The sequence below is a fragment of the Sphingobacterium corticibacter genome (assembly GCF_003076635.1).
Lineage (GTDB): Bacteria > Bacteroidota > Bacteroidia > Sphingobacteriales > Sphingobacteriaceae > Sphingobacterium > Sphingobacterium corticibacter.
Genome location: NZ_QDKG01000006.1, coordinates 115,343 through 173,013, shown reverse-complemented (window position 1 = coordinate 173,013; position 57,671 = coordinate 115,343). Strand labels below are relative to the sequence as shown.

At 42.1% G+C, this 57,671-nt stretch carries 49 protein-coding genes (2 of these 49 running past the window's edge); 25 read left to right on the top strand and 24 right to left on the bottom strand.

Annotated elements, in window-relative coordinates; translation table 11 throughout:
* From DC487_RS14905 to DC487_RS14885, 4 genes are all read left to right on the top strand, one after another.
* Positions 1-56, top strand: partial view of an electron transfer flavoprotein subunit beta/FixA family protein gene (locus DC487_RS14905; RefSeq protein ID WP_116776763.1) — the 3' portion only. 676 nt of this gene lie to the left of the window's left edge; only the last 56 of its 732 coding nucleotides appear in the window; its start codon lies beyond the left edge, outside the window; it ends in the stop codon at positions 54-56.
* Positions 57-79: 23 nt separating this feature from the next.
* The gene (locus DC487_RS14900; RefSeq protein WP_116776762.1) at positions 80-1,054 is read left to right on the top strand and encodes an electron transfer flavoprotein subunit alpha/FixB family protein; all 975 of its coding nucleotides are present in this window, start codon (positions 80-82) and stop codon (positions 1,052-1,054) included.
* Positions 1,055-1,240: 186 nt separating this feature from the next.
* Positions 1,241-1,903 (top strand): bifunctional nuclease family protein, encoded by a 663-nt coding sequence (locus DC487_RS14890; RefSeq protein WP_116776760.1) that lies wholly within the window; start codon positions 1,241-1,243, stop codon positions 1,901-1,903.
* A 41-nt stretch (positions 1,904-1,944) separates the two neighbouring features.
* Complete coding sequence (locus DC487_RS14885; protein ID WP_116776759.1) at positions 1,945-3,189, top strand: nucleoside permease; 1,245 nt, start codon at positions 1,945-1,947, stop codon at positions 3,187-3,189.
* A 65-nt stretch (positions 3,190-3,254) separates the two neighbouring features.
* Here the strand turns inward: DC487_RS14885 and DC487_RS14880 are convergent, their stop codons facing one another.
* Positions 3,255-5,525, bottom strand: coding sequence for a GH92 family glycosyl hydrolase (locus tag DC487_RS14880; RefSeq protein ID WP_116776758.1), 2,271 nt, complete (start codon positions 5,523-5,525; stop codon positions 3,255-3,257).
* Positions 5,526-5,694: 169 nt separating this feature from the next.
* Between DC487_RS14880 and DC487_RS17290 the strand changes: the two genes are divergently transcribed.
* The gene (locus tag DC487_RS17290; RefSeq protein ID WP_165799105.1) at positions 5,695-5,844 is read left to right on the top strand and encodes a hypothetical protein; all 150 of its coding nucleotides are present in this window, start codon (positions 5,695-5,697) and stop codon (positions 5,842-5,844) included.
* 322 nt (positions 5,845-6,166) lie between these two features.
* Entirely contained in the window at positions 6,167-6,610 is a 444-nt protein-coding gene (locus DC487_RS14875) for a nuclear transport factor 2 family protein (RefSeq protein WP_116776757.1), read from the top strand.
* A 102-nt stretch (positions 6,611-6,712) separates the two neighbouring features.
* On the opposite strand, the gene DC487_RS14870 is transcribed toward DC487_RS14875, so the two are convergent.
* Entirely contained in the window at positions 6,713-7,714 is a 1,002-nt protein-coding gene (locus tag DC487_RS14870; protein ID WP_116776756.1) for a TlpA disulfide reductase family protein, read from the bottom strand.
* 216 nt (positions 7,715-7,930) lie between these two features.
* Between DC487_RS14870 and DC487_RS14865 the strand changes: the two genes are divergently transcribed.
* From DC487_RS14865 to DC487_RS14840, 6 genes are all read left to right on the top strand, one after another.
* The gene (locus tag DC487_RS14865) at positions 7,931-9,055 is read left to right on the top strand and encodes a Gfo/Idh/MocA family protein (RefSeq protein ID WP_239016401.1); all 1,125 of its coding nucleotides are present in this window, start codon (positions 7,931-7,933) and stop codon (positions 9,053-9,055) included.
* Between the two features lie 283 nt (positions 9,056-9,338).
* A complete protein-coding gene (locus DC487_RS14860; RefSeq protein WP_116776755.1) occupies positions 9,339-12,095 on the top strand; it encodes a TonB-dependent receptor in 2,757 nt (918 codons plus the stop codon).
* 77 nt (positions 12,096-12,172) lie between these two features.
* Positions 12,173-13,366, top strand: coding sequence for a hypothetical protein (locus DC487_RS14855; protein WP_116776754.1), 1,194 nt, complete (start codon positions 12,173-12,175; stop codon positions 13,364-13,366).
* A gap of 173 nt (positions 13,367-13,539) precedes the next feature.
* On the top strand, positions 13,540-14,181 hold the full coding sequence (locus DC487_RS14850; RefSeq protein WP_116776753.1) for an ABC transporter ATP-binding protein: 642 nt from the start codon (positions 13,540-13,542) through the stop codon (positions 14,179-14,181).
* Between the two features lie 14 nt (positions 14,182-14,195).
* The gene (locus DC487_RS14845; RefSeq protein ID WP_116776752.1) at positions 14,196-15,599 is read left to right on the top strand and encodes an ABC transporter permease; all 1,404 of its coding nucleotides are present in this window, start codon (positions 14,196-14,198) and stop codon (positions 15,597-15,599) included.
* Between the two features lie 16 nt (positions 15,600-15,615).
* Positions 15,616-16,107, top strand: a complete 492-nt coding sequence (locus DC487_RS14840) for a DUF3299 domain-containing protein (RefSeq protein ID WP_116776751.1) — start codon at positions 15,616-15,618, stop codon at positions 16,105-16,107.
* A gap of 75 nt (positions 16,108-16,182) precedes the next feature.
* Here DC487_RS14840 and DC487_RS14835 read toward each other — a convergent pair whose 3' ends face one another.
* From DC487_RS14835 to DC487_RS14795, 9 genes are all read right to left on the bottom strand, one after another.
* Entirely contained in the window at positions 16,183-16,902 is a 720-nt protein-coding gene (locus tag DC487_RS14835; protein ID WP_116776750.1) for a 16S rRNA (uracil(1498)-N(3))-methyltransferase, read from the bottom strand.
* Between the two features lie 3 nt (positions 16,903-16,905).
* A complete protein-coding gene (locus tag DC487_RS14830; RefSeq protein WP_116776749.1) occupies positions 16,906-18,225 on the bottom strand; it encodes a hemolysin family protein in 1,320 nt (439 codons plus the stop codon).
* A gap of 13 nt (positions 18,226-18,238) precedes the next feature.
* Complete coding sequence (locus DC487_RS14825) at positions 18,239-18,781, bottom strand: inorganic diphosphatase (protein ID WP_116776748.1); 543 nt, start codon at positions 18,779-18,781, stop codon at positions 18,239-18,241.
* A gap of 12 nt (positions 18,782-18,793) precedes the next feature.
* On the bottom strand, positions 18,794-19,441 hold the full coding sequence (locus DC487_RS14820) for a DedA family protein (RefSeq protein WP_116776747.1): 648 nt from the start codon (positions 19,439-19,441) through the stop codon (positions 18,794-18,796).
* A gap of 108 nt (positions 19,442-19,549) precedes the next feature.
* Entirely contained in the window at positions 19,550-19,960 is a 411-nt protein-coding gene (locus tag DC487_RS14815) for an HIT family protein (protein ID WP_116776746.1), read from the bottom strand.
* Between the two features lie 206 nt (positions 19,961-20,166).
* The gene (greA, locus tag DC487_RS14810; RefSeq protein WP_116776745.1) at positions 20,167-20,640 is read right to left on the bottom strand and encodes a transcription elongation factor GreA; all 474 of its coding nucleotides are present in this window, start codon (positions 20,638-20,640) and stop codon (positions 20,167-20,169) included.
* Positions 20,641-20,772: 132 nt separating this feature from the next.
* Entirely contained in the window at positions 20,773-21,480 is a 708-nt protein-coding gene (locus tag DC487_RS14805) for a response regulator transcription factor (protein ID WP_116776744.1), read from the bottom strand.
* Between the two features lie 14 nt (positions 21,481-21,494).
* On the bottom strand, positions 21,495-23,156 hold the full coding sequence (locus DC487_RS14800) for a sensor histidine kinase (protein WP_116776743.1): 1,662 nt from the start codon (positions 23,154-23,156) through the stop codon (positions 21,495-21,497).
* A gap of 14 nt (positions 23,157-23,170) precedes the next feature.
* On the bottom strand, positions 23,171-25,066 hold the full coding sequence (locus tag DC487_RS14795; RefSeq protein WP_116776742.1) for a S9 family peptidase: 1,896 nt from the start codon (positions 25,064-25,066) through the stop codon (positions 23,171-23,173).
* Positions 25,067-25,203: 137 nt separating this feature from the next.
* Between DC487_RS14795 and DC487_RS14790 the strand changes: the two genes are divergently transcribed.
* Positions 25,204-25,488, top strand: a complete 285-nt coding sequence (locus DC487_RS14790; protein WP_165799104.1) for a DUF4286 family protein — start codon at positions 25,204-25,206, stop codon at positions 25,486-25,488.
* 40 nt (positions 25,489-25,528) lie between these two features.
* Here DC487_RS14790 and DC487_RS14785 read toward each other — a convergent pair whose 3' ends face one another.
* The 5 genes from DC487_RS14785 to DC487_RS14765 all read right to left on the bottom strand — a co-directional run bounded on the left by DC487_RS14785 (position 25,529) and on the right by DC487_RS14765 (position 29,092).
* Positions 25,529-25,762: a hypothetical protein gene (locus tag DC487_RS14785; protein WP_239016400.1), complete on the bottom strand. Its 234-nt coding sequence runs from the start codon at positions 25,760-25,762 to the stop codon at positions 25,529-25,531.
* Between the two features lie 65 nt (positions 25,763-25,827).
* Entirely contained in the window at positions 25,828-26,514 is a 687-nt protein-coding gene (locus DC487_RS14780; RefSeq protein ID WP_116776739.1) for an RluA family pseudouridine synthase, read from the bottom strand.
* Between the two features lie 20 nt (positions 26,515-26,534).
* Complete coding sequence (locus DC487_RS14775) at positions 26,535-27,548, bottom strand: MlaD family protein (protein WP_116776738.1); 1,014 nt, start codon at positions 27,546-27,548, stop codon at positions 26,535-26,537.
* 8 nt (positions 27,549-27,556) lie between these two features.
* Entirely contained in the window at positions 27,557-28,330 is a 774-nt protein-coding gene (locus DC487_RS14770) for an ABC transporter ATP-binding protein (RefSeq protein ID WP_116776737.1), read from the bottom strand.
* A 3-nt stretch (positions 28,331-28,333) separates the two neighbouring features.
* Positions 28,334-29,092: an MlaE family ABC transporter permease gene (locus tag DC487_RS14765; protein ID WP_116776736.1), complete on the bottom strand. Its 759-nt coding sequence runs from the start codon at positions 29,090-29,092 to the stop codon at positions 28,334-28,336.
* Between the two features lie 358 nt (positions 29,093-29,450).
* Between DC487_RS14765 and DC487_RS14760 the strand changes: the two genes are divergently transcribed.
* From DC487_RS14760 to DC487_RS14745, 4 genes are all read left to right on the top strand, one after another.
* On the top strand, positions 29,451-30,746 hold the full coding sequence (locus DC487_RS14760; RefSeq protein WP_207774439.1) for a DUF6600 domain-containing protein: 1,296 nt from the start codon (positions 29,451-29,453) through the stop codon (positions 30,744-30,746).
* A gap of 146 nt (positions 30,747-30,892) precedes the next feature.
* Positions 30,893-32,062: a nicotinate phosphoribosyltransferase gene (pncB, locus tag DC487_RS14755; protein ID WP_116776735.1), complete on the top strand. Its 1,170-nt coding sequence runs from the start codon at positions 30,893-30,895 to the stop codon at positions 32,060-32,062.
* Positions 32,063-32,068: 6 nt separating this feature from the next.
* Positions 32,069-32,782 (top strand): class I SAM-dependent methyltransferase, encoded by a 714-nt coding sequence (locus tag DC487_RS14750; protein WP_116776734.1) that lies wholly within the window; start codon positions 32,069-32,071, stop codon positions 32,780-32,782.
* 149 nt (positions 32,783-32,931) lie between these two features.
* Entirely contained in the window at positions 32,932-33,282 is a 351-nt protein-coding gene (locus tag DC487_RS14745; protein ID WP_133228640.1) for a hypothetical protein, read from the top strand.
* Between the two features lie 84 nt (positions 33,283-33,366).
* On the opposite strand, the gene serS is transcribed toward DC487_RS14745, so the two are convergent.
* Positions 33,367-34,638 (bottom strand): serine--tRNA ligase, encoded by a 1,272-nt coding sequence (serS, locus tag DC487_RS14740; protein WP_116776732.1) that lies wholly within the window; start codon positions 34,636-34,638, stop codon positions 33,367-33,369.
* Positions 34,639-35,250: 612 nt separating this feature from the next.
* On the opposite strand from serS, the gene DC487_RS14735 reads away from it, so the two are divergent.
* From DC487_RS14735 to DC487_RS14725, 3 genes are all read left to right on the top strand, one after another.
* Positions 35,251-36,855: a hypothetical protein gene (locus DC487_RS14735; protein WP_116776731.1), complete on the top strand. Its 1,605-nt coding sequence runs from the start codon at positions 35,251-35,253 to the stop codon at positions 36,853-36,855.
* Positions 36,856-37,323: 468 nt separating this feature from the next.
* Entirely contained in the window at positions 37,324-38,967 is a 1,644-nt protein-coding gene (locus DC487_RS14730; protein WP_133228637.1) for a hypothetical protein, read from the top strand.
* A 154-nt stretch (positions 38,968-39,121) separates the two neighbouring features.
* Positions 39,122-39,601: a hypothetical protein gene (locus DC487_RS14725; RefSeq protein WP_239016399.1), complete on the top strand. Its 480-nt coding sequence runs from the start codon at positions 39,122-39,124 to the stop codon at positions 39,599-39,601.
* On the opposite strand, the gene tamL is transcribed toward DC487_RS14725, so the two are convergent.
* A complete protein-coding gene (tamL, locus tag DC487_RS14720; protein ID WP_116776728.1) occupies positions 39,598-41,949 on the bottom strand; it encodes a translocation and assembly module lipoprotein TamL in 2,352 nt (783 codons plus the stop codon). The two genes, DC487_RS14725 and tamL, sit on opposite strands and share 4 nt — an antisense overlap.
* Positions 41,950-41,955: 6 nt before the next feature.
* Here tamL and DC487_RS14715 point away from each other — a divergent pair, with 6 nt between their 5' ends.
* Together DC487_RS14715 and DC487_RS14710 are read left to right on the top strand one after the other, a co-directional pair.
* Positions 41,956-42,708 carry a TrmH family RNA methyltransferase gene (locus tag DC487_RS14715; RefSeq protein WP_116776727.1) on the top strand — a complete coding sequence of 251 codons (753 nt, stop codon included), beginning with the start codon at positions 41,956-41,958 and terminating at the stop codon, positions 42,706-42,708.
* A 72-nt stretch (positions 42,709-42,780) separates the two neighbouring features.
* Positions 42,781-44,085: an AI-2E family transporter gene (locus DC487_RS14710; protein WP_116776726.1), complete on the top strand. Its 1,305-nt coding sequence runs from the start codon at positions 42,781-42,783 to the stop codon at positions 44,083-44,085.
* Positions 44,086-44,102: 17 nt separating this feature from the next.
* Here the strand turns inward: DC487_RS14710 and DC487_RS14705 are convergent, their stop codons facing one another.
* The 5 genes from DC487_RS14705 to DC487_RS14685 all read right to left on the bottom strand — a co-directional run bounded on the left by DC487_RS14705 (position 44,103) and on the right by DC487_RS14685 (position 53,197).
* Positions 44,103-45,287 (bottom strand): class I SAM-dependent rRNA methyltransferase, encoded by a 1,185-nt coding sequence (locus tag DC487_RS14705; RefSeq protein WP_116776826.1) that lies wholly within the window; start codon positions 45,285-45,287, stop codon positions 44,103-44,105.
* Between the two features lie 66 nt (positions 45,288-45,353).
* The gene (locus DC487_RS14700; protein ID WP_116776725.1) at positions 45,354-46,055 is read right to left on the bottom strand and encodes a hypothetical protein; all 702 of its coding nucleotides are present in this window, start codon (positions 46,053-46,055) and stop codon (positions 45,354-45,356) included.
* A 248-nt stretch (positions 46,056-46,303) separates the two neighbouring features.
* The gene (locus tag DC487_RS14695; RefSeq protein WP_116776825.1) at positions 46,304-47,803 is read right to left on the bottom strand and encodes a RagB/SusD family nutrient uptake outer membrane protein; all 1,500 of its coding nucleotides are present in this window, start codon (positions 47,801-47,803) and stop codon (positions 46,304-46,306) included.
* Positions 47,804-47,821: 18 nt separating this feature from the next.
* A complete protein-coding gene (locus DC487_RS14690) occupies positions 47,822-50,935 on the bottom strand; it encodes a SusC/RagA family TonB-linked outer membrane protein (RefSeq protein ID WP_116776724.1) in 3,114 nt (1,037 codons plus the stop codon).
* 231 nt (positions 50,936-51,166) lie between these two features.
* Positions 51,167-53,197: a glycoside hydrolase domain-containing protein gene (locus DC487_RS14685; protein ID WP_239016398.1), complete on the bottom strand. Its 2,031-nt coding sequence runs from the start codon at positions 53,195-53,197 to the stop codon at positions 51,167-51,169.
* Between the two features lie 940 nt (positions 53,198-54,137).
* Between DC487_RS14685 and DC487_RS17285 the strand changes: the two genes are divergently transcribed.
* Positions 54,138-54,308 (top strand): hypothetical protein, encoded by a 171-nt coding sequence (locus DC487_RS17285; RefSeq protein WP_165799103.1) that lies wholly within the window; start codon positions 54,138-54,140, stop codon positions 54,306-54,308.
* A gap of 20 nt (positions 54,309-54,328) precedes the next feature.
* Positions 54,329-55,894, top strand: a complete 1,566-nt coding sequence (locus tag DC487_RS14670; RefSeq protein WP_133228633.1) for a fimbrillin family protein — start codon at positions 54,329-54,331, stop codon at positions 55,892-55,894.
* Between the two features lie 116 nt (positions 55,895-56,010).
* Here the strand turns inward: DC487_RS14670 and dinB are convergent, their stop codons facing one another.
* A complete protein-coding gene (dinB, locus tag DC487_RS14665) occupies positions 56,011-57,102 on the bottom strand; it encodes a DNA polymerase IV (protein ID WP_116776719.1) in 1,092 nt (363 codons plus the stop codon).
* 125 nt (positions 57,103-57,227) lie between these two features.
* Between dinB and DC487_RS14660 the strand changes: the two genes are divergently transcribed.
* Positions 57,228-57,671, top strand: partial view of an RNA polymerase sigma factor gene (locus DC487_RS14660; RefSeq protein ID WP_116776718.1) — the 5' portion only. Its footprint extends 201 nt past the window's final position; the window shows 444 of its 645 coding nt (coding positions 1-444); it begins with the start codon at positions 57,228-57,230; its stop codon lies beyond the right edge, outside the window.

Sequence of the window (57,671 nt, the reverse complement as noted above, 5' to 3'; positions counted from 1 at the left end):
TGGACGACGTGGAGCAACTTGTAAATCTATTGCACACGAAAGCGAAGGTTTTATAATCATTTAAAAGAAAGAGAACATCATGGCAATATTGGTATATGTTGAAAATATAGAGGGCAAATTCAAAAAATCGGCTTTCGAGGTCGTTTCGTACGCGAAAGCTATCGCTAATGAGCAAAGCACCAGCGTGACGGCATTATCGATCGGAAACGTAGCCGACGACGAGCTCAATAAACTCGCTGGATTTGGCGCCTCCAAAATTGTAAAAGTAGATCAAGAGCAGCTCAAGCAATTTATTAATAAAGCGTATGCTTCGGTGATTGCGGCAGCAGCAAACAGCGAACAGGCGAACATCATTGTATTATCCAATTCATTTAGCGGTAAAGGACTTGCACCACGCGTGGCAGCAAAGCTTGAAGCTGGATTGGCCGACGGCGCGATAGAGCTACCGACCTTTTCGGGCTCAGACTTGCAGGTGAAAAAGACCGCTTTCTCTAATAAAGCTTTTGCAACGGAAATCATTACAGCAGATAAAAAAGTGATTGCGGTAAATCCGAATTCGCACGAGCCGGTACGTAGCGAAGAAACTGCTGCGATCGAGACCTTGAGCCCTTCCGTAGATGCTGGCGATCTAAATATCGTGATCAAAGATATCGTGCGGGCGACAGACAAAGTTTCGTTACCAGAGGCAGAAATCGTGGTATCCGCTGGCCGCGGAATGAAAGGTCCTGAAAATTGGGCGATCATTGAAGAACTCGCCGCGGCGCTCGGCGCTGCCACAGCATGCTCAAAGCCCGTTTCCGACGCAGGATGGCGCCCACATTCAGAGCACGTTGGCCAAACTGGTATCGTAGTAAGTCCGAATTTATACATCGCAATCGGCATCTCGGGTGCTATACAGCATTTGGCAGGCGTAAGCTCGTCGAAAACCATTGTGGTGATTAACAAAGATCCAGAAGCGCCATTTTTCAAAGTGGCTGATTATGGTATGGTGGGCGATGCGCTCGAAATCGTACCAAAGCTTACCGCAGCGGTACAAGCGCACAAAGCGAACTAGATCAAGAATCGGTTAATTGCTGATTCAAAGGCAACCACGGCTGTAAAAAATGCCGTGGTTGCTTTTTTTTTGCTGTTTATATTCCCATCTTTGTATCGGAAACGGACCAACTTGGTCTTGTCCATCGAGCAGAGATTTTTTCGAACGATAAACAAGACTTCGTAAACGACCAACGGGACATTGTGCATGAAGAAAATACAATTAGATATCGTAGGACTATCCTACAGTCAAACCCAGTCTGGTGCTTACGCGCTTGTGTTAGGGGAAATAGGTGGCAATCGCAGACTGCCCATCATCATCGGTGGGTTTGAAGCACAGGCCATTGCGGTCGAAATTGAAAAAATGACGCCGAGCCGTCCACTTACACACGATCTTTTCAAAACCTTTGCCGAGACATTCGCCTTAACGATTTCTGAAGTGCTGATCTACAACCTTGTGGATGGTATTTTTTACGCCAAATTGCAATGTCGCGATAAGGATCAGGTGGTTACAGAGATCGATGCACGCACGTCAGATGCCGTAGCTTTAGCGGTTCGCTTCAAGTGCCCTATTTACACGTATGATTTCATTATGAGTTCGGCAGGCATCGTGATTGAGGGCAATGACTTTGCTTTCTTAGAAAATATCGAACGCTTTGATAGCAGTCATCAAGATGACGTTCAGAAAGAAGAAGATTCGCACCGCAAAAATACTGAACCGGAAAGCCCTGCAAACAAACCTAAACCCGTATCTCCCTACACTTCCCTATCATTGGAACAGCTAGAGATCAATCTGGAAAAGGCAATCCAAAGTGAGCAGTACGAAACCGCCGCAAAAATTCGCGACGAGATCGATCAAAGGAAGTCTTAACTATCTATTCAAAGCATTTTTTCTTACTCTACCTTTTTTATATGTCTATAAAATTGCGATTGACCATCATGAGTTTCCTCCAATTCTTTGTTTGGGGAGCATGGTTGATTACTATTGGTGTTTACTGGTTTCAGAACAAGGGCTGGTCTGGTAATGATTTTGGTGCCGTTTTTTCGACCTTAGGAATTTCATCACTGATTATGCCGGCTTTGACCGGTATCATTGCCGATAAGTGGTTGAACGTGGAGAAGCTTTATGGTGTACTCCATATTCTTTTTGGCGCTATTTTTCTGTATTTGCCACAGGTAAACGATCCTAACCAATTTTTTTGGATTATCCTCGCGGCGATGTTTTGTTATATGCCGACCATCGCGCTATCCAACTCCATCGCATACACCATTTTGGAGAAATCTAAGTTGGATGTAGTCAAAGTATTTCCGCCGATTCGTGTATGGGGTACGATCGGTTTTATCGCGGCGATGTGGGTGACCAATTTATCGGGAAACAAAGCGTCCGAAGGTCAGTTTTACCTTTCTGCAATCGCAGCCTTTGCCTTAGGAATTTACGCATTTACCTTGCCGGCTTGTCCGCCGTTGCGTTCGAAATCTGAAAAGTCTACCCTTGCCGGACAACTCGGTCTGAAAGCTTTTAAGCTATTTGCGAACTACAAGATGGCGCTATTCTTCGTGTTCTCGATGTTTTTAGGAGCGGCATTGCAGCTTACCAATATGTATGGCGATACGTTCTTATCTCATTTCGAATCGTATCCCGAATATGCGGATTCATTGATTGTACGAAATTCGACCATCATTATGTCAATTTCGCAAATCTCCGAGACAGTTTTTATCCTAGCAATTCCGTTCTTTTTGAAGCGATTTGGTATTAAGCAAGTGATGTTGATTAGTATGCTAGCTTGGGTATTGCGTTTTGCACTTTTGGCCTACAGTGATCCGGCTGATGGCTTATGGATGATTGTGCTTTCTTGTATTGTGTACGGTATGGCCTTTGATTTTTTCAATATCTCGGGTTCACTTTTTGTGGAAACTTCCACTACGCCAGATATCCGCTCTTCGGCACAAGGAATGTTTATGATGATGACCAATGGCTTTGGTGCTATCTTAGGTAGCCGCTTGAGTGGTTATGCGATAGATACTTTCTTGCTAGATGCACAGGGCAACATGATGTGGACGGAGATATGGCTTTGCTTTGCCGGTTATTCGCTCGTAATCGCTTTTCTATTCTCCTTTATGTTTAAGCATAAGCACGATCCGGCAATCGCCGCGTAACATTCCTGTAGAAAGATTTATTTCCAATCATAAATACACTAAAACGGCAAATGCCTTAGGTTTCCCTAAGGCATTTGAAATGATGGCGGTGGCGCATCCGCGCCCCAATCTCTGTTGGGGCGATCGCCCATCTGAAATTCTAACACGCCTCCTTGCGCCAATTCTCGGTGGGTAAACCAAGGTTTATCCCAAGTTTTGCCATTGAGCGTGGCCGACTGTATATATTTGTTTTTGGCAGAACGTCCGTTCGCACGAATAGTGAATTCTTTGCCATTTGATAGCTTCATCGTGATATTTTCGAAGAATGGTGTACCAATAGTATAAACTGGAATACCTGGCGTTACAGGATAGAACCCAGCCATCGAAAATACTAAGAACGCTGACATACCACCGCCGTCTTCGTCGCCCGGCATACCCATCAAATCATTTCTAAACCATTGATGAATCAAATCATCAATTCGCTTTTGCGACATCCAAGGCTTGCCCGAATAGTTATATAAGTAGGGAATGTGCAAGCTAGGTTCGTTGGCCATCGAAAATTGGCCGACATTGCCGGTATGATCAGGCAATTTGCTATAGAATTCAAATTTGCTTTTGCCTAATGGCTCGCGAAAGGTGCGATCTAGCTCGTAGTTGAATTGCTCTTTGCCACCCATCAATGAGATTAAATCACTCACATTGTGCGGTACATCCCAGCGGTATACCCAGCCATTGTTTTCTCCATAATATTCACGTGCTCCTTGTCCTCCATCATAGCGGTAATCGAATGGCATGATGAATTTGCCCTCTTTATCTTTCGGATGGAAGAATTTCGTTTCGGCATTATATAGGTTACGGTAATTCAAGGCATTTTTCAAGAACAAATCAGCATCGGTGGTATGTCCGAGCGCTTGCGCCAATCTGCCTAATGCCCACTCATCGTACGAAGTACCTAAGGTCACAGCAATCGGCTGACGTCTTTCAAAACGATGTACTTCGGGCACCGTTTCTTCTTCGCCTGGATACAATGCAGGAATATAGCCGTGTTGTTTATAAAAATCATCTAACCAGCCCGCAGGTGCAGCAGACCACGGAGCCAATGTTTTCTCTTGCACGGCACGCTTACCACTTTCATAGGCTTTCTCGATATCAAAGCTGCGCAATCCTTTGGCATATGCATCGGCAATCGTTACCACTCCGTGGTTAGAATTCATTCTTCTAGAATCGCCTGTAATCTCTGGGAAAGTAGGCATCCAGAATTGATCCATTTGCTCAGCCATACGCACGTAGGACTGCAATACATCCGACTCTACTTTTTCATCAATCAACAAACGCAGTGGATGCGTAGCGCGATACGTATCCCAAATCCAATCATCGGTGTAGAAAGGACGAGAATCGGTATGTACTTTACCATCGAATGCACTGAAATAGCGATTGTCTTCGCTGATATTTACAGGGCGCTCAAAACAACGGTACAACGACGTGTAAAACACGGCACGATCATCGGCTTTGCCGCCAGCCACCTGTACGGTAGATAGACTTTCATTCCAGATATCACGACCGGTATTGGCTACGCGCTGCACATCAAAGTGCGAAATCTCTCTTTGCAAATTGCGCTTGGCTTGCTCGGCATCGATAAAAGAGATACCATATCTAAAATGCAAAGGCTGATCGCCTTTTGCGAAAGTCAACACCACAGCGGCTTGCTTGCCCGAAACTGCTGTTTTCTTCGCCGCCAATTTGCCATTTTCCAATACACCAGAAGATGTGGCCTTTTGGTCAAACTCACCGTATAAATATACGGTAGTATTATTTTGCAGCTGCTGCGAAGCAGTAATGCTGTTACCTTTTACCTGTACACTACCCGATCCAGAGTTAAATACAACGGACTTATCTTTTCCTAGAAGAAAGTTCAACGCATAGATCCCAGACTGATGCGATGGCGCATATTGCACATCAATCTGCTCATCCAACAATGATACCCCATAATAATAAGGCTTGATCTCTTCATTGTCATACGCATACGGATAGACATTTTTCCAAGATTCTTGTTGTTGGCTATTCACTGGACTCAGGTTGAATGCCGAACGCCCGCGATGGCTCGTAACGACCAAAGGCAATCCACGCAGCTGATCGGTGGTGAAGTCATTGCGCTCAGGATATACACGTAGCATACTATTAGGAAGATGCACGGTCGGAAAAGTAGGCACCAACAGGTGACTGATATTCCCCATGTACGGATTGACATAATCCACCGGCGTTTTCGCTTTTTGACTGGCCGGATCGGATTGAGCAAAGGCAACCTGAGAGAGTGCAATCGCACTCGACAACAAGAAGACGGATTTCAACTTAAACATAATTAGTTTATTTTTTTGATGTTTCAATATAGGGATAATATATAAGTATGGCGATACAAAAACGTTTTAGTGAAGTTTTTATATACATGTCATGACCTGACAGAACTGTTGGTATTTAATCGTACATGTATTTTTAGCTCCTTTATCCTCATTTATAATGCTATGTTGTATGAAAACCGATCTGGACAAAAATAATATTCCAAAATTCACCTACCGACTAGCTGCTGGCGTAGCCAATGAAAAACTGGGTCTATGGCTGCTTGGACGCAATGGTTTATTGGAATCTGTTACAGATTTGATAGTCAAATATGACAAGTAATAAAAATATTTAAAAATAATTCGCACATCAGATAATATTGATATCCAAGTCGGCGTTATATATGTAAATTTTCATAATTTAGGTTAATAATTGGTTTGGTTTAAATCCCGTAGCTCCCCGCTTCGGGATTTATTTTTATCCTTATTCTACCCGCCTTTCGCATTCTACCGAGTTTTGATCTTCTATGTTTTTTTCTGCCGAGCGATTTCATTCATTCACCGAAAAAATCGGGCTCCTGATCTATTAGGCATTCTCTAGGCAGCTACTGCGGGCTACTTTTGAACCATAGAAACAAACAAAAAAACTTTAAAACATAGAAATCATGAAAAAATCAATCACCTCCATCGCAGCAGCATTATTAATGATCGCTAGCTTCTCATCCTTCGCCGCAACACCTATGCACGTCGTTGCGCCAACTGCATCGAGTAACACATTGTCGGCATACGTTTCATCCCTTACTGAAGGGCTTAATGACTTCAATAATATGATCTTTGCTAAAGACTTCGAATATCGTAACGCAGCGGATCGCACCGAGAAAAAATACAACCGCAAGCAGTACATGCAGTTTTTGAAACAAAATAAAGGGCTCAAATTCGAATGTACCACGACCTATGAGGTACTTGATGAAACTGGAAACACCAGCTTAGCAAAGGTTACTATGGTGTTCCGCGACTTCACTAGAGTAGACTACTTAACATTACATGCAACCAATGGCGGATGGAAAGTAAGCAAAGTGGTAACGACCTACCCTACTGATAAAAAATAAATCCGAAGAAATAACTTCAACCTACTACCATATACAACAAAAGCGCTTGATGAAGCTGAGTTTCATCAAGCGCTTTTGTTGTATTAAAGAAGATACACGATACTACTTATCTAATAATTCTGCTAATAGGGTGTGCAGCGCTTCACCGGTCACATTACGTGCAACGATGATCCCGTCAGAATCAATTAGCAAGTTGGAAGGAATAAATCGAACACCATACAATGCTGGTGCTTCGGTATCCCAAAATGCTAAATCTGAAACGTGAGTCCAATCTAATTGATCATCTTCTATGGCTTTCAACCAGGATGATTTGGTACGATCTAAAGAAACGCCAAACACATCAAAGCCCTTATCTTTATATTGTTGATAGGCTTTTACGATATTGGGATTCTCCGCGCGACATGGTGGACACCAGCCTGCCCAAAAATCTAATAAGACATAATTGCCTTTGCCCAAATGATCGAAAAACCGTACCTGATTGCCTTCCGGATCAGTGGATACAAAATCAATTGCTTTATTACCGGGCAATACTGCTTCTTGCTTAGTGGCCAAATCGTTTAAGATCTGTACATACTGCGTATTAGATAAAGAAGGATCGAGCAAAGCCACGTGCTCTCTAATCTCTTGCGGAGATAAATCATAAGAATAGTTTCGAAACAAGGCGAAAGCCGCTACGATTGATTTTGGATCTTCTTTTATAAATTCGACCGCCGTCAATTCACTCGCTCTCTTTTTATAGCCATCAAATTGCGTTTGCCATTTCGAACCGGAGACCGTTGCTTTTCTAAAATCTTGATCCTTCCCTACCGTGATTTTGGTAGGTTGATCATCTAAAAATACTTGCAGATCTGTACCGGATGGTTGCAAACTCAATGAATACAATTCTGGTAAAGGGACAGAGGTCTTAAAAGAAAACTTACCATTCACCACTTGTGTAGAATCGACTAATTTAAAGACTTTATTGTCGTAGCGCTGCAGGTAAACAGTACCCTGCTTCAGTCCTTTAATAGATCCAGAAAGTTGCAGCGGGCGGTTATCTTGTGCATTTGCGCCAGCAAATGCCCCGAGCAAAATACCAATAGATAGGATCAGTTTTGTTAACATATGTAATTAATGATTTAGTACGTGTAGAACAATTAGATAGATATCGTCTCTTGTCTTGTGGATACGAAGTTAGATAAAATCAGATAATCTACCAAATAGGTATACATTAATGTGACACATCGTTAACGCGATATGCCAGACTCTAAAATATGTAAAAACTTTTCAGTAGCTTAACTGTTTCGTAAACAACCTATTTGAATCACAAATAATTTACCTATGATTAGTTCACGTCGTCGATTTTTGCAACAACTCACCTTATCTGCCATCGCAGTACCTACGTTAAGTGCTTATCCATTCGCCATTCCGATTCAGAAAACGGAATTAGATACAGACAAACCCATTTTAAAAGTGGCGCTCATGGGATTGGGTGGTTATGCAGAGCGCGTGGCAGAAGCGATGCAATCGTGCAGCAGAGCAAAGATTACAGGCTTAATCAGCGGAACTCCAGAAAAACTAAAGACCTGGGGCGAGAAATATCAAGTTCCGGAAGGTAGTCGATATAACTATGAGAATTTTGACCAGATTATAAACAACCCAGAAATTGATGCCGTCTATATTATTACGCCGAATGCCTTGCATCATAGCCAAACGATTCGCGTAGCCAAAGCGGGTAAACATGTAATCTGTGAAAAACCGATGGCGATCAACGCCAAGGAAGGACAGGAAATGTTGGATGCTTGTGCAACTGCAGGCGTGCAATTACTGGTCGGTTACCGCATGCGCTTCGAACCAAATACGTTGAAAGCGGTAGAATTGCGAGAAAAAGGGCAATTGGGAAAAATTAAATTTTTCCAAGGACAAACCGGCTTTAAAATTGGCGATCCCAATCAATGGCGTGTCAATAAGGAACTAGCTGGAGGCGGCTCCATGATGGATATTGGTATTTATTCGATTAATGGTGCGCGCTACATGGTCGGTGAAGATCCTGTCTGGGTAACAGCGCAAGAAACAAAAACAGATTTTGAGACCTTTAAAGAAGGCGTGGATGAAACGATTCAGTTTCAATTGGGATTTCCTAGTGGTGCGGTGGCTTCCTGTTTATCTACTTATAATATGAATCATCTCGATCGCTTTTACTTGGTGGGCGAAAATGATTTTGTAGAAATGCAACCTTCTACTGGCTACGGACCAGTAAAAGGACGCACGAAAAATGGTCCATTAAACCAACCCCATACCGTACATCAAACTGTACAAATGGATGAGATGGCGCAAATCATCTTAGACGGTAAGAAGCCAATCTTGCCGGTAGATGGGAAAGTTGGTTTGCAAGACTTAAAGATTATTGATGCGATTTATCGCTCTTGCAAAACGGGCGACCGGCAGGAATTGCAGTTAGGGTAAAAAGAGATCGGTTAAGATAGGTTAAAATCTGCATTCATAAGATGCGGATTTTCGAGCGTACGTACTTCCCAGCAGGTCAAATAGTTCACGGAAGCTCCTTTTAGGAGTTTACAATTAATTAACACATAGCAACCATTAACATAATCTAGGATTAACCTCTTGGTAACATTCTGCTTATAGATTTGCAACATAATATTAACAATGCTTTAGCTTGAAAGTCACGCTTCCTTTCGTGGGATAAAGGAACTCAAAACTTTCCGGCAAAAAGACAACAATATCTACTATGCAATCTACCAAGCATTTATTTTTGGCGTTAGCTTTAGCCTTTGGCTTGCTATCTTTCGCTTCCGCACAACAACAGTATGGTATCAAAGGCGTCGTATTGGACGTAGAATCAATGAAGCCTATTGAAGGAGCCTCTGTTCGACTACTCGAAAGGAATCGCGAGAGCGCGACCGACAAAGACGGAAACTTCTTTTTCGACCTTCCAAAAGATGGAAAAGAATATACCATCGTTGCTGGATTAATTGGTTATACACCGGATACCTTAGTAATTAAACATGGACAGGATGATGTTCATTTTGCCACGCTTTCCTTAGTTAGTAAGAACTCGGTTTTAGACGAGATTGTGATTTCTCGAAGACGCGAGCGTATCAGTGAGATCGCTTTGCTGGATATGCGCCGCCAATCTAATCTAATGGTAGAATACATGGGAGCACAAGAGCTCTCCAGAAAAGGTATTTCCGATGCGGGAGCTGCCGTAAACCGTATGACAGGCGTTTCCAGACAAGAAGGCAGCAATGAGGTCTTCGTACGTGGATTGGGTGACCGCTATAATAACACCACATTGAACGGACTACCGGTTCCATCTAACGATCCTGAACTTAAAAACCTAGAATTAGGCTTATTTACATCGGATATTATCGAATACATCACTATTGATAAAGTATATAGCACCTACCTGCCAGGCGATTTCGCCGGTGGAAACGTGGATATCGCTTCTAAAAATTACGATGGAAAAGGTTTTCTGGAAGTAAAACTGGGAGGCAACACTAATACCAACGTATTGAAAAACTGGAACTCCTTCCATTTACAAGACGGTCCCAACCCATTTGGTTTTGTCAATTATGGTGTGCCAAACGATCCACTGGGCGGCTTCAATTTCCAAAATAGTATGAATCCTGTCAAGAAGACACCGATTACAGGAAGCTTTGGTTTATTGGGTGGCAAATCATTCAGATTCGCGAACGGACATAAATTGAATTTGTTTGCTTCCGCAAATTACTCTAGTGACGCTTATCATCGGGAAGGAGTAAATAGACAATTAAGTGCTGGCGGTGCAGTTATCAACGATTTAGAGCAACTTCGCCAAGGATATACGACTAATTCGACCGGAATGGTGACTGCAAATTATATATTCAATCCGAATCATAGCATCACCTACAATTTTTTGATGATGAATTCGTCGGATCAGTTTTATGACACCTACACCGGTGCATTACGTGACATGGCAGAAGATGGCAGCGGCTTAATAAGACGCTCTACCTATATTCAAAATACCGTAACCGCCAATCAATTATTAGGTAAGCATAAGCTAAACGATAAGATTGATGTCAATTGGGGATTATCATACAACCGCGTAAAAACAAAAATTCCTGATCGTATTCAGAACTTTATGCAATTGAACGATGCTACTCAGCAGTATGTCTTTATTCAAAATGCGGTGACCAATAATCACCGTTACTTTCAGGATTTATCAGAAAACGAGATCGCACTTAATTTGGCAGCCAGCTACAAACTAGATGACGATAAAGGTATTTGGTCTGTCGGGTATAATGGCAAGATGAAAAAACGTGCATTTGAAGATTTTCAGGTAAACTTCTCTGTACCACGTAATCGTCCGATCGATCCGACCAACTTAGATGAATTCTTCAATCAAGAGAATCTTAATGCTGGTTTGTTTTCTCAATTAGGTTTCAATGCCGACTTACCTCAAACGTATGATGGTACGCAAGATATACATGCTCCATTTACAAACCTACAGTACAACCTAACGGAACGGTTAAGTGGTACATTGGGATTACGATACGAAAATATTCGTCAGGATGTAAGCTTCATGACTCAATTGGATAGAAGTGGTACTACGAATAGCATCACCAGAAATGAAGTCCTTCCAAGTTTATTATTGAAGTATGTGTTAAAAGACAATCAAAACCTTCGTATGGGCTTGAGCAAAACCTATACACTGCCACAATTCAAGGAGAGAGCCTTCTTCATTTACCGAGATATCAACGAATCTAAGCAAGGTAACCCCAACCTGTATCCTTCTACCGATTACAACTTAGATCTACGTTGGGAAGCTTTCCCGAAATCTTCGGAATTGCTTTCAGCCACTTTGTTTGGAAAGTACATTCAAAACCCAATCAACGAAGTACTTCTAGCTTCATCTTCCAATGATATTTCTTACGTAAACATTGGTGATTATGGTACTGTTTATGGATTGGAAGTAGAATTTAAGAAAGATGTACTGAGTACCGATCAATTTGGTAAATTATCTTTTGGCGCCAATGCGGCTTATATCAAAACCGATCAAGTGATTGACCCCGAAAAAGTTCGTCGCGAAACGCAATTTCCTTCTGGAGGTTCATATAATATCAACCTGACTAATACGCGCTCAGGATTTACGGGAGCCTCAGATTTCTTGGTCAATACAGATCTTTCATATTATAAAGCGTGGGGCAATGCATCCGACATTATGGCTACAGTTGTCTATAATTATTTCTCAGACCGTTTGTACGCCTTAGGATCTGAAGGACGTGGCAATCAAATCGATCAGGGTGTAGGTACATTAGACTTTATCTTTAAATACAAAATCAATAACCGCTTTGGCATCGATGCCAATGTATTAAATGTTACCAATCCTAGCTTCAACCGGGTGCAGGAAACAGTAGCAGGCTCCGATTCAGCTATAGACGCACCTATATTATTTAATTACAGAAAAGGAATTCGCTTCTCCCTAGGTGTAAGATACCGCCTTTAACAATAACATAACATTGCGGTAAAACATAGTACAAATCGTAAGCATAATTTTGAGACAGAAAAAAATCTATCCACGAAATGAAAAACAAATTTTTGACCAATTTTAAACAAGCTGCTTTAGGAGCCGCTGTATGTTTAATCACGATGGCTTCTTGTGACAGTGATAATAACACGGAGAGACCTTCTAGCTTTACCTTGAATCGTGAAGACCTACGAGGTACGATCACTGATGGCGAAGTTGTATTGAGCTCAGGCACATACAAATTGACTGGTAAATTAGAGGTATCTAACGGTGCAACATTAACCATCGAACCTGGTGTTATTATCGAAGCGACAGATGTCACTACAGCACAACAAGAAATCCGTTATATCGCAGTAGGTCAAGGCGCAAAAATCAATGTAAAAGGTACAGCTACTAATCCAGTAGTAATGACTGCTACTAAAAAGAGCGCTGGTGCTTGGGGTGGTTTAGTTATTTGTGGTAAAGCACCAATCAACAAAGGACAAACAGCTACTGCAGAGGTTTCTGAGTTGACTTACGGTGGTACAGATGCTAATGATAACTCTGGTTCTGTAAGATATTTACGTTTGGAATATACTGGTTATTCATTCAACGAAGAAAAAGAATTCAATGGTTTATCTATGTTTGGTGTAGGTAAAGGTACTACTATTGAGTACGTACAAGCTTATGAAGGTTCTGATGACGGTTTTGAGTGGTTCGGTGGAACAGTAGATTCTCGTTATTTAGTAGTAGTAAACAAAAGCACACAAGGATCTAGCTTTGTAGCTGATGATATGTTTGACTGGACTGAAGGTTGGAATGGTACAGGTGAGTTCTGGTTTGGTTGGAAAACTAACGATGGTAACCGTGGTATCGAGGCAGATAACAACAGTGTAAATCACAAAGCTACTCCGATCTCTAATCCAACGCTTCGTAATCTTACTTTGGTAGGTAACCGCGGAGGTTCAACCGAAGATCAAGCTGTTAAAATGCGCGTAGGAACTAATGGTAACTTAGACAACGTTGTAATTGCTAACTGGGCTACTGGATTTGATATCCAACACGACGAAGGTATTGCTTTTATAAATGATGGATCTTTGAAAGCCACCAACGTAAGATTTGTAAATGTTGGTACTAAAGTAAAAGGATCAAGTACTGCTGGTGCTGCTGTTGATATTGCTAAAATGGTAACAGAGAATGCTAACGCAGTTGGTGCTGGTAACGGTGTTGATCAACCGGACTGGGCAAAAGGCTGGACAGTAGGTTTCTAGTACAATCCAAAAATATATAACGCAATAGCGCCGACAGATAATTCTGTCGGCGCTATTCTTTTGGTATCTCACCTACCCTTCTGTATCTTTTTCAATAGATAGCCACTCCTGCCCTTCCAAATTAGTTTTAGCCTAAAAAAAATGTTAATTTGCACATAAAAAGAGGTGAACTTATGGACAACTATGTGCTGCAAACTGAAGGTCTAACTTTTCGTTACGGATCGCAAAGCCCAACGCTGGCTTTCAAAGATCTCCATATCCACAAACAGCAACATACCCTATTGCTTGGCGACTCGGGCACCGGAAAGAGCACGCTGCTCAATCTTTTGGGCGGACTTTCGAATCCGACAAATGGCCAAGTACGTATCAACAACGAAAATATCTACCAGCTGTCGGAATCCGCTTTAGATAAATTTCGGGCACAGAACATCGGTTTCATCTTTCAAGAAGCACATCTCTTAAAAAACCTAACTTTATCAGAGAATATTCGCTTAGCACAATCCTTAGCGGGATACAAAGTAGATCAAGAGAAAATAGACACTTTGTTAGGGCAGTTACAACTGGCAGAACATAGCGCAAAGCATCCCAACCAACTAAGCCGCGGACAACTGCAACGTGCGGCCATTGCACGTGCGATCATCAATCGTCCTGCGATCTTATTAGCCGATGAACCGACTGCTTCTTTGGATGATAATAATACACAACGCGTGCTGACATTATTACGAGAAATGGCCGACACACACGGTTCTACGCTCATCATCGCGACGCACGACAAACGCATCAAAGACGAATTTACCAACACCTACTTCCTTTAATAGATACCATTGATATGAGCACGTTACAATTAGTTTGGAAGAATATTACGCAACAATTAGGTTCGGCATTACTCAGCATTTTACTGACTGCCTTTGGTGTGGCTATTTTGGTGGTGATCTATATTACGAGCGATACGTTTGAAAAGCAGTTGGACAACAACAGCAAGAACATTGACTTAGTGATCGGCGCCAAAGGCAGTCCGTTACAATTGATTCTAAGTTCCATTTACCATGTGGATTACCCGACGGGGAATATTTTGTTGTCGGATGCGCTCCAATTTCGCGACAATCCATTAGTGGATTTAGCGGTGCCTATGTCGTTGGGTGATAACTTCAAGGGACATCGTATTATCGGCACTGATAGCACTTATTTTGACCTATACGAACTAGAGATCGCACAAGGCTCCATGTGGTCCAAGAGCTTTGAAACAGTCATTGGAAGCGAAACCGCACGGAAGAACAACCTGAAAATTGGCGATCCAGTACATAGCGCACATGGATTAGCAGAAAACGGTCATGTGCACGACGAGCATCCATTTACCGTAGTCGGTATTTTAGCGCCTACCGGAACGGTGGTCGATAATTTGCTATTATGTGATCTAGCCAGCATCTGGGATGTACACGATATTGCTCATGATGATGACCACACACATGCAGATGGAGATCATGCACATAATCACGAATCGCACGATCATGAACACAATCACGAGTCACACGATCATGAACACAATCACGATGATCATCAACATACTACGGATGCGCATCACGACCATCACGATCATCAACACGCTGAAGAAAACGCGCACGAGCACGAGCAAGATACGGCTAGCGTACAAGTTGTGAAAAGCATCGGTGATGATGTGTACAAATCACAAGGTTTGGAAATTACCTCTTTATTGATTAGATACAGTAGCCCAGCAGCGATCAGCACATTGCCTCGTATGGTCAACCAATCCACTGCGATGCAAGCGGCTTCTCCTGCGATGGAAACCACACGTTTGTTCTCCTTGTTAGGGGTAGGAATTGATTCTTTAGAAATCTTGGCTTACGTGATTATGTTAATTGCTGGGCTAAGCGTATTCATTAGCTTATACAACGCGCTAAAAGAACGCAAGTACGATCTAGCTGTCATGCGATCATTAGGTGCTGGGAAGACTAAACTTTTCACATTAGTGATAGTCGAAGGATTAGTCATTACCTTGATTGGTGGTGTGGTGGGATTACTATTTGGTCATTTAGCCTTGTACTATATCAGCACACAGACGGGACAGAGCGCGGATTTTATCCAAGCACTAGCTGTGAGCCCGACAGAATTGTTGATTCTAGTCATTGCGGCAGCAATCGGAACCATTGCTGCGATATTACCCGCTATCAAAGCGTACAACACTACGATATCCACCATTTTGGGTGACAAATAATTACACAAACAACACGATGAAACAGATATTTATAGCAGTTCTCTTATCTATTGCAGCTTATACAGCACAAGCGCAGATTGGTGGTGCCAATCAATTCCCGGGAATGGAAGTACCGGATCATACACCGATGATGAACAAAACTTGGGAAGCCATCGATAAGATGATGTACAAAGTAACGACCCAAGGAAATAAGAAAATATATACACCGGAATATCCGCCAGTGCTCAAGGCCATGGAAAATAAACAGGTGGACTTGCCGGGCTATATGGTGCCGCTCAAAAGCGGCAGAAATCACAGTACATTTATGATATCGGTGCTCCCGCTGGCGCAATGTCAGTTTTGTGGAACTAACGGTATTCCGCCGATGGTGGAAATCATCATGAAAAATGGCACAACGGTTAAATTCTCCGACGAACCAGTCAAACTAAGAGGCAAAATGGTGTTCAATCCAGAACCACTGAAAGGCAATTCTGAAATCCAAATTGTGGATGCCGTAGTGATTAAATAACTACATATTTATAGCATAAAAAAGGGTTTTCTGCCGATGGCAGAAAACCCTTTTTTATGCGTCACAGTGTTACTATTAGCGGTTCAATACTGACACCTCTGCTGTAGCCATCAATGCCGCCGTTTCAGTTCGTAAGCGACTTTCACCAAGCGACATCATCTGGAAGCCATCGGTCATTGCTGATGCAATTTCCTTCTCGGAGAAATCTCCTTCAGGTCCTATTAAAATCAAGTAAGCCGACTTAGGCGGGAAGAATGTGCTAAGATATGCCTTTTCCATATCGACACAGTGCGCAATGGCTTTATGCACTGGTTCGGTAGCAGCACGTTGCTGCTCCATAAAGGCTGTGAAAGAAATAGCCGGATTGATCTGCGGAAGATACGCTTTCAGCGATTGTTTCATCGCCGCTACCGCCACTTTGCTCAATCGATCTACCTTCACTTCTTTTCGCTCAGAATGCTCACAGATAATCGGCGTAATCTCGTCCACCCCGATCTCCGTCGCTTTCTCAATAAACCACTCCAGCCGATCGATATTCTTCGTCGGCGCAATCGCTATGTGCAGGTAATAATTTCTTTTCTGAAACTCGCGTTCGTATGATAAGATCCTTAACGCGGTACGCTTTGGATGGGCATCAATGATTTCTGCTTGCAGCAGATCGCCCGCACCATTCACCAAGTGCACCGTACTGCCTATTTGCAAACGAAGCACGCGAATGGCGTGCTTGCTTTCTTCCTCCGAAAGGAGATACTCGGTGTGCGTATGCTGCACATCGGGTGTATAGAATAACAACATAACTTAATCTACGTAATCGGAATCGTCATTCGGTGTTTCCACCAAATCCAATTTCACGAATTCAATATTTTGCTGTGTTTTTTTCATAATGGTAAAGATATAACCTAAATCTTCGCAACTATCACCTACATCAGGTATACGCTCAAAGACATGGCTCACCAGACCAGCTATCGTATCATAATCAGAGCTTTCTGGCAATTCCAACGGCAGAAATTCATTCACATCGTGCACATTCGCACCTGCATCTACCATAAACTCTCTATCCGAGATATGCTCTACCAAAGGTGTTTCGTTATCATACTCATCTTGAATATCACCTACTAATTCTTCTACGATATCTTCCAATGTAACCATACCAGCTGTACCGCCAAACTCATCCAATACAAAGGCAATCTGTATACGTTTTTGTTGGAACTCAGCCATTAGATCATTGATCTTCTTGGTCTCTGGAATGAAATATGGCTTACGCATGATGCGCTTAAGTACCACTTCTTTGCCTTTGGCGACGATAGGAAGAAGATCTTTGGTATGCACTAGACCGATGATCTGGTCGATATTGTCTTGATAAATCGGCACACGGGAATAGCCTTCTTCCGTTACCCGATTGATAAAATCTTCTGGGGTTTCATTCACCTCAGCCGCAACGATTTTTGTACGTGGCACCATGATATTCTTTACAATACGCTCGTTGAAATCAAATACATTCTTGATCAACTCGTGCTCGGACGTATTTAAAGCGCCACTTTCGCGACCTTTTTCCAATAAGTATTGTAATTCTTCTGATGAATGGCTGACTTCATGCGCATTAACCTGAATACCAATCAGTTTTAATAAAAGGTTCGCAAAGCCATTCAATACCCAGATGATAGGCTTGAAAATATAATAAAAGAACTGTAGTGGCAATGCAATACGCATCGTCGTAGCTACAGGTTTTTGAATAGCGATCGACTTAGGTGCTAGCTCGCCAAAAACAATATGCAGGAAAGTGATGATGGCAAATGCTAACACGTGCCCCAAATTGGTAGCCCAGCGTCCTGTCAATTCCACATTGAAGAAACCAAACATGTTATTAACAATTTCCGTCATCACCTTCTCACCTACCCAACCTAAAGCCAAGGAGGCCAAGGTTATACCGAGTTGAGTAGCCGCAAGATAACCATCTAGGTGCTCGGTTATATTTTTGGCCATCTTGGCCACTTTGCTACCAGACTTTGCTTGAAGCTCAATCTGTGATGCCCGAACTTTGACGATGGCGAACTCTGCCGCTACGAAAAAGCCGTTAGCAAGAACCAAGAAGATTGTCCAAAAAATATCGAAACCCATTTACTTATCGTATCTATTTATTACCAAACTCTTTCTTATACAATTCAATGCTCTCTAAAATAACATTTTCTGCATAAGTTCTGCCATATAAATTTTCGATCGTCACGTTTTTATTTTCCAAAGCTTTGTAATCTTGGAAGAAACGTACAATCTCTTTCATCGTGTGTGGAGGCAACTCCGACAGATCATTGATATAATTGACCGACATATCATGTTTTGCTACCGCGATGATTTTATCATCTTGCTCACCACCATCTATCATGTGCATCACGCCAACTACTTTAGCTTCGATCAAGCTCATAGGATATACATCCACGGAACAAAGCACCAAAATATCTAACGGATCTTTGTCATCACAATACGTTTGTGGTATGAAACCGTAGTTAGCCGGATACATAACCGACGAAAATAGCACGCGATCCAATTTGATTAAGCCGCTATCTTTGTCGATTTCATACTTTGCTTTTGATCCTTTTGGGATTTCGATAATTGCATTTACGGAACTAGGCAAGTCTTCGCCAGGCGATACTTGATGCCAAGGATGTTGTGTACTCATGTAATATATTAACTATTTATCTTTTGTTTTCTTAAGGTCTTTGAGTCGGCGTCTAAGCAAGGCTATAGCTATCGGTAAGAAAGCCACTACGATCAAACCAACGATGATGTATTCCACATAATTGATTACTTCGGGAAATTTCACCCCTAGATAATAACCGGTCAATGTTAATAATGATACCCACAAAAAGGCACCAATAATGTTGTATAAAACGAATTTACGGAAATTCAGCTGTACCACACCCGCAAATATGGGAGCAAATGTACGTATAATTGGAACAAAACGGCCGATAATCAATGCAGTACCGCCCCATTTCTGGAAAAATTCCTCCGCCATTACCACGTACTTGCGTTTGAATAAGATGGAATCCTGTCTCTTGAAAAGCATAGGGCCAGCACGATTTCCAAACCAATATCCCACAAAATTGCCTAATACACCTGCACCAAGGATTCCCAAATAGAGTGTGATAATATCTACATCAATCTTTCCTAATGCACAAAATAAACCGGCTAAAAACAACAAGTAGTCGCCAGGTAAAAAGAACCCGAAGAAAAGACCCGTTTCTGCAAATACAATAAGACAAACGATGTAGAACCCGCCATGACTAAGCAGGTATTCGGGATCCATCAATTGCTGAAATGATAATAGAAACTCTTGCATATCAATCAAATTACGGCCCTAGTATCGTCATGCACAACGGCTTGAAGAAAGACAATCATTAAAAATGGTGATTGGTGTAATGGATATCTCGGAAAGGGTGTCGGTGGCTTATCCATGCGTAACTTTAGAGATGGATTCTCGTATTTCCTCAGAAATCGTTAACATATCTTCCTCCGAAAATTCCAACTTTGGTTTTTCAAAATTCAAATCAGAAATCGCATTGATGGGCACTAAATGAATATGTGCATGCGCAACTTCTAATCCAACAACAGCAACACCTACCCGTTCACATGGAATGGCTTTTTTAATGCCTTGTGCAACAATTTTGGCAAACATCCACATGCCCATATAGGCATCATCGCCAATATCAAATATATAATCTGTTTCTTCTTTCGGAATCACTAAAACGTGTCCTTTGGCAATCGGCCTTACATCTAGAAAAGCAAGAAAATCATTGCTTTCGGCTACTTTGTACGCCGGTATCTCACCCGAGACGATTTTAGAAAATATTGTAGACATAACTACTATTAGTGTATAAAAAACTGGATTCTAATGTTGACAACATCCCACCTTATATTTTGTTTGATGTTTCAATTCTGCCAGTGATCATTAGCAAATATAACAAAAAAAGAAAGAAGTCGGAACGTACTGTCTCGACTTCTTTCTGAGTTATTATGCAAGTTCGTGCGGTTATGGCAGAACCGCACATAACCATTACGATATTTCTAGCGCGATATTTCCAATATCTCTAGATTCATTTCTCCTGCAGGGACCGATACCGTAGCTATATCGCCTACCTTTAAACCCAAAAGGCCTTGGGCAATCGGTGATTTTACTGAAATTTTACCCGATTTGAAATCAGCTTCAGTTTCCGATACCAGTTGATAGGTCATGACCGCACCATTTTTCACATTCTTAATTTTCACAATAGATAGCGCCAACACTTTGGATGTATCCAGATTAGACTCATCAATGATACGCGCGGTAGACAATACGGTTTCCAATTTAGCGATTTTAGCCTCATGTAGTCCTTGCGCCTCTTTTGCGGCATCATATTCCGCATTTTCTGAAAGATCTCCCTTGTCTCTCGCTTCTGCGATCGCATTCGCGATCTTTGTACGTCCTTCGGTTTTTAGATACTGTAATTCTTCACGAAGCTTAGCTAATCCCTCTTCCGTATAATAAGTTACTTCTGCCATAATAAACTATCTAATTAGCACTATGTTATTTAATAATAGACAATAAAAAAGGCAAGACCATACTATCCTAATCGGACAACATGGCCTTGCTCATTATCACGAAAATAATGATCCGTATCTATAAAAGCAAATTTAATCTGGAATTTCAGACGTATCATCTACAAACTTGTAGCCCAATCCACGGACGGTCTGCAAATACGACGGTTTGTCTGGATTTTTTTCAATTTTCTTACGCAAGCGTACTACATGCATATCTAATGTACGTGTATTGACGTTGGAACTGTAACCCCAAACCGCTTCCATCAGCTCATCACGAGTTACGTCATTTCCTTTATTGCGCAAGAAGTGCAACAAGATACGATTTTCCAAGATCGTCAATTCTATTTTTTTCCCATCACGCACCAAAGAGTGGATATTCGGATGATGTTCCGTTTGACCAAAATGGTATACTTCCGCACCAGACTTAGGCACGAAGAAGCGCACTTTATTTTCAATCATCGCCACCAGTACATCCATATTGAATGGCTTCGTGATATAGTCACTAACACCATAGCTATACGCATCGATTTTATCCACGTCTTGCGATTTGGCTGTCATCATTATGATGATATTTTCAAATCCCGCCTTGCGTACCGACTGGCAAACTTCAATCCCTTCCTTCCCTGGTAACATCCAATCAAGCAAAACAATATCTGGTTGTTTGGCGAGTATTTCTTTTTCGGCATCTAAGCCATTCCCAATTTGCAAGACCTGGTAGTTTTCTGTCTGTAATCGATGGCTCACCAAAAAACGTAGGTTTTCATCATCTTCTACAACGGCAATAGTTATTTCTTTTTCCATGTGATTACTTTGTTTTACTTAGGGAAGGTCAACGTAAATGTGGTGCCCTTACCCAATACACTTTCAACTCGGATTTCTCCGCCCATAAACTCGGTTATTTCTTTACAAAAAGCTAACCCCAAGCCTATACTACCCCCCTGATTATATTGATTCTGTATGCGATAAAACTTCTTAAATATATTTTTCAACTCACTTTTCGCGATTCCTATTCCCTTGTCACTAAACACAATAACAAAGTTTTTCTTCGTCTGCTCTACTTCTACATTAATAAATCTGCTTCCCAATTCCGAATACTTGTACGCATTGTCCACCAAATTATGAAAAACAGATGCCAACAAAATAGGATCCGTATACAATTCATCGGCGACTTGAATATTGTAAGTAAGTACCATGTCACTGTATTTAATACGGCAAGCTTTGAATATCTCGTCGCAAAAGTCGTGCAAATTAATCCAGTCACCTTTATACGGAATAGATTTGTTCTCGATCTGTGCATAAGACAACAATTTATTCATCAAGTTGTTTAACTTATCTGCTTCCTGATCTAAGATTCTACCATACATAAAACGTTCTTCATCCGTTACTTGTTGCGCACTTTTAATGTTATTCCCAGCGATTTTGATGACGCTCACAGGAGTTTTGAACTCGTGTGTGAGGTTATTAATAAAGTCGTATTGAAGGCGATACAATCTATTGTTGTTGTTAATATTACGATAAATTAAATAAACGATCGATAGTAAAATGCAATATAACACCGAAATACCCAAAACCACTGGTATCAATAATCGATACACTTCTTGGGTGATAAAGTCTTGCGAGGAGTCAAATTTTAACTTGAAATCAGACAAGGCTCCTGGCAAAGGTAACTCGGTGGTATAGAAGGTTTTTTCCTCCATTGCTGCTGGATCAGTCAATGGTGTAATGGAGATCTTTTCATAATATCTAGGCTGTGTATTGCTCAACCTGAGTTTCTGCGGATTAATTCGAAACAAAAACATATCCTGTTCGAAAAAAGCATCCGGCAAGCTATCATTGAGCATCATAGTCTTGTACAATAAAAGGTCACTAATGCGCGGAATATTCAGATACCCAATCTTACCTGGTGAAAAGGAGTAAAACACACGATAAATTTCGTCCTCCGTAAGAGTAGTAGATTCATCTACTTTCGCTAGATAATCAAAAAACTTGATCGCTGCATTATTAAAATCCCCGGCGTAAGGATCCGGTTCTTCCTGAAAATTTGATTTGCTGTGCAAGCGATATGCATTATCTAAGTGAAAGCTGATAATGGACTTGGGGTGAAATAGCAAATTGTCGCGGTAACGTACACCACGACTCACTGTCCTAGAATTGGTTATGGTCACATCATAGAATACGACTTCTTCTACGAATGGATTTTTGCGAAGTGCCTGCTCGGCATATTGTCTAGCCTGTGCCGAATCTAAAAAACCTTGATAATAGGACAACTCTGGAATGCCATTATAAAGAAATTCATTAAAAGGCTTGATCGTCGCATCAAATACGTCCGTCTTACGGTTGTAAAACTCGGATTCGACGTGATTAGCGATTGTAGAACGTGCTAAACCGACAGCTACGACATACAAAATCGTGACGATTGCCAGAAAGGCGATCAGCAAACCAAAATTCTTCTGATACCGGACAACAGGTTGTGGCACGTGATCTTCCTTAGTTAGTGTAAGTATTTTTTCAGGAAACTCTCTATTTCCTGAAAGTACAACATCATATTTTCCTCGCTCTTAAATCGGCGACCTTCTTCTTCTTTGAAGATATAACGCACGGGAATATTATTTTGCTTTAATCGTGCAACAAATTGATTCGCATCGGTCACCGAAGTAAACTTATCTTTACCACCTTGAAAAAACAACACCGGTTTTTTCACCATTCCGGCATGAAATAGAGGCGAGATAGTTTTGAAAAAATCCGTTTCGCGCTCAGGATTGCCGATTATCTGATAGTACATCTGCACATAAGGCTTCAAATGTGGCGGAATCTCCTTAAAATATGTAAACAGGTTGCTATAGCCCGACGAGGAGATAATGCATTTGTAAATAGAGGGATTAAAGGTAGCGGCATGTAACGCCGAATAACCACCGAAGCCTGTACCCATGATGGCCATGCGATTTTTGTCGACCTTACCTTCGTGAATAAGCCAAGTGACACCGTCGGTAATATCAGACTGAATCCGCCCCCCCCACTCTCTAAATCCTGAGGACCAAAAAGCTTTACCGTATCCAGTGGTGCCACGATAATTAATTTGAAAAACAGCATATCCGCGATTTGCCAAAAATTGTACTTCGGGATTGAAACCCCATTCATCACGACGACTAGGTCCATCATGCACGAGTACCACCAATGGACAATTCTTTGTCTTACCTTTCGGAAAGGTAAGAAAACCATTTATTTCTTGATTATCTCGCGCATTGAATTTAACCGCTTTCATCGGTAACATATCAGCTTCTTTCAAATCTGGAAAAGTGGTGACCAATGGTGTATACTGATTAGTACTTTTATCATAATAATATAATTCCCCAGGCCGAACGTCGCTATACACACGCACGATGAACCGCTTTAAATCACGATCCATATCTAAGAAATCGACTGCATCATCTTTAAAATGGCGTTTTACGGTATTGTACGTACTGTGCAGCTGGGTATCAAAGAAGGTATATTTTTTTCTACAAGCACTGGTAGTCGCAAACAGCTGCCGCTGTAGTGGATACGAAAAGCCCTCATTGTTTACATCTACGTTAGCGTCAGCAAATAATTCTTTTATTTCTCTGCCAGTTGAGACATCGTACTCGACAAGAGCAAATTTATCTCGATTTTGATTGGACATCGCCATCACGGAAGTAATCGACTCACCTACATAGCCAATTGGATTTACCGAAGTTTTAAAATCAAAAACAGCCACTTCTTGAAATTGTTGCTGCTCATTGGCTCGGTACAAAATCGACTCTTGTACACTATCGCTGGCGAGCGCCAGTCGTACTATGCCATCTGGTGAAGGAATCCAAGAGGTGATCGACCCAGGGTTTTTATACACCAACTCGGGCTTTCTACCATCTAAAAACACTTTATACAGATCAAATACGGTTGAATCACGTATATTCATCGAGGTGTATATTGATCCCTGATAATCTCGAATTGGCTGCATAAATTTCAAGCGACTTTTAACCGGATCGACCAACTGTCGAATAGAATCTGTAGCCACGTCTACAGCATATAGGCGCAATATATCGTCGGTATAATGCGAATTAGAAAACACAATAACGCTATCGTTTGCCCAATTGAAATTATGTACATTGAGGTTGTCTTGATAGGTCAGTTGTTTTGACTTATTTTCATCCACGAGATCCATGATGAAAATATTCTTACAATGATCGTGCATACCAAGATAAGCGATTCTATTTCCATCGGGCGATAGCTTGAAGCTGTTGCGATCTGGTTTGAAGATGAAATTCTCGACAGGAATTACGTCATTCTGATCACCAGTCGTGCCGCAGGCAAACATCAGTAGTGATAACAAAAGCACTAAATACGTAGTATGAATATATCTAAAAACCATGGATTTCAACAGCACATTTTCAAATATTGCAATTTTTTAGTGATTTGACCATTATGCAACTTTAATTTTACAGGGAGGGGAATGTTAATTGTGAATGAATTTTCGTCATAAAAAAAATGTAATTTTACGGCATGTATATGTACAATATTTCCATTATAGTCGAAGACTCTGCGCAGGCGGATGCTCTGAACTGGATTACTTCGTCTTACTTACCTAATCTACCAGTACAACACAAACCACAATTACTCAACTTATTGGATTCGCCACATGAAGGCCATACGTATTCTCTTCAACTGAAGTTTGACGAACGTGATACGTTAGAAGATTTCAAATCCGAATACTTGTATCAATTACAAAACTATTTGGCGACCAATCATCCGGAACGCGCCTTTATCTTTGACAGTACGATGAAGTACTTATAGAATTTAAGAAATGATTTTTTAGAGGATAGATAAATCAGTACTATAAAAACTTACGCTGTGGTTTTACGCGGTACTTCTTATACCACAAAATTCCTATACCTGCACCAATAATGAATGGCATTGCCAGCAGAAAAAGGATGCCATCATTCAGACCTTTTCCTTGCGTATTACCTTCTTTGGTACTGTTCTCCGCATTGAGCGTACACATAGCACATTGTGCTTCGCTACGAAGCGGAATGATTGACGATGCGGCGATAGTAAGCACTACAGCCATAACGAATTGCCTGATATAAACCATAGGGCAAAAGTACGTAATTAAATATAGTTCAGGGAATCAGATTAGAGCAGGATATTGAACTTTTCCCAAAATCCATCTACTGGAACTGTCGCCTCAATACGCATCGGTTCATCCTTCACTGGGTGTTCAAAAGCCAAAGCGCGAGAATGCAAACAGATGGTTCGCTGATGGCTACCTCTTGGATAACCATACTTATTGTCACCTACAATAGGGCAGCCCATATAGGCTAATTGTGCCCTGATTTGATGCGTGCGGCCTGTGAGTGGTTTTACTTCTAATAGATAAAAACCATTCAACTCGCCGATCACTTTATAATCTAATTCTGCTCGGCTTCCATTTTTTACTTCACGATCGTAGGCTTTCGTAATCATTTTCTTACGATCGCGTAGCAACCAATTCACCAACTTTGCCTCTTCTGCTGGAGGTTGGTTACGCACCACCGCCAAGTAACTTTTCTGCACTTTGCGATCATGAAACAAGCGATTCATCCGATCCAAAGCTTTGCTCGTTTTTGCAAATAAGATCATGCCACTCACTGGACGATCTAATCGATGGATCACACCTAGAAAAGCAGCTGGCTTATCGTACTTTTTCTCCAAGTATTGCTTGGTCATGTCTTCGAGTGACAAGTCTCCCGTCACATCCACTTGAACGATATCACCACCGCGTTTATTGATCGCGATAAGGTGATTATCTTCATATATAACATCTTTATCCGTAATTCCCATTAGCACTGCTATACCTATTCTTACCGACTTTTATTGGCGTTCTTAATAGAATCTTGACGTGCTTTCTCTTCCGCTTTCGCCCTTTTCTTGAAGAAACCACGCAATAAGAAGTTGCTCTGTAAAGCTTCCATATTTTCATCAAGCTTCTCCGTGCTCAGATTGAGATTTCTCAAAATCTGCTTAATCTCTTCGGCAGCAGCAGGATCATTCGTCAACACACCTATAGCATTGTCCTTTTCGTTCAAGCGGTCGGAGACTTGATCTAGGTTAACCATCAATGCATTTGCTGTCTGCGTTACACCTTGCAATTGAGACGCTGAAGCTCTTAAACTAGCAAACACAGCTGTATCCGTCGTCAAGTCATGAATTAGTCCTTGCTCGCTGTTCAGCTTATTGGTCAAGGTCACGACATTTTTCATGCTGCGATCTACATTACTCATCGCGCTCTGCATCGAAGTTAGCGATGCTTTCAAAGAATTAGCTATCGATTCGTCTGCCAACAACGCTCCTACAGATCCTTTTCCTTCTACGAGATTAGCGGACAGCACAGCAAAGTTTTTTGTAATTTCTAACAAGTTCTCGTTATTGATCTGTAGTGTGTGCAACATAGCTTCAACACCACCAGCTGGCTTGGAACTAACTTGATCGCCATTTACAATAGCAGGAGCTGCGGGTGTACCGCCTTCTAGGCTAATGATTGCGTTACCGATCAATCCATCAGATCCCAATGTTGCTTGTACATCCTTCCGTATGTACTGGCTAGACTTTTCTTCGATATGCATGACCACGCGCACATTTTCGACGCTTTCAAAGGCGATTTGTTTAACAATACCCACCTTTACACCTGAAAACCACACATTATTACCTACTTTCAGTCCCTTTACATCATGAAAGTATGTGGTAACTTCTACGTTTTTGCTAAATCTATTCTGTAACGTACCTAGCACCAATATCCCGGCAACTAAAATAATCAAACCTACCAAAACGAAAAGGCCGACTATTATAGAACGTTTAGTTTCTTTTGTATTGCTCATAGCTGTTATTACCTTATAAAATTGTAATCATAAAATGGTTTGACACGATCATCATCTGTATCAAAAATCTCGTGGAATGTGCCTTGGCGTTCGAAGCGACCATCTAACAACATCACCATACGATCGCTAACCTGCTTAGCGCAAGCCAGATCATGCGTAATGATGATGGAGGAAGTATTATAGCGCGCCTGCACATCATTAATTAAGTTATTAATTTCCAGACAGGTAATAGGATCCAACCCCGCAGTAGGTTCGTCGTACAACATAATATCAGGGCGCAAAATTAATGTTCTAGCAATACCTATCCGCTTTCGCTGACCACCACTTAATTCCGAAGGCATCTGGTTAATGGCTTGCGAAAGACCAACGCCTTCTAGCACGTCTTCAACTTCTCGATCTATTTCTGTTCGGCTAAGGTTTCGCTTATTGCGTACCAAGGGAAATTCTAGGTTTTCGCGCACGGTCATACTATCGTATAGCGCACTGTTCTGAAACGAAAAACCGATGCGCAAACGCAATTTTTGTAATTCCTTTTCGGAAAGAGCGGTCACTTCCTGCCCTAGTACACGGATTGATCCAGCATCAGGCATAAGCAACCCAGAAATCATTTTGATCAAGACAGACTTTCCAGTACCGGATCGCCCCAGAACTACCAAATTCTCTCTATTATATAGTTTAAGATCAACATCACGCAAAATGTGTAGATCTCCAAAAGATTTGCTCACATTATCCACATGTATAACGACATCTTGCGGATCTATTACTGGCTTATTTTTTTCCATAACTTATGTGAGCAACGATAACAATTGAACAATCAACAACTCTTCGATAAACACAATAAACATGGAGGCCACCACGGCGCTATTGGCCGCCTTTCCGACACCTTCCGTCCCTTTAGACGAAAAGTAGCCGACATAGGTGCTTACGAATCCAATAGTAAAACCGAATACAAGTGCTCTAAAGGTCATCGCAAATACATCTACCATCTTAATAGTATTGAACACTTGCGAGAAAAAACTCAACATACTCAGTTGATCTTTGGAAATAATACTGAGATAGCCGCCCATTAATCCTATCCCTGCCACATAAAAAGTAAGAACAGGAATCATGAACGTTGTAGCCAAGATGCGACTTACGATTAGAAATTTGAAAGGATTTGTACCAGACACCTCCATCGCATCAATCTGCTCCGTTACGTTCATAGAGCTGAGCTCCGCACCGATCTGAGAACCAATTTTCCCGGAACCAATCAACGCCGTTACAAGTGGAGCTAACGCACGTACTATAGCTATTGATATCAAAGCAGGAATCATTGACGATGCGCCGAATTCTTCCAGCGACGGCCTAGATTGTTTCGTAAATACAAATCCCACAATAAAGCCTGTTAGACTGATCAGTGGAAATGACTTCCAGCCGATCTCATAACATTGCCTAATAAACTCTTTAAATTCAAATGGCGGACTGACCACTTCGCGAAAAAAACGCATCAAAAAACGATGGATTTTTGCAAATTCTAATAGTAACACCCTGATCTTATTCCACATGGAAATGAGTTGTTTTTCTGATACTGACCGAAATTAAAAACAGGTCAAAGTTACAAACTTTTTTAGTTTCTTATGTCTGTCAGATCAAATATTGTTGGCATGAAAATATATGTCGCATAGTAGCTCTACAGGCTATTGCGACGTCAATAAAAGCTTAAATACATTTACCTAATTCAGAAATATGGACGCGAAATGCGCCTCAACCAGAATGGCTAAACAGAATACCAACGCTTCATGAAACATGGTCTATTGAGAATTTATTTTAAACTATTTCACAAAATTTCGCACTATGCTTAAACCTTACATTTTATTATGCAGTCATAATAATAAATACGCTTTACAACATAAACTTGAAGCTATGAGAACATTCACATCTACATTTTTGGTAGCGATAGCCGCGACACTTCTGAGTGTACTACCTATCAGTAACACGTTTGCACAAGGACAGATATCTTTCGGTGTTTTTTACAACGAACTCTCACCATACGGACATTGGAGCAATGACCCCAATTATGGAGACATTTGGTTTCCGCAAGTTGGTGGTGATTTTATGCCCTATGGTACGAATGGTTATTGGATGATGACGGAGTATGGTAATACATGGGTTTCCAACTATGATTGGGGCTGGGCGCCATTTCACTATGGTCGTTGGGTTCGCACCCCATACAGAGGTTGGGGTTGGATTCCTGGCTATGAATGGGGACCAGCTTGGGTAGAATGGCGTAATGGTGGAGGCTATTACGGATGGGCACCCATGAGTCCAAACTTGTACGTTGCCAATAATTTATCTATAAATTTTTGGCTGTTTGCACCGACGCGCAGGATACATGCTCGAAATATTAATCGTTATTATTCATATGGAAATACGACGATTTATAACCGTACTACCATCGTTAACAACACGTATATCGTAAATAATAATCGCTATTATGGTGGTCCTTCCGTCCGAAATATGGAACGTAACGTAGGTGGCCGAGTTCGTATTAATCAAATTGCATACACTGATCGACCTACTGGTCGCGGTGCATCGCGTAACACCGTCAATATTTATAGACCAGATCGTACTGCAGCAAACAATGATCGAGGTAGTAGCGGCCGGGCAACGACATCTAGCCGTGGCGCGGCATCTTCTGCGAACACTTCTTCCCGTACCGCCAGTGATGCAAGAAACACCGGCACAGTGAACCGTGGTGCTAGCGGCCGCGCAACTGGATCTGCGAGTAGAGGCTCAACTACTACGAATAATACTTCGCGGGGAACTACGGTTTCGCGCGGAGCTAGCACAACGTCTCGCTCGGCAGAACAGGTTACTCGTGAAAACTCGTCAGGCAGAGCGACAAGTTCGTCATCTCCGCGCGGAGCTGCTAGCCCGAGAGCTACAACTCCAACTAATACGGAGAGTAGAGGAAGCACTCGTTCGACTACTCGTAATCAAGCTCCAAGCTCAGCAAACAGCGGTAGAGCCGCTTCAAGATCACAAAGTACACCTGCGTCGACTTCACGGGCTAGCACTTCTAACCGTGAAGCCAGAGCCACGAGCAGTTCTTCCAGTAGAGGATCAAGTCGCGGTGCTACTCGTAGCAGTGAAAGCCGTAGCTCCGAAAGCTCTTCATCTAGCGGAAGAGGAGCTTCCTCGGGAAGAGCTGGCCGATAAGTGCTTCCAAGATTGTCTATTTAATGGTTTGTTTATAATATCAAGATGAGGCTGTTTCCTGAGTGGAGATAGCCTCATTCTTATTTGATAATCTGTAAAGTCGAAAGTATTTATTACTTTCACCAAACGTAAAAAATACTACTCGCATGCCAAGAATATCTTCCATACTGGACAATGATTTTTACAAATTCACGATGCAATTCGCCGTTGTGAAATTGTTCCCTAAAGCCAGAGCAAGATATCAGCTAATTAATCGTGGCCAGCATGCTTATCCTCCAGGTTTTGGAGATAAGCTACGTGAAAAGGTACATGAAATGGCGCAACTTCGTCTCACGCGACACGAAAAGGAGTTCTTTGCGAATCGATGTCCGTACATTGATCCGGTATATTTCGATTTCCTTCAAGGGTACCGGTACGACCCAGCAGAGGTGACAATCCGTCAAAATGGCGAGTCGCTCGACATCCATATCGAAGGATATTGGTATCGCACAATCTTATGGGAAGTGCCTATCATGTCACTGATTTGTGAATTATACTATCAGATGACTGCACAAGTTAGAATCTCTGATACTGAAGTAGTCCGGATCGTGCGAGATAAAATTATAAAATACGATGCATTAGACATTACGATTGCCGACTTCGGCACACGAAGAAGACACTCCTATGAAGTGCATGATTTGGTTATACGTACACTACAGGCACATCCATCCGCAACTTTTATTGGCACAAGCAACGTTCATTTTGCGATGAAATATGAAACCCGTCCAATTGGCACACATGCACACGAATGGTTTATGTTTCACGCGGCAAAGTATGGATACAAGATGGCCAATCTTCTAGGGCTGGAACATTGGTCGGAAGTATATCGCGGCGATTTAGGTATTGCACTATCCGACACCTATACCACGGAAGTATTCTTCAAACAATTCGACAAAAAATTAACGAAACTTTTTGACGGTGTCAGACACGATAGTGGCGACGCTATCGAATTTGCGACCAAAACTATTCAGCATTATAAGAGTAAGGGCATTGACCCTCTTTCCAAGACTATCATCTTCTCCGACGGATTGGACTATGATAAGGTAGCTCATATCGTTGGTTTTTGCCGCGGCAAAATTGGCTATTCTTTTGGCATTGGCACGGATTTCACGAATGATGTAGGGCTTCCCCGAATGAACATCGTACTGAAAATGACGGAAGCTTTTCCAGACGAAGGCGAGTGGACCCCCGTTATTAAATTATCAGACGAACCCTACAAACATACGGGAGAAGAAAACGAAATAACGCTTGCAAAGCATGTACTTAATATACACTAATTTTTGATGCAAATCGATCCCTATGGTGAAGCACTATTAGCAGAATTTCACCAATCCCCTAATCGTCTTCCGCTTTATCTACATACTAGTTATGGTGACATAGATGAGATGCCAATAGAAGTGTTTTTTCGCATTGAAGACGATTTCTCAGAACTAGAATCCATCGCCTTAGCCCTTTGTGATGGTCACGTATTAGATGTAGGGGCTGGAGCTGGCGCACATGCTCTGTATCTGCAATCCAGACAGTTCAACGTAACTGGATTGGAAATTTCGGCCCTAGCAGCTAGTGTCATGCAGCAGCGCGGTGTAGCGGATATTGTACAGGGCGACTTCTTTGCGCATCAAGATGCGCGATACGACACGTTGTTATTTCTAATGAATGGAATTGGTATCGCGGGCACTTTGACAGGTTTTCGCACATTACTGAAGCATAGTCGAGGCTTACTGACCGATCGAGGACAGCTATTGTTTGACACTTCGGACATTTCCTATCTATACGACGATTTTGATATTAATAAACCAGATCATTACTTTGGAGAGATTACGTATCAGTATGAATACAATGGCCGATTAGGCTCAGAATTTCCATGGCTGTATTTAGATCAACAAAAGCTTATTGAGATCGCCAATGAAGAAGGATGGGTCGTTCAAATTCTTTTTGAGGATGAGCAAGACCAATACTTAGTGAGAATGGAACCGAGAAGCAATGATATCAAATGAGATCTTCAACAAGAAAAATGTTAATTATTGTTAAAATAAATAAATAAAATGAATAGTTAAAACTTTTTCAATGACGCTTGGTTATATTTACTAAAAGCACTTAACTATTAATAGTTAAAGAATTAGTAAATTATTAAATAATGGAAATCATGAAAAAGCTATTTTTAACAGGAATTGGGTTACTATTTGCGGTGACCTTGACTTTCGCACAAAGCGCCGAATCGCAGGAAGAAGCGCGTAAAAAAGCGTCAGAACTGACGGAGAGATTACAGCTTACTCCGGAACAACAAGGTTCAGTTCACGAAATTATTTTGGACGGTTATAAGCAGAAAGATGCACTAAAAGCGGATAAAACAATTACAGAAGAGGTGAAAAAAGAACGTCTGAAAGAAGGTACGAAACACAGCCATAATAGAATCAAAGAAATCTTAACTCCAGAACAAAAAGATCGTTTTGAGAACTGGGTAAAAGAGCACAAAGCCAAACATAAAGATCACTAAACTCTTTTTAAAAGCAGATAATCAGAAAGGTCATGAATCTATTGTTTCATCACCTTTCTGATTATAAATATCTATTGTAGAACTTTAATCAATATACTCAAAGCCGACATAAGGTACCAAAGCAGCTGGAATTTTGATTCCCTTTTCTGTCTGATTGTTTTCTAATAAAGTAGCCACAATGCGTGGTAATGCCAAAGCAGAACCATTTAAGGTGTGCGCCAAAGTCATTTTACCATCTGCATCTCGGTAACGAACTTTTAGCCGATTAGATTGAAACGTTTCAAAATTAGAAACAGATGACACCTCGAGCCAACGCTGTTGCGCGGCACTATATGTTTCCATGTCATACGTGAGTGCCGAACCAAAACTCATATCACCACCACACAAACGCAAGACCCTATAAGGTAATTCCAACTTCTGCAATAGCGACTGAACGTAGCTACTCATTTCTTCTAACGTCTCATATGATTTTTCAGCGTGTACAATTTGAACAGTCTCCACCTTATCAAATTGGTGTAATCTATTTAATCCTCGTACATGAGCACCGTAGGAACCTGCTTCGCGGCGAAAGCAAGGAGTATATGCACAATGCATAATGGGAAACTGTTCCTCTTTCAGGATTTCATCCCGATAGAGGTTGGTCAATGGCACTTCTGCTGTAGGAATCATGTATAAATCATCTTGCGTGATATGATACATCTGGCCTTCTTTATCCGGCAATTGTCCAGTTCCGTATGCTGAAGCTTCATTAACGGCATGTGGCACTTGCGTCTCTGAATAACCTACTTTGATGGCTTCGTCTAAGAAAAAATTGACCAAACCACGCTGCAAACGCGCTCCCTTTCCAGTGTATACCGGAAAACCAGCACCTGCAATCTTAGTTCCTAACTCGAAGTCGATCAGTTTATACTTATCTGCTAACTCCCAATGTGGTAACGCATTCGCCCCCAAATCAGGAATTACACCATGCTCTAGTACCACTTCATTGTCTTCTGCAGAAACGCCGGCCGGCACGGAATGATGTGGCAAGTTGGGCAACTGCACTAATTTATTATGTAATTCCTGTTCTATGCGCAATAGTTTATCACTCAGTTCTTTTAACTGTGCTTTATGACCAGACGTAGTTATCTTAATAGCTTCAGCCTCTTCTTTCTTACCTTGTCGCATCAAATCTCCGATTTGCTTGGCAATGGAATTCGCTTCGGCAGCGATAGACTCCGAGCTGCTTTGTAAAGCACGACGCGATTCATCTAAAGCAACCACCTCATCTACCAAATTCAACTCTTTGAAATTTTTCTTCTGCAATCCAGCAATTACCTCATCCCTATTTTCACGGATATAACCTATCTGCAACATAAATCTTACTGTAAAATAATTATCTATCTATAAACAACTTAAAACAAATAAAAGCAATTACCCATAAAATTATCTAAGGTTGTTTTTCCTCAGATTTGGACTTATTGCAGTTTCATTTACTTGTGTCAACACAAATGTCACAATTTAAACTGAAAATCGATAGAAATCATTGCTATATGTTAAGATATATTAGTGCTTATTCTATGCTGCGCAGTTTTTGCGGCATTTAATGTGATATACTGATCAGCTAAAACTTATATCGGGTATGTCCCAAATACCATTCATAAATGCTAGGCTAGCGGGAACTGATACTTCAATTCATCACAAAAAAACAAAACATCTCATGGGTGAAAGAAGAGTCTAAAAATCACAAACAATAACTGGTTGTAGTTTTTACACTACAGAACAATTATTTGCATCGTGAAGAAAAATTGATAACCTTTAACTTAGCAAAGTTTATCGACCACTACATAGTAATTGCTAAAACCTCAAATAAAGTGCTCATTCTATGAAGTCTACATTTACGTAATACAATGACAGCAATATAGCAATTATTGACAAAACACTCATGCAATATATCTGATCTAAACAAACGTAATAAAACCAAATTAGATGAATCGTCCCACTAAAGCTCTGATAATTTGCAGTATACCACTAATAACCAGCATCCTGCTACTAGTATCCTGCAATAAATCATCTGATGCCACAGGATCGCAAGGACAGGGAGTAATTCAGGTTAGTGTAGGGGATGCTACTTTCGAGGCAGAAGAAAACCTATCTAACAGAGCCGCTACGCCTGCTGAGCCGACCATACAACGCCACACCATTGAGCTCAACAAAGATTTCTTGATGGTAGCCGAATTAAGACCCGAAGATCCTGCTTCTGATTCCTCTTTAAAAGATGGTACAAGAGCAGCGACGGATACATCTGCGCTTGGTAACAACATTCGTTACCGCATATTAGTCTACAATCAAGCAGGAGCATTTGTAGCCGAGCGTGATTATATCCGCGGACAGGAGGCCAGCACCCAAGCTTTACAATTAGATGGCGGCAGTACCTATACCTTTGTCGCAGTTTCACTAAATACTACGACAGATTTACCTGCCACCACTCCTGCAGTAGCGACCAGAACACTCGCAAACTCTAGAATAGCCACTACAACAGGGATAAATGCACTGATGTATTATAAACAAACATTGACGGTGAGCGGTAATTCAATCAACCGACTGGACATCGTGTTCAAACATCAAAAACCTCTTATTGGCGTCACCATCAACTCTCAACAAACTGGCTATAACATCACAGCGGCGGCAGGACGTATCAACCCGCATAACGATGGTATGACGGTAAATCTTGCTGACGGATCACATACCCTAAGCGGCAACGAGACCGGTGTCAATATCGCTTTCGATAATGTCGGAAGCCAGATCATCACCAATACGAATACCTCTTTCATTAATTCAATTAGTAATAGTGTAACTAGCTTCAGTCTACTAAACCTTACCATTGGGTCAATCACCGCAACCAATTTGGTGCCATTTACTAACCTGACCGTATCTCCAGGCGTACGATACAACCTCATTTTAAATATTGTTCCAAACGATCAATTCTTAACTCATCAAGGAAGACCAGCCGCCAGAATCAATGGCGTAATATGGGCAAGGCACAATGTAGGAGTTGATATCACATTAAATCCAGATGAATCAGAAGTTTTCGTAAATGTACACGGCGATTACTTTCAATGGGGAAGATTAGCCAGATCCGGAACTGGTATATCCAATACAGCAAACCCTTTCTTCGCCAGCAATGCTCCAGCCAATAATACTTGGAATAGCGGAACAGAGACTACCCCTATAAAAACGGCAGCCGATCCCTGCCCAACAGGTTACAGAATACCAACAAGACGGGAACAAGAAGCACTTATAGCCGACACCGACTGGTCAAACTCAGGTCCTTTCGTTACAGGCGATAGTAGATTCGATTCCGCCAAAATCCTAACGAGCAAGAGAAACTCGCAAGTGCGATTGACATTGCCAGCACAGGGGCGTTTTGGTGTAAGTGGTAGCGTAGCTCCTTATGCTGATAGGGGAATAGCAGGTAGAGGTTCAACGGGAAGATATTTTTCAAGTTATTCAACAGAGAACCCGAGAACATCATCACTCGACTTTTTGACACAAGCTCCTTCCATTTTCAGCAATGGAAGTAATCCTTCTTAAAAAGTTGTAAGCACCCCTATCAGATGTGTAGGGATACAGTAACAGAAACTGAAATTATTCATTTAATCTACCAATACTATTCAGTTTACCAAGGTCAGCCGCATTTTGTGTATACTTATGTCCACAAATAAGTAACACCATGATTCTTATCTTTAGATCTTCGTTGCTTTTCTTACGCTATGCATTGTCAATCTGGTTGCCCCACCACAAGTCATACGTGATTTTATAGTAAAATAAAACCTATCCCAAAATGGCAAACTAGCGATTATCTTCTTGGATACCACCGAAAAAGCAAATAAGTAATATTATTGAACTATTTGCATATTCAGAAGGGGATTGACCTTTAATTATTGTCTAACTCCCAATTACACAAGGCAGTGTAGCGATTCCATGACAAATTTTGATTTTGTAGAAACTCAAGGACAACACTATTTTAATATTTTAAATAATTTTGAAAAAATACTTAAAATGAAATTCTTTTATAGAAAACTATTTTACTATATCATTTTTCTAACAATCACACATTACACGTTAACATCCTGTAGTAAATCATCTGATGCCACAGGATCGCAAGGATCGGGATTAATTCAGGTTAGTGTAGGCCATGCTATTTTTGAATCCGAGCAAACACTTGGCAACAGAGCCGCAACACCTGCTGAACCGATCATACAACGCAATACCATTGAACTCAACAAAGATTTCTTGATGGTAGCCGAATTAAGACCCGAAGATCCTGCTTCTGATTCCTCTTTAAAAGATGGTACAAGAGCAGCGACGGATACATCTGCGCTTGGTAACAACATTCGTTACCGCATATTAGTCTACAATCAAGCAGGAGCATTTGTAGCCGAGCGTGATTATATCCGCGGACAGGAGGCCAGCACCCAAGCTTTACAATTAGATGGCGGCAGTACCTATACCTTTGTCGCAGTTTCACTAAATACTACGACAGATTTACCTGCCACCACTCCTGCAGTAGCGACCAGAACACTCGCAAACTCTAGAATAGCCACTACAACAGGGATAAATGCACTGATGTATTATAAACAAACATTGACGGTGAGCGGTAATTCAATCAACCGACTGGACATCGTGTTCAAACATCAAAAACCTCTTATTGGCGTCACCATCAACTCTCAACAAACTGGCTATAACATCACAGCGGCGGCAGGACGTATCAACCCGCATAACGATGGTATGACGGTAAATCTTGCTGACGGATCACATACCCTAAGCGGCAACGAGACCGGTGTCAATATCGCTTTCGATAATGTCGGAAGCCAGATCATCACCAATACGAATACCTCTTTCATTAATTCAATTAGTAATAGTGTAACTAGCTTCAGTCTACTAAACCTTACCATTGGGTCAATCACCGCAACCAATTTGGTGCCATTTACTAACCTGACCGTATCTCCAGGCGTACGATACAACCTCATTTTAAATATTGTTCCAAACGATCAATTCTTAACTCATCAAGGAAGACCAGCCGCCAGAATCAATGGCGTAATATGGGCAAGGCACAATGTAGGAGTTGATATCACATTAAATCCAGATGAATCAGAAGTTTTCGTAAATGTACACGGCGATTACTTTCAATGGGGAAGATTAGCCAGATCCGGAACTGGTATATCCAATACAGCAAACCCTTTCTTCGCCAGCAATGCTCCAGCCAATAATACTTGGAATAGCGGAACAGAGACTACCCCTATAAAAACGGCAGCCGATCCCTGCCCAACAGGTTACAGAATACCAACAAGACGGGAACAAGAAGCACTTATAGCCGACACCGACTGGTCAAACTCAGGTCCTTTCGTTACAGGCGATAGTAGATTCGATTCCGCCAAAATCCTAACGAGCAAGAGAAACTCGCAAGTGCGATTGACATTACCTGCACAAGGTTGGCTATCGGTATCCGGAAGCGCACCATATAACAATGTCGGTATAACGAGTAGAGGATCACGAGGTTATTACCACAGCAGTTTTTCGACAAATAATCCCAGAACATCTATTATGCGATTCACTTCAAGTGACTTCACGCAAGCAAATGGGGGGACTAATCCTTCGTGGAAGGTTCTTAGCATGCCAATACGTTGTGTCGGGATACAATAACAGAAACTAAAACTGCAATTATTCATTTAATCTACCAATACTATTCACTTTACCAAGGTCAGCCGCATTTTGTGTATACTTGTATCCACAAAATAACAACACCATGATTCGGTATTTTTTCTTCTTTCTTCTCACTTTGTGCTGTACAAACAGCATGGCACAGCCGCAGGTCATTCGCGATTTTATAGTAAAGGAAAATCTATCGCAGAATGGCAAACTAGCGATTATCGCCGTGGATACCACCGAAAAGGCAAATGATCAGATACGGGGCAATTTCCTGTTTAGTGTCAACGGATTTCAGCAAAATCTGAGTTTTCAAGATGGTGTAGCCGTGATGGCTGATCCGGTCGAATCCTCGACGTTCGTATTTTTTAAACACAAAAATCTGGAAGACGAAGTCGGGAAATTTTACTTTATCCGTAAGACGGATGATGGGTTAAGCCCCTACAAAGTAAATGGATTGACGCTGGTGCTCTTGCCTCTGATCATTCTATTAGTTGCATACGCCTTCAAGCGTTTGCTAGTGGTGTTTGTGGTGATTGCTTTGGTATATGGCTACCTACATTTCTCCAAAGGCTTGGATCTTTCTCAACTATTTGAAAGCTTCTTCTTTGGTTTGCGCGGCTTATTCTAGAAGGGCATCCCCACCCCAAAATTGTATTGAATAAAGCTATAGCGATCCGGCCGGAAACGTGCATTGTACGCATCTTTAAAAGCTCTAGAATTGAAGAATTCTTTGATCACCCACTGATCTGAACCTGTGAATTGCGGATCCTTCACCTTCAATCCAGCATCTAGACGAATCGTAAAATAATTCATATCAAAGCGAAGCCCAAAACCTGTCCCGATCGCAATCTGCTGGAAAAATTTATCTACCCGGATTTCCCCTCCCGGATTAAGGTTGGGCGTCAGTTCGCGCAAGCGCCAGATATTACCGGCATCGATGAAAGTAGCGCCGTTCAGTCTTGCACCCAAAAACTTGTTCAAAATCCGAAAACGAAATTCTGCATTGGTTTCTAATTTTACCTCACCCAACTGATCTAAGTTTCGAAGATTTACCCGCAAATCCTCCGTCAAGTCAGCCCGACTATAATTTCCTGGCCCTAAAGTTCGTGCTTGCCAAGCACGAATACCATTCATACCACCCGCAAAAAAGCTCTTTTCGAAGATCAACAAAGTGGAATTGTTACCGTAAGGCACCGCCAAGCCCGCATTCAGGCGGAATACAAATTGTCGATTTCCTCCCAAATGCCTATACAAGCGATAATCCGCCTCTCCCTTAATATATTGCAAATACGGTACTCCAAACAACAAGCGCTGACCTTGATCGTCAGTATTAAAATTGAATAGATTGCTAAGCAAGCCCAAGGTATTGCCACTTACATCCACCATACCACGGATAAACGAAAAATTTTCGAGTCGATTCAGCTTATTACCGTTGTACGTAATCGCGTATTGTGACCCCAGACCAAAATATTGCCGATCATTGGTCTCTACGTACAACTGAAAACCTTGATCACGCAGTTGCTGACTAAATGCCTCATTCAAGCGCCCGACGCGGTATTCCAGTACAATGGGCGTATAACTGTGTAGGATATTTTCTGCCTGATGCCAAGAATAATTGAGCGTATTAATAAAGTAGCGATTCGAATACGTATTGTCTTGGAAAAAGAGTTGTAAACTCGATGAAATCGTGGTCCGAGGCAAACCATACCAACCCACGCTGCGCACCCGAAAGGGAGTCAACATCCGCGGAAATACAATACTGGCACCAATCTGAAAATCATTATTAAAGATCTTATTCGTAAGGCTACCTGGCAATCTAGGATCAAATAGTACGCCGTAACGAGCGCGTATCTCTAGCAATTCGGCTCCGCCGAATATATTGCGATGCGAATAAGTATTGGCCACGTTGAAACCGCTCATGCCCGAACTAAACACGAACTCTCCTTCGATCTGGTTGCTCATCGTCGCGCGTGGCAGCAGCTCATAATGTATATCTAGCTTAGTCGAATCAACCTTCTCATAATTGATCTTTACTGAACGAAAGCCGTTAGTTTCGAATAAGCGATTGTAGGATAACTCTTCGCGGTGCAAGCTATACGCCATCCCCTCGCGCAAAAACATATAACGGGCTAATGGTCTCAAACGAAATTTGCCCGTTTGATCTTCAAATTGTATCCGTCTTATAGTGTCTACCGTAGTCTTGGTGTGCACTTTGGATTGCTCATCCTGCTGGCGAATACGTACATACACTTTATTGATATGAAAAATCTGATGCTGTGAAGAGTCCGGATTAGTAAAATCAATGAGCAATTTAGTTTGATTCTCACGTCCAATGGTATCCACACCAACACGCATATACTGTCTCAAATATTCGTAATAGCCTTGATTTTTCATGGAAACATACATGCGTTCGCGTTCATCAAAAAGATGGCGCTCCATGTAAGGCCCACCGATGCGCACCTGCGTACGCGGCAATACTTCGCTCCGATAGATAGCTTCAATATTTCCATCAGCAAAACCGCGGTCAATGTCTGAAATATGATAGCGCGTCCCCATATCTGCCCGAAAATCGATGGCCGCCTTCTTTTTACGAATTTCGATCTCGGGTGTTACCACCGCATCGAAATATCCATAAGTTTTCAAGAAACGTTGGATTTGATTGGCGGAGAGATCTACCATGGCCGAATCAAGGATTCGAGGTGGCTCGCCTACGTTCTTGATTCCTTCGGTCTTATAGCGACCATGCTTCGTGTTGAATAGATTGTAAATCTGGAGATAGAGGCGAGAGTTGGGGCGAATATCGTTAGCAATATAAAGCGAGGCAGGTTCTTTCAAACCAGAAGGAACACCCACGATATCGACATCTTTGACCAATGCCTGGTCTTCATCCAAATATTTCGCGGATCGGCAAGATGTGAATATTAGGGCGAAAAGCGTTATTATTGCACCTAGAATATACGTCTGATATCTTATCATCCTGCCATGTTATCAAAATCGCTCATTCGTTTAATTACTTCGCTGCAACATAAAAAGTTTCGTAGACAACATAGTCTATTTTGTGTGGAAGGCATCAAATCTATTTTAGAATTTGTAGACTCTGCCTATGTGGTAGATACGATACTTGCGACACCATCTGCCGCTGCAAAATTGAACAAAATCCCTGAAAATATAAAGCTTGTATCTGTTAATGAGGAGGAATTAAAAAAGGTGAGCTTTTTGACCAACCCACAAGGGGCACTGGCGTTGGTCAAAATCCCATCGAGCAACGATATCTCAATCACAGATCTACGGGGCAAACACAGCTTGGTGTTGGACGATGTGCAAGACCCTGGCAATTTGGGCACCATTGTGCGTACCGCAGAATGGTTTGGTTTCCAGCAGGTGATCGCATCACTAGATACGGTAGATGTCTACAATCCCAAAGTGGTGCAAGCCACCATGGGATCTTTGGCTCGTATGCAAGTTATTTACACGGATATTGAGACTTTAATTCAAGATCAGGCTATACCGTCTTATGGTGCGTTATTAGAAGGTGAATCTATTTATGAAACCGATTTTCAGCTAGAAGGGTTGATCATTTTGGGCAATGAGGGTAATGGGATTCGCCCGATCTTATTGTCACATATCACGCAAGCGGTAACCATTCCGGCTTTCGGAAAAGCCGAATCGCTCAATGTAGCTGTTGCAGCAACGGTTTTTTGTTCTGAAATTGCGCGTAGGAAGCAAACATTATAACCCATCAAGGGTTATTTTATGAATATATCGTGGGGAAATACACATCTACGCTAATATTGCCTATTATTTAACATGGAAAACGAAAAAAAATCATTCCCCTATTCGGTGGGGTTAGCGAGTAGTTTGCTGGCTATGATCCTGATTATTGCTATTCTTTATTACACGAGCAGTGTCGTATTGCCTTTATTGTTCTCTATATTGATTGCGATCATGCTCTATCCATTAGCGCGCTTTTTTGAGCGCTTACGGTTAGGCAAAGCTTTTTCAGCCATATTAGCTGTCATCGTTTCTATTGTGGTTATCTCGGGCTTAGGTTGGTTCATCGTATACGAAAGTATCGTGATTGGTAGAGATGCATCGGCCATTACGGGCAAAGTCATGTCTATGTTGGAGAATTGCGAAGCTTGGCTACAGACTACATTTGGTATCGAGCGCAATCAAGTCATGACGCAGTTGCGCGAACAGGGAGACAAAGCGATGAACAATATTGGCGGCATGCTATCCACGACCTTTGGCTCGATTGGAAGTATGTTGGCCGCTACGGTTTTGGTACCTTTATTCACTTTTTTCTTACTGTATTATCGGGTATTTTTCCGAGAGTTTTTCTTCAAAGCATTTCATTCTGTGCCCAAGCAAAAAGTGCATGATACGCTTGATCGCATTTACGACGTCGTGCAAAGTTATCTGCTAGGCCTGATCACCGTGATGGGCATTGTAGCCGTCTTAAACACGATCGGTTTGCTGATTTTGGGTATTGATTACGCCTGGTTCTTTGGCACATTAGCTTCATTATTGATGTTGTTACCATACATCGGCATTGCAATTGGATCTATTCTTCCTGCCCTATTCGCCTTGGCGGTGAAAGATAGTGCGTGGTATGCCGTCGGCGTTGTCGCTTGGTTTCAAGTGGTGCAGTTTTTAGAAGGCAATATTATTACACCGAATATTGTGGGAAGCAAAGTGAGTATCAATCCACTTATGGCCATTATCGCCATTTTGTTGGGTGGTATGGTTTTCGGTTTGGCGGGTTTGATTTTGGCCTTACCGATGGTTGCGACCATCAAGGTCATTTTCGATGCTATTCCATCGATGGAAGCGTATGGATTTTTGATCGGTGAGCCCGATAAATCTCACTTACAACGTAATTCTACCCAGCAGCTACTCATGAAATGGGGTATCGTGCGCCGACCTGTTATCAAGAAAGATAAAGTCGTAATTGAGACAGAAATCGCCGAAGTAGAAATCGATGGGCGAAAAGAAATCACGGAGCAATCGCAGGTACAAACGACAGAAGTGGACCGCGAAGTAGTCGATCCTAAGCAAGAGTTTCCGAAAGAGGACGATCTGGAAACCGATTCTGATTCGAGCAAGCCATAAATAAATTAGGGTGGTCGCTAGACCACCCTCACTAATAAGCCTTTCAAGTATTCTCCTTCGGAGAATGATGCCCGAACGGGGTGATCTTCTGGTTGATGAAACTGATGAATAAACTGAATCTCCTTACCCGCATCCAAGGCTGCCCAAGCAATCACTTGCTTAAAGGTTTCGATATCCATCGCACCAGAACAAGAATAGGTCGCTAATAATCCTCCGCTTTCCAACAATAGCAAACCGCGTCTGTTCAAATCTTTGTATGCTCTAGATGCTTTCTCTAGCGTGGATCGTGATGGTGCATACTTGGGTGGATCGAGTACAATCACATCAAACTTGTGTCCTTCTTCACCCAATTGACGCAGGTACTTGTTTACATCGGATTGTACGGGTGTATTCTTTGAGGTATCAAAGCCGTTTAATTGCACATTGTCTTTTAACGTGGAGATGGCCAATGCCGAGCTATCTACCGAGGTCACATGTGAAGCGCCAGCCTGCAATGCATTTAAGGTAAATCCGCCAGAGTACGAGAAGCAATCCAACACCGATTTGCCTGCCACAAATTGAGAAACTATTCGTCTATTGTCGCGCTGATCGCAATAGAAACCCGATTTTTGTCCTTCCACGATATTGATATGGTAACGAATGCCATTCTCCATCACTTCCACATATTCTGGTGGCGTTTCACCGTAGCGTACACCATTGTCGTCAGCCAATTGTTCGTATTCTCTAGATTTAATGTCACTACGTTCGTAGATCCCTTTTGGCGCTAGCAATTGTACCAATTCATCTACAATGAGATGCTTAATTTGATCCACGCCAGCGGCATGCACTTGTATAGAGATAAAATCGCCATAGAGATCGGCAATCAATCCCGGCACAAAGTCTGCTTCGGCAAATATCAAGCGGCAAGTGGTATTTTGGTCATTCAACAAATGGCGACGTGCTTCTACCGCTCTACGTACCCGATTGCGCCACCAATCGGCATCGGGGGTGCGCTCTGGATGCCATTCTAACAATCGCACGGCAACGCGAGAAGCCGAATTAAAGATGCCATAGGCGATGAATTCGCGCTCTGCATTGAACACGGAAACCAGATCGCCAGATTTCAAGTCGCTATCTTTTTGTGAGATCGCTCCCGAGAAAATCCATGGATGTAGCTGCCATGCAGCCTTATCTTTTGTTTTGTGAAGAATAATTTTTTTCATACCTACCGCTGCCTGCCTTGCTGAGCGCAAAGCCATTAATTAGTCGGCAAAGGTAGGATATCTTTTTTAAACCTCATCGCAATCCACCGTCACGACGCGTACAAATAGTTCGTGAAATTTTTCGGTCAGGCTACCATCATTATCATAATGATAGATTAGGTCGTTCACCTGATTCCACCAACCGTAGGTCAGTACATAGTCAAAAGCGATTTCGTACCGTTGATCAAGCTTTAAATTCGCTTCGTATTTTTTCCACAAGGCGTCTGGATACGCATTGCGTTTCATCTGCTCTTTCACTAGCAAGCCATATTCTTCCAATAGCTCATCGCCACCTGCTATTAATGCCTTTACGTATTGTTTTACCCGCTTATTATCCTCAAATGTACCTTTCAGCACTTCTGGATTGTCAATTGCTTGTACACGTACTTTCTGAATCGCATACGATTCTTCGATGTAGCGCAGCATCGAATCTCGAGCCATAATAAATTCAGGTGTTTGTACAATTTTTAAGCTAGAAAATTGATTTTTCATAGCTGTGTAGCTATTTTCTAACTCCGTCAAATCATCCCCATCAAAATACAGCGTGGCGCGGGTCATGAAATAGGTGTCGTTTAGCACCGAATCATTATACCGTTCAGCATCGTAATACCCCTTGTACGTACACAGATCATCGCTAAAGTCAAGCACCGCCAACTTTTTCTGCGCCCATACCGGTGTACTACACAGTGCTACGAACAGCAAGATTACACTAAAACATACATTTTTCATCGCCCATCTATATTTACGCCAAAAATACGTCTTTTCCAAGACATAGTTAGAGGCTTTTCATCTACTTGTATTACAGAACACTAAAATTGAAACGCTCGTAACACACAATAGTTTCATAAATAAGTGAAAAACAAATTGAATCGGTTCGTCGTTTCGCAATGACGAGGCAAAGAAAAGCAACAAGCCAACAAAAAAGGCTTCATCAGATCTGACGAAGCCTTTTTTATAAACCGATATGAAATAACCAATTACAGATTCGGGTTTTGCTGTTGCTCCACCAATGGTATAGCAAAAATGTAATAACGACTATTCGCTTCAAATGCATTGCCATCTGGGAAACGTACCACGCGGTGTCCTTGCCCATTTACCTGCTTTTGTTCGCCGGCGGGTGTGGTGATCGTCACCTTGATCGGACTTCCTTCATCATCCAAGAAAGATTTACGAACCACCGATTTCTGATTGCGGATAATATCCGACAAGCCAAATCCCTCACCCCATAGCTCTTTGCGTCTTTCCAACAAAATCGCTTCTACCAAATCGCCTTCTTGTGCAATATACGGTGTTGCATTTCTTGCTTCACGCAAAGTATTCAGTGCGTTCACGGCTTCCACTTGCTGACCTGCGCGAGCGTAACCTTCTGCTTGTATCAACCACATTTCCGAAGAGCGCATGTACACGATATCACCAATCAGATTTTGCTTAAACTTAAACTTCTTGTATCTCAAGAACCCTTCACGTCCCGGTAGTCCATCCCACTCAAATAATGCAGTACGCACGTCTTGCGGTGCAAAATGATCTTTGAAAAACGGATCGGCCATGAAACTAAAGTAAAACGATCCCGATGATGAAACATCTAAATAATGAAACGTATAGCTCGCTGTGCTTTGATCTGTAGTCTGAAGATGTCCCCAAATCCATTCCGGATTTTGTGCATCATTGAAACCAGCATAATACGCTTCCGCATTCATCAGCGGAAATCCTTCTGCTGCATTCGCGGCAGCCGTAGCGGCCAATTCCCATTGCCCCATGTTGAGATATGCACGTGCCAACAATCCATTGGCCACATGAGCATCCACCCGATATTTCTGCGCACTTGGGCGATTGTATCCTTCCAATTTAGTGATTGCATCCGTCAAATCTGATGTAATCAAGGCATAAATCTCTTCCAAACTGGCTTTTGGTTTACCTTGCGTAGCGGTTGTACTTGGCTCCGTATAGATAGGCACTGTGAGCGCATTTTTGTCTTTCAGATAGCTAAATTGGTAATACGACGCAAAGTTTAGATAAGCAAAGGCGCGCAATGTTTTGGCCTGACCGATTAATAAATCTTTCTCTTCCCGCGTGCCTTCCGCTTGTTCGGTTTTAGCGATTACATTGTTGGTATTATCGATCACTTTGTACAGCAAAGTCCAAAAAGCATTTACCCGATTCGTCGATCTGTCAAACAGTTCGGTAAAGGCATAAGGATCGCGATAACCGTATTTGGTAGTCACCGCCACATCATTAGCCATCGCATCACTCGTGCGCATAAAAGCCGAATAACCTGGGTTAGCAAAAGTGAAATAAGTATCATTCAGGTAACGCCAAGTTCCGTTGATCACCGTTTGGATATTACTCGTATTCTTGTAAATCTCTGTATCAGTTACCGCATCGGTAGGCATTGTATCCAATTGATCTTTACAGCCCGACAGTGCCAGTACAAAGATAGAGAGAAGGTATATTTTATATTTTTTCGCGAATAAATTCATGGTCATTTTTTAAAAGTCTTACAATGCGATTTGTACTCCTCCGGAGAATGTCTTAATAGCCGGGTAACGGAAATAGGTTGCTCCCTCTAAGGTCTGCTCTGGATCCATCCCCTTGTGTTTGTACAAAGTGAAGAGATTTTCACCTTGAATAAACACGCGCAGTCGGCTGATGCCAATGCGAGTCATCATCGCTTCTGGAAAAGTGTAACCCACGCTCAGATTCTTCAGACGGGCAAAGCTGCCATCGTACAAAAAGCGTGTTGACGCCGAAGTCCAGTTTAAGTTGTCCGTCGTCAAACGGGGCACATCGGTGTCGCGGTTTTCTGGAGTCCAACGGTTCAGCATCTCTTCGCTCCAAGCACGACCTGGGTTATTACCATTACTCAACAATTGAATATAGTCATTATCTAAAATCTGACCACCCAAACTGAAACTCAATAAAGCGTTTAAGTCAAAGTTTTTGTACGTGATGTTATTCGTGATACCACCAACCAAAGTTGGCAAGGAACTTCCTTGAATAAAGCGACCTGCGTCTCCATATACCGAAGTCGTTTCTTCGGTTTGCATGCCATCCGCATCTGCTTTGTACCACAATGGTGATCCGTCTTCCGGATTGACACCAGCCCAAGTCGGTAGATAAAAATCGTAAATCGATCCACCTAAGCGCAGCATCTTATTACCACGGATGATATTGTTTGCCGTTGGCAATTCAGTAATGCGATTCTTAAAGTGTGAAAAGTTCAGGTCTAAATTCCAGCGAAAGTTTTCATTACGTACTGGAATAGTACGAATATCTACGTCAATACCCGTGTTGCGCATCGTACCGATATTGGCATCATATCCGGTATATCCTGTAGATAAGGCCATCGGCATGGTGAACAATAGATCTTTACTCTGGCGATTGAAATATTCGACAGACAAGGCAATGCGGTTTTTAAGAATTGCCACATCGACTCCGGTATTGAAGTTCAAGTTGGTTTCCCATTTTAAGTCTGGCGTTGCCAAACGATTGGTGACCGTACCGCCCTCACCCAAGCTATTGAGAATAGAATACAAGCCTTGATACGCATAATAAACACCTAAATTATCATTCCCTTGTCCACCATAACTCGCTCTCCAAGTCAACTGATCCAACCAACTTTGGTCTTGCAAAAATGATTCATTGGAGATCTTCCAAGCTGCGCCGAGTGACCAGAATGTGCCCCAACGTGTGCCTGCCGCAAAGCGCGACGAACCGTCTGTACGGATGGATCCCGACAATAAATAGCGATTATCATAGCCGTATTCGGCACGACCTAAGAAGCTCAGCAATCGATAATCTTGACTCAATCCGGTAAAGGAATTCAGCTGCGATGCCGCTACCGGCTCATCCAAACCTGGCAATACAAAACGCTGGCGACTGCCACTCATATTGGTGGTTTGGAAACTGTAAAATTCCTGACCGCCTAATACATTCAGGTGATGCAAACCAAATTGCTTGTCATACGTCAGGATATTATTCCATGTCTGGCCAACCGTACGTACATTACTTTTATTAACCGATCCAAGGTATTCTACTCCTCTACCGACGGAAGGATTCACATAAAAGTGATCGTTTCTGTTGATGTAATCAACACTATACGTAGAGCGAAACTTTAAGTTATCACTGAACACTGCTTCTAAATAGGTCCTCACGGAAGCATTTTCACGCTGGATATCATTTTTGTCCAACGGTAAAGAAGCCGCCAAATTAGAGCGTGGAATAGCCGCACTTGGGCGGTATTCTCCAAAATCCCAAATGCGGTTGCCGGCAGCATCTAAGCGGTAGCTACCATCAGCTTCGCGCTCGTAATACGGATAGAAACCCGGTGTTAATCGCGTAAAGTTGATAATGTTCGCCGTGTTGCTATCTTCCGATTGTGGAAACTGTTGCAACGTGCTGCTGGCTGCCACGTTGAAACCTGCATTCAACCATTCGCGAGCTTTCGTATCAATATTTGCGCGCACATTATAACGTTTAAATCCAGAACCAATCGCGATCCCTTGATCGTCTAGATAACCACCAGAAATAAAATAACTATGCTTTTCACCACCGCCGCTAATGCTCAAATCGGCTTGTAAACGTTGACCTGTACGCTGCAACACGTCCGTCCAGCTATCATCCCATAGTGCTTTTGCTCCGGATACCAAACGACCATCCAACCCCACCGGTTCTGGAAAATTCGATCCGTAAGGATTGATACCCAAATCTGTTACTACAGCAGCACTGGCATTACGCGCAGCGACATCTGCCGCCAAACCATTGGACAAGTTTTTATTGCGCAACGCTTCCCAGTACAACTGGAAATAATCGTCGGTCGATAGTTGCTTATAATCCTGAATAGCTCGGTTTGAAATACCTTTGGTCACGTTTAAATTGATCGCCGCACGATCGCTAGCGCGACCTTTTTTGGTAGTCACGATGATCACACCATTCGCACCACGCGAACCGTACAAAGCGCTAGAGGCCGCATCTTTCAACACACTGATGGACTCAATATCATTCGGGTTTATGGCGTTAATATCGCCGGCGTACGGGTTGCCATCCACCACATAGAGCGGATTGCTCGACGCATTGATCGAACCGATACCGCGAATACGCACGGTCGCATCAGTCCCGGGTTGTCCGGAAGCTGCGACGGCTTGTAAGCCGGGAACTTGACCTTCCAAACCTTTAGAAAGGTTAGAAATTTGTCTGTTTTCTAATTGCTTGCCGTTGATCGTACCAACCGAACCGGTGATATTCTCGCGTCGCGATGTACCATAAGCCACAACCACGACTTCACCCAAATCCCGACTGGCAGCTTCTAAAGCCACGTCCAATCGGCCAGCAGTAGCTGGGCGTTGCACTGTTCCGTAGCCCACGTAAGAGAATTCTAAACGCGCATCGGCTTGTTTGACTTCTATACGATAACGGCCATCTTCTTGCGAAGAAACACCAAATTGTTGGCCAACAACGCGTACGCTCACACCAGCAATTGGTTGGCCGGTAAGCGATTCAGTAATCACCCCTTCTACCACGCGTTGTTGCGCGGCTACGCGGTGCGCTGGCAATACCGCAAGCGCCAGCAAGAGGCTAAAAATAAAGGAAATAGTAGTAAGTTTTCTTTGCATATTAAACAAAAATTTAAATGTATTTGCTAAACGGAGTGGCAGAAACTAACTCTCTCAGATTAGATAAATGCGTCGCGTCAGTAGACGTATTAATACGTGCAGTAGTAATTCGCGAGCAAATATAATATATAATCTATGTAAATGGTAGTCTTTTTAGTGTCATAAATACACTATTCTCTCGGAATCAAGCTTTTAAATTTTTGTAAAAAAATCGGTTATCCAGATTCGCTATTACTGCAAATCTGGATACGCGGCTACCCAAGGTTGATCTACGCCGTATTCTGTAGGTTCTTTGGCTGTTTTGATTTCCAATGTACCGCCATTGGCAATTTCTTCTCTGGTGATCCACAGGCGACCTAAATCCTTGCCATTCAGCAAAATCTGCTGAATGTAGCGACCGCCATCTGGTCCACTCCTTTTCAAGTGAAATGGTTTTCCATTATTTTCCAAGCGAACGGCTTCGAAAAACGGCACCGATACATAGTAGATCGGTTCGCCGATCAGCGGCTGATGCAGACCAATAGCCGACAGCACCCACCAACCCGACATGGCACCTGCATCATCATCCATCGTGCGCACAAATGCTTTTGGTTCATTCTTGTAAATTCGATCAATGTGTGCACCTATACCGCGACTATTATCATTGAAATAATATTGCACCACCGTATCCAAGGCTAAGCGATGCACCCACTCTTGATAGCGCCACGGTGTTGTCGTCGCATTATACAAGGTAAATGATTGCAAATCGGGTTCATTCGCTCTATTGAAATAATAATTATCATAGAAATCATCCAATTGTGCGGTGAATTCTTTCTGCCCACCGGCCAATTCTACCAATCCTGCAACATCAAAAGGCACATTCCAGCGGTATTGTCTAATAGTTCCTTGATACATATTTCGGGCAGACATACGATCCACATCACGTTTAGACAAATCTTTAAACTCCTTGTCCCAAACGGCTTTGTAGCTCTGCGCTCGCTGCTTATATCTGAGATCTTTGCCTTCAAACAGTTGATCCATCGCCCACATATCATAGGCTGCTTCCAGAGATTTATCTGGCTTGGCAAAATCGAATCGAGCGGTATCCCGAATCAGCGAATCTCGAATAGCATCAAAGTGAATATCATATCCTTTGCGTTGCGCATCAAGCAAAACAACCGCAGCATGCTCCGTACGTACGGAGTTGGCTGGCTCGAATGGACCAGCAAAGTCATATTTTCCATAGCGATACAAGTCAGATAATGATGAAGCCACCTGTTGGTAAAATGCAGGATAGGCCAATTCTAACAAAGGCAATTGCGTTTTATAATTATCCCAAACTGCCCAGCCATGTAGGCGCGGTGTTTTGCTTTGACGAACCTGACCATCTGTGGCGCGATAACTTCCATCTATTTCGCTTATGCGATAAGGTGATTGTATAGCGCGATAAAATAGGGAGTAGAATAATTTTGTAAGTTCTGGATCGCCTTGTACCTGGATCGCGCCCAACCACTGATTCCAATCTTGTTGTGCAGCCTGCTTTAAGTCAGCATAGGAGCTTGGCATATTGCGCTCCAAGCGCGCTAAAGCAGAAAGACTATCTACTGCGGAAAATGCAATATTTAATTCTGCTTCTTTCGTGTCTTCTGGTAGAGTAACCCAAATCTTATTGCCTTCGATGCGCCAATCTGCCGCGAGAGGCACTTCCAAAGCATAATAAATCGTGTAAGTCCCGACATGGCAGGTAGTTTTGGCACGCACCGCTCCCACCAATCGATCTCCCTGTCTCTCGAAATGATTGTCGACAAATGCATTGTTAAAAGTATGCGCTAGATCGATGTAGAAACCTTTTGCTCCAGATGGAAACCGAAACACTTCGCGTCCATAATCCTGAAAAGAAACGATCTGCGCAGAAATACCTTCTGTTGTTCCCAACTCATAAAAACCAGGCCCAGCTTTTTCTGCATTCTTATGCAAAGTAGAAATGCGCTCGCCAGAACCTAAATACGGCTGAATCAACAATACGCCGCCCGCACCTTGGCAACCTACCCCTTCCATGCGATTATGCGTAAAACCACGAATTTCTTTCGCCAAATATTCATAACCGGTATGTGTGGTCGGATTGGTAAGCGGCACAATACTGAGTTGGTGAAATGCGGAAGATGCCGCTGGAGATAATTGACCATGATCACCAGATGATCCTAGAAAAACATTGACCTGATCTACTTGGGCAAATACGGTATGAGCTGCTATGGATAGGTACAGCAAGAATATTTTTTTCATAAATAGCTTGTCAGAAAGTATATCCACAAAGATATAAAACCCCTATTAAGTACATGTTAATGAAACCTAAACGGAAGAGAACTAACTTTAGCAATATCATGGTAATAATACGTAGCGTATCAAAACAAAATGTTGTAAGATACCTGATCAACAAATAGCTTTTTTTTTGCGACAGCAGTATATTGGTAATAAAACTATCTGTTACAAAACACATAGTACGATACGTCGAGAAGTGATTCTACTCCAACAAGTACAAAAAATCTGAAAACTCTTAAAAAAATAACCTCTAAACTACTCCTCGACACGTGAAAAGTTCGTCAGGAATTCCTTGATAATGTCATTATTTGCTAGTTTCAAAATAGACTAAAATCATGGCTACTGCACCCAATCATACCTTCAAAATCATAAGGAAATAGAAGAAAATAATCAATCCCGCGAAAAAACAATAAATAGGATGATTTTAAAATATTTACACCCGTAAAAGTAATAAAAAAATAAATTATCTCGCCCTTAAGATAAATTATAAGGTAAACAAACACTATTGAACCTAAAATAAACCCAAAATCCATTTAATGATTACCTCACACACCCTAACACATCACAATTAAGAAAGATTTACAAACATCACCTAAAAAACACCTCAAAAACACATTGTTAGGACACAAAAATTAACAAAAACAAAATTCCCGTAACTTGATTCGTAGATAATTAGCTACAAAAAATTTTAAATGTAGCAGAAGCTGGAACGAAACTGTCGAATTGTAATAGTTTTGCCAGCGGTTTTAAATTTAGAACCACATCAACACTTGGAATGTAGATGCTACATTTCGCATAAGTGGCAGCTAATTCGTTTAACTGCCTATGAAAAACATTTTTACCGTGCAGCAAAAAGACTGCTGAATCTCTGAGCTGTACAAACATCAACCTTAAAAAAACAATAATGAAATCAAAGTATGTAAGCCCCGTAATTGAGGTAGTATTGGTACAGATGGAAGATGATATTGTGAAGTCCTCCGTATTGCCCACCAACCAAAATGGTGCAATCGGTCAGGAATGGGAGGAATTGGATACCGACTACAGAACCATTGACTTAGGAGATTCACAGTGGTAATGAGAAAGCATTTAACATTTATGAATAGCAGAAATCTTTTGGCAGGTGCGATAGCACTTTTCACGTTACTGACAATCAGCGCATGTAGCAAAGAATCTAGCTCGGCAGTGAGTGGCGACGCGAATGTCACCATAGAGCTATTAGGATCTGAAATGGAAGCAGAAGAGGTGAATAATTCCCGCGCAGCAACCCATGCGGGTGGCGACGTAGAGGAAGAACAGACAAAGGTAATTAGCTTAGAGAACAATTTTCAATTGGTGGCTACCCTAACACCTCGAGCAAACGCGTCGGCCTCAGAGGCTAATGGCAATGATCGCAAAGCTGCTGCTACTCAGAATAGAGCGGCAACTACCGTTAGAACGCCGCTGGCTACTGGCGTAAAATACCGTGTTTTAGCGTATTTAGGCGATAATTATGTAGGCAAAATGGATTATGAAGTGGGCAAAGCACCGATTGGTTTCGACAAACTACGCATCGGCTCTACCTACACATTTATCGCCTACTCAGTAAATAGTTCAGCCGAGTTACCAGAAGTGTCCAACGGCACCAAGCTATCTACCGCGAGTTTTACGTCTAGTGAAGATTTGATGTACTTCAGAAGCACATTGAAAATTTCTGAAGGCGACAACTATTTAGGAATCATTCTAAAACATCAGTTCAGCCAGATTACGATGACGACACGCCTCACTGATGATAGCCGTGGCGATATCGTTTCGTTAACGAATGTACGGTTCACCGGACGCGGGAACAGAGCCGCTACGCCACGTAAAAATGGCACCGTAAAACTAAGCAATGGCACACTTTCTTATACTACTGATACCGCTTCGGTAGCCATCAACTACCCCAATTTGGGCGGTGGCTTGCGTAGTGTAACAGCAAGTCCAACCCTATTAATCTCACCACAAGTAACTACAACTGACGTAGTGATTGGCAATTTACTGATTAATGCCACCATCAATGGCAAACAAGTATCTACTGTGCGCAACAATTTGGTCTTGGAAGATTTCTTAATCTCTCCTTACCAAAAATATGACCTAGTCTTGCAGATCAAAAACCCATGTACGGAGCCTACCGGAGATGATACGTTTGAATGGCGTAGTCAAAATGGCACGGTAAAGACAAACACGTTATACGCTAGCGGCGCAAACTACGGCTATACGTTTGACATCTATGAATTGGACAATTCGTTCAATATGGAGATTAACGGACAAAAGTTAGCAACCAAAGAAATTCAATTCGAGTACACTACGGCGTCTAACTTACCTAAGCGGAACGTTAAGTTTGCGGATGGAGGCATTTGGGGTCAAGGCAATGTATTTGAAATTTGGAATATTATTGGAAACAAAGATTATCCATCTGTGAAATTGGTCATCAGCGCTAAAGGTGAAGTATCCCTTTTCGGAAGAAAAAATAATACAGACAGAGCACTATATCCTATCGTATTTAGCGACGACACGAAGTTTAATAAGATTAATTGGAATACAACGGGTCAGAACAAGGTGGTCATCACGCAATCCGTGATCAACATCACCGTCATGCACGGTAGAGGTTACGGAGTAAGAGTAATTCCTTGTCCTGCAAACTAATTTTAGAGAGCCGATCTGCATAAGCAGACTGGCTCTCTAATAACCTTTCTTCTTTTTGCATTATTGTAGAGACTAGGTAATCGATTATCTAGTCTCTATTTTTTTTACGGATGATACTAAAACAATCGCAATTGGCGTCCCTCTTTGGGAATTGATTCAGGTTCGGCAAAGTTGGACATAGTGACGCCCAGTAGTCGAACTTTCAATCCTTCCACATCGACCTTATCCATCAGCTCCTGCACAAGCTCATACATGGCAGTCGCTCCCTCGATTTCATACAACTGTGTTTTGCTACGCGTAATCTGCGTAAAGTCAGAAAATTTAATTTTCACTGTTACCGTTTTACCTATTTTATCTTTAGCCTCTAATCGCTTTTCCAATTTTTCGCAGAGCGTTTTGAGTTCCTGCATCATTTCGTCTTTGTCAGAGATATCCGCCGAGAATGTATCTTCAATACCAATGGATTTTGAAATACGATTTGGCCGCACTGGTCGCGTATCATTGCCGCGTACCATGTGATAAAAAAAGGTGCCCGATTTTCCAAAATGCCGATTAAGGTCGAATTCCGAAAAACTTTTCAGATCTGCACCATTATGTATGCCCATACCTTTCATCTTTTGCGCTGTCACCTTCCCCACCCCAAAAAACTTATCAATCGGCAGCGCCTCTAAAAATGGAATCACTTTAGAAGGACCAATAAAGGTGAGGCCGTCGGGTTTCTGAAAGTCGGAGGCTATTTTAGCAATGAACTTATTCACGGAAACACCAGCCGAAGCGGTTAAGTTAAGCTCGCGCTTGATCGCTTCTTTTATGGCTTTGGCGATATCAATGGCAGAGCCAATACCCGCCTTATCTTCTGTCACATCTAGATAGGCCTCATCTAGTGATAAAGGTTCGATGAGATCAGTATAGCGCCTAAAAATGGCTCGAATATGATCCGAAACTTGCTTGTACACCTCGAAGCGCGGTTTGGTAAACAACAAGTGAGGGCATAATTGCAATGCCTGACGGGACGACATCGCTGATCGCACGCCAAATTTACGCGCTTCGTAACTCGCTGTTGCTACCACACCACGTCCATCTGGCGAACCACCTACAGCCAATGCTTTACCGCGCAACTCAGGAAAATCACGTTGCTCTATGGAAGCATAGAATGCATCCATATCGATATGAACAATCTTACGTCGGTTTTCCGGAGCAGGCAGCATAACGCCAAAATTACGTGAAATAATCTAAGCTGCATTCGGAAACGGACAAACAACATTTTGTCCCTGCGTGACTTACCCACTCGCAATCCAAACCGCAAATCAGCCAAAATGCTAATAATTTGATAATGTTGGAACATTATCTTTGTGCTGTGAGCCAGACCACACCTATGGAAGAATCTACCTATATCACTCGTTTCAGAGATGGTGATCCTATGGCTTTTACTTATTTTTTCGACAGCTATTGGGAGCAGCTGTATACTATTGCGTATCGGCACCTACAAGATGAAGACACGGCAAAAGATATTGTCCAAGAATTGTTTATTCATCTCTGGGAGCGGCGCACGCTAATCAGCACAGACTATCCGACATTAGGCCCTTATCTTTTCAAAGCGTTAAAAAACAAAATCCTCAATTATTACGCATTAGAGAAGGTTCGTAAACAGGTATTGGATCAAGCTATACAACGTATGGACACCTTCACACGCTCTGGTGGAAGTACGATGCAACACTATATGCAACTGGAAGAAATCGTGGACAGCGCTGTAGCTAAGTTACCCAAACTTGTACAA

Bases quoted from the DNA above. Each gene is read 5' to 3' on its own strand.
- DC487_RS14900 (WP_116776762.1), top strand. From the start codon at position 80: ATGGCAATATTGGTATATGTTGAAAATATAGAGGGCAAATTCAAAAAA.
- DC487_RS14890 (WP_116776760.1), top strand. From the start codon at position 1,241: ATGAAGAAAATACAATTAGATATCGTAGGACTATCCTACAGTCAAACC.
- DC487_RS14885 (WP_116776759.1), top strand. From the start codon at position 1,945: ATGTCTATAAAATTGCGATTGACCATCATGAGTTTCCTCCAATTCTTT.
- DC487_RS14880 (WP_116776758.1), bottom strand. From the start codon at position 5,525: ATGTTTAAGTTGAAATCCGTCTTCTTGTTGTCGAGTGCGATTGCACTC.
- DC487_RS17290 (WP_165799105.1), top strand. From the start codon at position 5,695: ATGAAAACCGATCTGGACAAAAATAATATTCCAAAATTCACCTACCGA.
- DC487_RS14875 (WP_116776757.1), top strand. From the start codon at position 6,167: ATGAAAAAATCAATCACCTCCATCGCAGCAGCATTATTAATGATCGCT.
- DC487_RS14870 (WP_116776756.1), bottom strand. From the start codon at position 7,714: ATGTTAACAAAACTGATCCTATCTATTGGTATTTTGCTCGGGGCATTT.
- DC487_RS14865 (WP_239016401.1), top strand. From the start codon at position 7,931: ATGATTAGTTCACGTCGTCGATTTTTGCAACAACTCACCTTATCTGCC.
- DC487_RS14860 (WP_116776755.1), top strand. From the start codon at position 9,339: ATGCAATCTACCAAGCATTTATTTTTGGCGTTAGCTTTAGCCTTTGGC.
- DC487_RS14855 (WP_116776754.1), top strand. From the start codon at position 12,173: ATGAAAAACAAATTTTTGACCAATTTTAAACAAGCTGCTTTAGGAGCC.
- DC487_RS14850 (WP_116776753.1), top strand. From the start codon at position 13,540: ATGGACAACTATGTGCTGCAAACTGAAGGTCTAACTTTTCGTTACGGA.
- DC487_RS14845 (WP_116776752.1), top strand. From the start codon at position 14,196: ATGAGCACGTTACAATTAGTTTGGAAGAATATTACGCAACAATTAGGT.
- DC487_RS14840 (WP_116776751.1), top strand. From the start codon at position 15,616: ATGAAACAGATATTTATAGCAGTTCTCTTATCTATTGCAGCTTATACA.
- DC487_RS14835 (WP_116776750.1), bottom strand. From the start codon at position 16,902: ATGTTGTTATTCTATACACCCGATGTGCAGCATACGCACACCGAGTAT.
- DC487_RS14830 (WP_116776749.1), bottom strand. From the start codon at position 18,225: ATGGGTTTCGATATTTTTTGGACAATCTTCTTGGTTCTTGCTAACGGC.
- DC487_RS14825 (WP_116776748.1), bottom strand. From the start codon at position 18,781: ATGAGTACACAACATCCTTGGCATCAAGTATCGCCTGGCGAAGACTTG.
- DC487_RS14820 (WP_116776747.1), bottom strand. From the start codon at position 19,441: ATGCAAGAGTTTCTATTATCATTTCAGCAATTGATGGATCCCGAATAC.
- DC487_RS14815 (WP_116776746.1), bottom strand. From the start codon at position 19,960: ATGTCTACAATATTTTCTAAAATCGTCTCGGGTGAGATACCGGCGTAC.
- greA (WP_116776745.1), bottom strand. From the start codon at position 20,640: ATGGCAGAAGTAACTTATTATACGGAAGAGGGATTAGCTAAGCTTCGT.
- DC487_RS14805 (WP_116776744.1), bottom strand. From the start codon at position 21,480: ATGGAAAAAGAAATAACTATTGCCGTTGTAGAAGATGATGAAAACCTA.
- DC487_RS14795 (WP_116776742.1), bottom strand. From the start codon at position 25,066: ATGGTTTTTAGATATATTCATACTACGTATTTAGTGCTTTTGTTATCA.
- DC487_RS14790 (WP_165799104.1), top strand. From the start codon at position 25,204: ATGTACAATATTTCCATTATAGTCGAAGACTCTGCGCAGGCGGATGCT.
- DC487_RS14785 (WP_239016400.1), bottom strand. From the start codon at position 25,762: ATGGCTGTAGTGCTTACTATCGCCGCATCGTCAATCATTCCGCTTCGT.
- DC487_RS14780 (WP_116776739.1), bottom strand. From the start codon at position 26,514: ATGGGAATTACGGATAAAGATGTTATATATGAAGATAATCACCTTATC.
- DC487_RS14775 (WP_116776738.1), bottom strand. From the start codon at position 27,548: ATGAGCAATACAAAAGAAACTAAACGTTCTATAATAGTCGGCCTTTTC.
- DC487_RS14770 (WP_116776737.1), bottom strand. From the start codon at position 28,330: ATGGAAAAAAATAAGCCAGTAATAGATCCGCAAGATGTCGTTATACAT.
- DC487_RS14765 (WP_116776736.1), bottom strand. From the start codon at position 29,092: ATGTGGAATAAGATCAGGGTGTTACTATTAGAATTTGCAAAAATCCAT.
- DC487_RS14760 (WP_207774439.1), top strand. From the start codon at position 29,451: ATGAGAACATTCACATCTACATTTTTGGTAGCGATAGCCGCGACACTT.
- pncB (WP_116776735.1), top strand. From the start codon at position 30,893: ATGCCAAGAATATCTTCCATACTGGACAATGATTTTTACAAATTCACG.
- DC487_RS14750 (WP_116776734.1), top strand. From the start codon at position 32,069: ATGCAAATCGATCCCTATGGTGAAGCACTATTAGCAGAATTTCACCAA.
- DC487_RS14745 (WP_133228640.1), top strand. From the start codon at position 32,932: ATGAAAAAGCTATTTTTAACAGGAATTGGGTTACTATTTGCGGTGACC.
- serS (WP_116776732.1), bottom strand. From the start codon at position 34,638: ATGTTGCAGATAGGTTATATCCGTGAAAATAGGGATGAGGTAATTGCT.
- DC487_RS14735 (WP_116776731.1), top strand. From the start codon at position 35,251: ATGAATCGTCCCACTAAAGCTCTGATAATTTGCAGTATACCACTAATA.
- DC487_RS14730 (WP_133228637.1), top strand. From the start codon at position 37,324: ATGAAATTCTTTTATAGAAAACTATTTTACTATATCATTTTTCTAACA.
- DC487_RS14725 (WP_239016399.1), top strand. From the start codon at position 39,122: ATGGCACAGCCGCAGGTCATTCGCGATTTTATAGTAAAGGAAAATCTA.
- tamL (WP_116776728.1), bottom strand. From the start codon at position 41,949: ATGATAAGATATCAGACGTATATTCTAGGTGCAATAATAACGCTTTTC.
- DC487_RS14715 (WP_116776727.1), top strand. From the start codon at position 41,956: ATGTTATCAAAATCGCTCATTCGTTTAATTACTTCGCTGCAACATAAA.
- DC487_RS14710 (WP_116776726.1), top strand. From the start codon at position 42,781: ATGGAAAACGAAAAAAAATCATTCCCCTATTCGGTGGGGTTAGCGAGT.
- DC487_RS14705 (WP_116776826.1), bottom strand. From the start codon at position 45,287: ATGAAAAAAATTATTCTTCACAAAACAAAAGATAAGGCTGCATGGCAG.
- DC487_RS14700 (WP_116776725.1), bottom strand. From the start codon at position 46,055: ATGAAAAATGTATGTTTTAGTGTAATCTTGCTGTTCGTAGCACTGTGT.
- DC487_RS14695 (WP_116776825.1), bottom strand. From the start codon at position 47,803: ATGAATTTATTCGCGAAAAAATATAAAATATACCTTCTCTCTATCTTT.
- DC487_RS14690 (WP_116776724.1), bottom strand. From the start codon at position 50,935: ATGCAAAGAAAACTTACTACTATTTCCTTTATTTTTAGCCTCTTGCTG.
- DC487_RS14685 (WP_239016398.1), bottom strand. From the start codon at position 53,197: ATGAAAAAAATATTCTTGCTGTACCTATCCATAGCAGCTCATACCGTA.
- DC487_RS17285 (WP_165799103.1), top strand. From the start codon at position 54,138: ATGAAATCAAAGTATGTAAGCCCCGTAATTGAGGTAGTATTGGTACAG.
- DC487_RS14670 (WP_133228633.1), top strand. From the start codon at position 54,329: ATGAATAGCAGAAATCTTTTGGCAGGTGCGATAGCACTTTTCACGTTA.
- dinB (WP_116776719.1), bottom strand. From the start codon at position 57,102: ATGCTGCCTGCTCCGGAAAACCGACGTAAGATTGTTCATATCGATATG.